General features: G+C 64.3%; 44 protein-coding genes, 1 rRNA gene and 1 pseudogene (1 of these 46 cut by a window edge). 19 read left to right on the top strand and 27 right to left on the bottom strand.

Features of this window, described 5'->3' with window-relative positions; translation table 11 throughout:
* Both KW836_RS10880 and KW836_RS27855 read right to left on the bottom strand, forming a co-directional pair.
* Nucleotides 1-97, bottom strand: a 16S ribosomal RNA gene (locus KW836_RS10880); the annotation flags it as partial.
* A gap of 827 nt (nucleotides 98-924) precedes the next feature.
* Nucleotides 925-1,140, bottom strand: a complete 216-nt coding sequence (locus KW836_RS27855; protein ID WP_370633000.1) for an isoleucyl-tRNA synthetase — start codon at nucleotides 1,138-1,140, stop codon at nucleotides 925-927.
* Nucleotides 1,141-1,428: 288 nt separating this feature from the next.
* Here KW836_RS27855 and KW836_RS10870 point away from each other — a divergent pair, with 288 nt between their 5' ends.
* Nucleotides 1,429-2,352, top strand: a complete 924-nt coding sequence (locus KW836_RS10870; RefSeq protein WP_218343227.1) for a LysR substrate-binding domain-containing protein — start codon at nucleotides 1,429-1,431, stop codon at nucleotides 2,350-2,352.
* Nucleotides 2,353-2,507: 155 nt separating this feature from the next.
* Here the strand turns inward: KW836_RS10870 and KW836_RS10865 are convergent, their stop codons facing one another.
* Entirely contained in the window at nucleotides 2,508-4,025 is a 1,518-nt protein-coding gene (locus tag KW836_RS10865; protein WP_218343226.1) for an acetyl-CoA hydrolase/transferase family protein, read from the bottom strand.
* Nucleotides 4,026-4,272: 247 nt separating this feature from the next.
* On the opposite strand from KW836_RS10865, the gene KW836_RS10860 reads away from it, so the two are divergent.
* Nucleotides 4,273-5,199: a LysR family transcriptional regulator gene (locus KW836_RS10860; RefSeq protein ID WP_218343225.1), complete on the top strand. Its 927-nt coding sequence runs from the start codon at nucleotides 4,273-4,275 to the stop codon at nucleotides 5,197-5,199.
* A gap of 227 nt (nucleotides 5,200-5,426) precedes the next feature.
* Nucleotides 5,427-7,841, top strand: coding sequence for a DUF3772 domain-containing protein (locus tag KW836_RS10855; protein ID WP_218343224.1), 2,415 nt, complete (start codon nucleotides 5,427-5,429; stop codon nucleotides 7,839-7,841).
* A 22-nt stretch (nucleotides 7,842-7,863) separates the two neighbouring features.
* Here the strand turns inward: KW836_RS10855 and KW836_RS10850 are convergent, their stop codons facing one another.
* The 3 genes from KW836_RS10850 to KW836_RS10840 all read right to left on the bottom strand — a co-directional run bounded on the left by KW836_RS10850 (nucleotide 7,864) and on the right by KW836_RS10840 (nucleotide 9,792).
* Nucleotides 7,864-8,556 carry a hypothetical protein gene (locus tag KW836_RS10850; RefSeq protein WP_175138300.1) on the bottom strand — a complete coding sequence of 231 codons (693 nt, stop codon included), beginning with the start codon at nucleotides 8,554-8,556 and terminating at the stop codon, nucleotides 7,864-7,866.
* 44 nt (nucleotides 8,557-8,600) lie between these two features.
* A complete protein-coding gene (locus KW836_RS10845; protein WP_175138299.1) occupies nucleotides 8,601-9,077 on the bottom strand; it encodes a hypothetical protein in 477 nt (158 codons plus the stop codon).
* A 337-nt stretch (nucleotides 9,078-9,414) separates the two neighbouring features.
* On the bottom strand, nucleotides 9,415-9,792 hold the full coding sequence (locus tag KW836_RS10840; RefSeq protein ID WP_255595230.1) for a hypothetical protein: 378 nt from the start codon (nucleotides 9,790-9,792) through the stop codon (nucleotides 9,415-9,417).
* A 95-nt stretch (nucleotides 9,793-9,887) separates the two neighbouring features.
* Here KW836_RS10840 and KW836_RS10835 point away from each other — a divergent pair, with 95 nt between their 5' ends.
* The gene (locus tag KW836_RS10835; protein ID WP_056570634.1) at nucleotides 9,888-10,178 is read left to right on the top strand and encodes an antibiotic biosynthesis monooxygenase; all 291 of its coding nucleotides are present in this window, start codon (nucleotides 9,888-9,890) and stop codon (nucleotides 10,176-10,178) included.
* Between the two features lie 38 nt (nucleotides 10,179-10,216).
* Here the strand turns inward: KW836_RS10835 and KW836_RS10830 are convergent, their stop codons facing one another.
* The 9 genes from KW836_RS10830 to KW836_RS10790 all read right to left on the bottom strand — a co-directional run bounded on the left by KW836_RS10830 (nucleotide 10,217) and on the right by KW836_RS10790 (nucleotide 18,200).
* Complete coding sequence (locus tag KW836_RS10830) at nucleotides 10,217-10,573, bottom strand: nucleotide pyrophosphohydrolase (protein WP_218343222.1); 357 nt, start codon at nucleotides 10,571-10,573, stop codon at nucleotides 10,217-10,219.
* A 27-nt stretch (nucleotides 10,574-10,600) separates the two neighbouring features.
* On the bottom strand, nucleotides 10,601-11,212 hold the full coding sequence (locus tag KW836_RS10825) for a PolC-type DNA polymerase III (protein WP_175126011.1): 612 nt from the start codon (nucleotides 11,210-11,212) through the stop codon (nucleotides 10,601-10,603).
* A 4-nt stretch (nucleotides 11,213-11,216) separates the two neighbouring features.
* Entirely contained in the window at nucleotides 11,217-11,441 is a 225-nt protein-coding gene (locus tag KW836_RS10820) for a DUF1653 domain-containing protein (RefSeq protein WP_175138296.1), read from the bottom strand.
* Nucleotides 11,442-11,547: 106 nt separating this feature from the next.
* Complete coding sequence (locus KW836_RS28070) at nucleotides 11,548-12,891, bottom strand: methyl-accepting chemotaxis protein (protein WP_218343221.1); 1,344 nt, start codon at nucleotides 12,889-12,891, stop codon at nucleotides 11,548-11,550.
* A 167-nt stretch (nucleotides 12,892-13,058) separates the two neighbouring features.
* Nucleotides 13,059-13,769, bottom strand: a complete 711-nt coding sequence (locus KW836_RS10810; protein ID WP_218343220.1) for a glutathione S-transferase — start codon at nucleotides 13,767-13,769, stop codon at nucleotides 13,059-13,061.
* Nucleotides 13,770-13,910: 141 nt separating this feature from the next.
* Nucleotides 13,911-15,509 (bottom strand): GMC family oxidoreductase, encoded by a 1,599-nt coding sequence (locus tag KW836_RS10805; RefSeq protein ID WP_218343219.1) that lies wholly within the window; start codon nucleotides 15,507-15,509, stop codon nucleotides 13,911-13,913.
* A gap of 29 nt (nucleotides 15,510-15,538) precedes the next feature.
* Nucleotides 15,539-16,342, bottom strand: coding sequence for a shikimate dehydrogenase (locus KW836_RS10800; protein ID WP_175138292.1), 804 nt, complete (start codon nucleotides 16,340-16,342; stop codon nucleotides 15,539-15,541).
* 13 nt (nucleotides 16,343-16,355) lie between these two features.
* Nucleotides 16,356-17,342, bottom strand: a complete 987-nt coding sequence (locus KW836_RS10795; protein WP_218343218.1) for a transketolase family protein — start codon at nucleotides 17,340-17,342, stop codon at nucleotides 16,356-16,358.
* A complete protein-coding gene (locus KW836_RS10790) occupies nucleotides 17,343-18,200 on the bottom strand; it encodes a transketolase (protein ID WP_218343217.1) in 858 nt (285 codons plus the stop codon).
* Between the two features lie 124 nt (nucleotides 18,201-18,324).
* Between KW836_RS10790 and KW836_RS10785 the strand changes: the two genes are divergently transcribed.
* Together KW836_RS10785 and KW836_RS10780 are read left to right on the top strand one after the other, a co-directional pair.
* A complete protein-coding gene (locus KW836_RS10785) occupies nucleotides 18,325-19,029 on the top strand; it encodes a GntR family transcriptional regulator (protein WP_056570648.1) in 705 nt (234 codons plus the stop codon).
* 9 nt (nucleotides 19,030-19,038) lie between these two features.
* The gene (locus KW836_RS10780) at nucleotides 19,039-20,109 is read left to right on the top strand and encodes a glycerol dehydrogenase (protein ID WP_218343216.1); all 1,071 of its coding nucleotides are present in this window, start codon (nucleotides 19,039-19,041) and stop codon (nucleotides 20,107-20,109) included.
* Between the two features lie 63 nt (nucleotides 20,110-20,172).
* On the opposite strand, the gene KW836_RS10775 is transcribed toward KW836_RS10780, so the two are convergent.
* From KW836_RS10775 to KW836_RS10765, 3 genes are read right to left on the bottom strand one after another with little or no spacing between them, the layout of a single operon-like run.
* Nucleotides 20,173-21,108, bottom strand: a complete 936-nt coding sequence (locus tag KW836_RS10775) for a 3-keto-5-aminohexanoate cleavage protein (protein ID WP_218343215.1) — start codon at nucleotides 21,106-21,108, stop codon at nucleotides 20,173-20,175.
* Complete coding sequence (locus KW836_RS10770) at nucleotides 21,101-22,054, bottom strand: 3-hydroxyacyl-CoA dehydrogenase (RefSeq protein WP_218343214.1); 954 nt, start codon at nucleotides 22,052-22,054, stop codon at nucleotides 21,101-21,103. Before KW836_RS10770 ends, KW836_RS10775 begins: the two co-directional genes overlap by 8 nt.
* Complete coding sequence (locus KW836_RS10765) at nucleotides 22,054-22,836, bottom strand: SDR family oxidoreductase (RefSeq protein WP_218343213.1); 783 nt, start codon at nucleotides 22,834-22,836, stop codon at nucleotides 22,054-22,056. The genes KW836_RS10770 and KW836_RS10765 overlap by 1 nt, the downstream gene beginning before the upstream one ends.
* A 331-nt stretch (nucleotides 22,837-23,167) precedes the next feature.
* Between KW836_RS10765 and KW836_RS10760 the strand changes: the two genes are divergently transcribed.
* The 6 genes from KW836_RS10760 to KW836_RS10735 all read left to right on the top strand — a co-directional run bounded on the left by KW836_RS10760 (nucleotide 23,168) and on the right by KW836_RS10735 (nucleotide 29,649).
* Nucleotides 23,168-24,367 (top strand): ABC transporter substrate-binding protein, encoded by a 1,200-nt coding sequence (locus KW836_RS10760; RefSeq protein ID WP_218343212.1) that lies wholly within the window; start codon nucleotides 23,168-23,170, stop codon nucleotides 24,365-24,367.
* A gap of 134 nt (nucleotides 24,368-24,501) precedes the next feature.
* A complete protein-coding gene (locus tag KW836_RS10755; protein WP_175126000.1) occupies nucleotides 24,502-25,368 on the top strand; it encodes a branched-chain amino acid ABC transporter permease in 867 nt (288 codons plus the stop codon).
* Nucleotides 25,369-25,390: 22 nt separating this feature from the next.
* Nucleotides 25,391-27,172, top strand: a complete 1,782-nt coding sequence (locus tag KW836_RS10750; RefSeq protein ID WP_175125999.1) for an ATP-binding cassette domain-containing protein — start codon at nucleotides 25,391-25,393, stop codon at nucleotides 27,170-27,172.
* Nucleotides 27,165-27,869 (top strand): ABC transporter ATP-binding protein, encoded by a 705-nt coding sequence (locus KW836_RS10745; protein WP_218343211.1) that lies wholly within the window; start codon nucleotides 27,165-27,167, stop codon nucleotides 27,867-27,869. Before KW836_RS10750 ends, KW836_RS10745 begins: the two co-directional genes overlap by 8 nt.
* Before the next feature lie 20 nt (nucleotides 27,870-27,889).
* A complete protein-coding gene (locus tag KW836_RS10740; protein ID WP_218343210.1) occupies nucleotides 27,890-28,885 on the top strand; it encodes an NAD(P)H-quinone oxidoreductase in 996 nt (331 codons plus the stop codon).
* On the top strand, nucleotides 28,882-29,649 hold the full coding sequence (locus KW836_RS10735) for an SDR family NAD(P)-dependent oxidoreductase (RefSeq protein WP_218343209.1): 768 nt from the start codon (nucleotides 28,882-28,884) through the stop codon (nucleotides 29,647-29,649). Before KW836_RS10740 ends, KW836_RS10735 begins: the two co-directional genes overlap by 4 nt.
* A gap of 12 nt (nucleotides 29,650-29,661) precedes the next feature.
* Here KW836_RS10735 and KW836_RS10730 read toward each other — a convergent pair whose 3' ends face one another.
* Nucleotides 29,662-30,321: a thiopurine S-methyltransferase gene (locus KW836_RS10730; protein ID WP_175125996.1), complete on the bottom strand. Its 660-nt coding sequence runs from the start codon at nucleotides 30,319-30,321 to the stop codon at nucleotides 29,662-29,664.
* 267 nt (nucleotides 30,322-30,588) lie between these two features.
* On the opposite strand from KW836_RS10730, the gene KW836_RS10725 reads away from it, so the two are divergent.
* Complete coding sequence (locus KW836_RS10725; protein WP_218343208.1) at nucleotides 30,589-31,308, top strand: tetratricopeptide repeat protein; 720 nt, start codon at nucleotides 30,589-30,591, stop codon at nucleotides 31,306-31,308.
* Nucleotides 31,309-31,330: 22 nt separating this feature from the next.
* The gene (locus KW836_RS10720) at nucleotides 31,331-32,086 is read left to right on the top strand and encodes a hypothetical protein (protein ID WP_218343207.1); all 756 of its coding nucleotides are present in this window, start codon (nucleotides 31,331-31,333) and stop codon (nucleotides 32,084-32,086) included.
* Nucleotides 32,087-32,116: 30 nt separating this feature from the next.
* Here the strand turns inward: KW836_RS10720 and KW836_RS10715 are convergent.
* The 4 genes and pseudogenes from KW836_RS10715 to KW836_RS10700 all read right to left on the bottom strand — a co-directional run.
* Nucleotides 32,117-32,869 (bottom strand): annotated as a pseudogene (locus KW836_RS10715) (YoaK family protein); the annotation flags it as partial.
* Between the two features lie 74 nt (nucleotides 32,870-32,943).
* The gene (locus KW836_RS10710; protein ID WP_218343206.1) at nucleotides 32,944-33,630 is read right to left on the bottom strand and encodes a lysozyme inhibitor LprI family protein; all 687 of its coding nucleotides are present in this window, start codon (nucleotides 33,628-33,630) and stop codon (nucleotides 32,944-32,946) included.
* The gene (locus KW836_RS10705) at nucleotides 33,627-34,856 is read right to left on the bottom strand and encodes an SMI1/KNR4 family protein (protein ID WP_218343205.1); all 1,230 of its coding nucleotides are present in this window, start codon (nucleotides 34,854-34,856) and stop codon (nucleotides 33,627-33,629) included. Before KW836_RS10705 ends, KW836_RS10710 begins: the two co-directional genes overlap by 4 nt.
* A gap of 185 nt (nucleotides 34,857-35,041) precedes the next feature.
* Nucleotides 35,042-36,088, bottom strand: a complete 1,047-nt coding sequence (locus tag KW836_RS10700; RefSeq protein WP_218343204.1) for an aldo/keto reductase — start codon at nucleotides 36,086-36,088, stop codon at nucleotides 35,042-35,044.
* A 318-nt stretch (nucleotides 36,089-36,406) separates the two neighbouring features.
* Here KW836_RS10700 and KW836_RS10695 point away from each other — a divergent pair, with 318 nt between their 5' ends.
* The 3 genes from KW836_RS10695 to ycaC all read left to right on the top strand — a co-directional run bounded on the left by KW836_RS10695 (nucleotide 36,407) and on the right by ycaC (nucleotide 39,258).
* Nucleotides 36,407-37,366, top strand: coding sequence for an AraC family transcriptional regulator (locus tag KW836_RS10695; RefSeq protein ID WP_175125989.1), 960 nt, complete (start codon nucleotides 36,407-36,409; stop codon nucleotides 37,364-37,366).
* Between the two features lie 164 nt (nucleotides 37,367-37,530).
* Entirely contained in the window at nucleotides 37,531-38,502 is a 972-nt protein-coding gene (locus KW836_RS10690) for a LysR substrate-binding domain-containing protein (RefSeq protein WP_218343203.1), read from the top strand.
* 129 nt (nucleotides 38,503-38,631) lie between these two features.
* Nucleotides 38,632-39,258, top strand: coding sequence for an isochorismate family cysteine hydrolase YcaC (gene ycaC, locus KW836_RS10685; protein WP_056570984.1), 627 nt, complete (start codon nucleotides 38,632-38,634; stop codon nucleotides 39,256-39,258).
* Between the two features lie 83 nt (nucleotides 39,259-39,341).
* Here the strand turns inward: ycaC and KW836_RS10680 are convergent, their stop codons facing one another.
* Entirely contained in the window at nucleotides 39,342-40,493 is a 1,152-nt protein-coding gene (locus tag KW836_RS10680; RefSeq protein ID WP_175125987.1) for a sterol desaturase family protein, read from the bottom strand.
* 253 nt (nucleotides 40,494-40,746) lie between these two features.
* On the opposite strand from KW836_RS10680, the gene KW836_RS10675 reads away from it, so the two are divergent.
* The gene (locus tag KW836_RS10675) at nucleotides 40,747-40,989 is read left to right on the top strand and encodes a YdcH family protein (RefSeq protein WP_175125986.1); all 243 of its coding nucleotides are present in this window, start codon (nucleotides 40,747-40,749) and stop codon (nucleotides 40,987-40,989) included.
* 18 nt (nucleotides 40,990-41,007) lie between these two features.
* Here KW836_RS10675 and KW836_RS10670 read toward each other — a convergent pair whose 3' ends face one another.
* From KW836_RS10670 to KW836_RS10660, 3 genes are all read right to left on the bottom strand, one after another.
* The gene (locus tag KW836_RS10670; protein ID WP_218343202.1) at nucleotides 41,008-42,000 is read right to left on the bottom strand and encodes a tripartite tricarboxylate transporter substrate binding protein; all 993 of its coding nucleotides are present in this window, start codon (nucleotides 41,998-42,000) and stop codon (nucleotides 41,008-41,010) included.
* 116 nt (nucleotides 42,001-42,116) lie between these two features.
* On the bottom strand, nucleotides 42,117-43,331 hold the full coding sequence (locus KW836_RS10665; RefSeq protein WP_175125984.1) for a CaiB/BaiF CoA-transferase family protein: 1,215 nt from the start codon (nucleotides 43,329-43,331) through the stop codon (nucleotides 42,117-42,119).
* 34 nt (nucleotides 43,332-43,365) lie between these two features.
* Complete coding sequence (locus KW836_RS10660) at nucleotides 43,366-44,322, bottom strand: hydroxymethylglutaryl-CoA lyase (protein WP_218343201.1); 957 nt, start codon at nucleotides 44,320-44,322, stop codon at nucleotides 43,366-43,368.
* A 114-nt stretch (nucleotides 44,323-44,436) separates the two neighbouring features.
* On the opposite strand from KW836_RS10660, the gene KW836_RS10655 reads away from it, so the two are divergent.
* Nucleotides 44,437-45,000, top strand: the 5' portion of a protein-coding gene (locus KW836_RS10655; RefSeq protein ID WP_218343200.1) for a LysR family transcriptional regulator. Its footprint extends 348 nt past the window's final position; 564 of the gene's 912 nt are visible here — the first part of the coding sequence; the start codon lies at nucleotides 44,437-44,439; its stop codon lies off the right edge, out of view.

Raw genomic sequence — 45,000 nt, 5'->3', positions numbered from 1 at the left:
ACTCGCCACCAGACCGAAGTCCGTGCTGCCGTTCGACTTGCATGTGTAAGGCATCCCGCTAGCGTTCAATCTGAGCCAGGATCAAACTCTTCAGTTTAATCTCTGTATTTGTTTCGTATTCTTGGTCTGAATAAATCCAAACCAGGTCATACGTCGCTACTCAAAGGAAGTGAGGTATGTTCTTAAACTTGACGTCTAAGGTACTTCACTTCTAGTGAGCACTTGATTTCTTGTGCTTGCGATCCAGGCCGAAACCCAAACCGCTGCACTCGCATCAAGCGCCCACACTTATCGGTTGTTTAATTGTTAAAGAGCGGTACTGCTAAATTCTGTACTACTGGTTTCTGCCTTCAACTTCGGCCAACTTCGCTTTCGCGTCGTCGCTGTCGTTGCAGCAGAGAAACGAGATTATGAAGAAGTTTTTATCGCTTGTCAAGTCAGCTGCGCATTTTGCCTTGCTTTCTTGCTGCGACCTCTTCAGGTCTCGCCAAGACTTTCGCCCTGCCTAGCAGCTGCCGAAACATCAGGGTAAACCCTAATTTTTCGGCAACTGCCAAGCCCAAGACTATAGCACAATTTTTGCAGATCTTGCAACTGGCTTCTGCCTAATTTGCATCGATCTTTGCAATAACCGCAGAGCGCTCATTTCTGATTGCCGTTGCGGCAGGTGATGCCGGGATGCCCCGCCTCGCCTGTTGCACTTGCTTGGCTTCGCGTCTCAAAAACTGTGTGAGCTGCGAAGGAGCGAGACTATAGCACAGAATTTTGCGCTGTCATGTGGGCGTCGCAAATTATGTTGCTCTCTCTGGAGAGGCGATCTTAGCGCTGTATATATAGACGCTCTATATATATACGCGCCGCAAGTGGACGTATCCCCGAGCCCTCGGGCAGGATTTCCGCGCCTCGCGGCTGGTCCATCCCGGACTACCAACGGATGTAATCGATGTGGCGAAGGCGGGAAAGTTCGCGCCTCACGCTGGCTTCGTTGATCAGCCATGGGGGTGCGCCCACGTCGCTGAGCAGGTGCGGCTCCATGTCCTGGGCCATGTTGCGCATCCGCGCCGTGTTGCGCCAAGCGCGATAGGCGTGCCAAATGCGCGTGAGGAAGCTGCGGTCCGACGCTTGCGCGGCCTCCAACACGGCAGGCGTTGCAGGGAGTGCGGGCGATAGCCCGAGGGGTGCAGAACGCGAAGGTATGGGCGCGACGGGTATGGACGCGACCGTTACGGACGTGACAGGTCCAGCCGTGGGCAGGGGTCCGCGGGGCGTGCCGACCAAGGAAGACGTGGGTATAAGAGGTTGCGCGGTCATAACGGGCTCCTTTTGTTCCGTTTTGGTAAGCGTAAGCGCCCAAAGACCCGCTGAAAATCGAATTGTTTTGGTCCTTTCGGTAAGCTACGATGACCAATATTCTTGAACAGGCCTGCCATGCGGTTGCCGCTGAATACCCTTCCCGCTTTTCGCGTTGTTGCGGAACTGCAGAATCTGCGCGCCGCCGCTGAGCGGCTGCACTTGACGCACAGCGCCGTGAGCCAGCAAATCAAGGTGCTTGAAGAGCAAATTGGCTTTCCGCTTTTCGAGCGTAGCGGCCGTGGCATCGTGCTGAACTCGGCCGGTGCGGCGTTGCTGTGCAGCGTGCAGGGCGCCATGGCGTTGCTCGACGAAGGGCTGATGGCGGCGAACGCGGCCGCGAGCGGGCGCGAACAACGGTTGCGCGTGTCGGTATTGCCATCGTTTGCGCAGCGCTGGCTGTTGCCGCGCATGGCGCGATGGCGCGCCCGGCATCCGGAACTGGCATTGGAGATCGAGACTTCCCAGCAGGTGGTCGATCTGGCGCGGGACGGATTCCATGCCGCGCTTCGGATCGGGCAAGGGCCGTGGGCCGGGGTGGAGTCAGAGCCGCTGTTTGATGTGCCGCTGCCGCTCATCGTGTTGGCGTCGCCTGAGACGTTGGCGGCCCTGCCCGACATTTCGCCCGAAACGCTGGCGCGGCAGCCTTTGCTCGGTGAGCGCGAGCTTTGGCAGCATTGGTTCACGGCGGCCGGTTTTCCGACGCCGGTCACGCCCGTGGCTTCCTTCAATGATGCGGGGATGATGCTGCAGGCTGCCGAGCAGGGTTTGGGCATCACGCTTGGCCGTGAACTGCTGGCGGCCGACGCGCTTTGTGCGGGGCGGCTAGTACAGGTGTCGCCCGTGCGCGTGCATTACGAACTGGGGCAGACCTACCACCTGGTGTACCGGCCGAGCTTGCGGGATTGGGCGCCGCTGAATGCGTTCAAGCAATGGCTGCGCGACGAGTTGGAGATGTCGCGCCAGACGCTTGTGACATCGAAGCCCGAGGACGAAAGCTAGGTCTCAGGCGAAAAAAAAGGTAAAGCGGCGTACAGCTGCTTTACCTTGACCAAAACGCGGCGCCCCGCAGGACGTTGCCTGGAACAGCCTGGTTTCGCTTCGCTCGAAATCCCAGGCGGACGCCGCGACGGCGGCAGTCAATCTTCAATCCCGCTTCAGGCCGCTTTGCGCGCCGATGCCACGACGGGCTGCATCGAGTCGGTTTCATTGAACCGCTGGTGCCAGGAGAACGCTTCTTCCAGCAGATGCGGCGTCTGGCCGCCACGGGCGCAAGCCCGATCGAAATAGTCTTGTAGCGCGTCGCGGTACGACGGATGCACGCAGTTCTGAATGATGGCGCGGGCGCGCTCACGTGGCGCAAGGCCGCGCAGATCCGCCAGACCGCATTCCGTGACGAGCACGTCAACGTCGTGCTCCGTGTGGTCGACGTGGGACACCATTGGCACCACGCTGGAGATGTCGCCGTTCTTGGCCATCGACTTGGACACGAAGATCGCAAGATGGGCGTTGCGGGCGAAGTCGCCTGAGCCGCCGATGCCGTTCATCATGTGCGTGCCGCCAACGTGTGTGGAGTTCACGTTGCCGTAGATGTCGAATTCCAGCGCCGTGTTGATGGCGATGATGCCCAGGCGCCGCACGATCTCGGGTGCGTTGCTGATTTCTTGCGGACGCAGCACGATGCGCTGGCGGTAGTGCTCCATGTTGGCGAGGATCTTCTCGTACACGGGTTTGGATACGGTGATGGACGACGCCGAGGCGAATGCCAGCTTGCCCTGGTCGAGCAGCTCGATCGCGCTGTCCTGCAGCACTTCGGAGTACATGACCAGGTTCTCAAAATCAGACGATTCGAACCCGTGCAGCACCGCGTTGGCGATGGTGCCGATGCCTGCCTGCAACGGCAGCAGCGCGTTGGTCAGGCGACCAGCATCCACCTCGCCGCGCAGGAATTGGTTGATATGACCTGCAATGGCGTTGGTCTCGGTATCGGGCGGCAGCGCGTTGGAGGGGCTGTCGGGCTCTTGCGTGATGACGATGGCGGCGATCCGGGCAGGATCGACCTCGATGCAGGTCTGACCGATGCGCTGGTCCGCAGACACCAGGCCGATGGGCTGGCGGGCGGGACGGTCGCCGGGAACGTAGATATCGTGCAGGCCTTCGATGGCGGCAGGCACGCTCATGTTCAGTTCCACAATGATCTTGTCGGCCTGCTGCACGAACGACGCGGAGTTGCCCACGGACATGGTCGGCACGATCGCGCCGGATTCCGTGATGGCGGCGGCTTCGATGATGGCCACGTTGATGGGACCCAGATGGCCCGCCCGCAACTGCTCCACGGTTTCGGACAAGTGCTGGTCGATGAAGGCGATTTCACCCTGATTGATCTTGCGGCGAAGGGTCGTGTCGACCTGGAACGGCAGACGCCGTGCCAGCGCATTGGCCTGCGCCAGCATTTTGTCGGTGTCGTGGCCGAGTGATGCGCCCGTGATCAACGTGATGGCGAGCGGTTCGCGTTCTGCGCGCGCTGCCAGCGCGGCCGGCACCGACTTACAGTCGCCTGCCCGAGTGAATCCGCTCATTCCGACGGTCATTCCGTCCTGAACCAGTAAGGCGGCCTGTTCGGCTGAAGTGATCCTGGCGTGCAGGTCGGCGTTACGGATCCGGTCGAAAGGCATGGTGTCTCCAAATTCAAAGGCTGGCGGCTTAGGGCCGGGCGTAGCGGCTGGGGTCTGCAGCGCCCGGGCACCGTCTGACGCGGCGTTTCCCGAAGTCCCGAAGGCCGTGGATACGGGCGCCGGGACGATTTTTCGGCAGTATAGGAAGCCGAGGGAAAATCTCGTAATGACTTAAAATCATCCGTTCCAGTCGTTTTTTTCATCATTTGAGTTTTTCTCGCGCACGGCGCGGAGGGTCAGCTTTCCCATGGACGTGCGCGCATTGCGGTATTTCGTGGAAACCGTCAGGCATGCCAGCTTCACGCAGGCGGCCAAGGCGCTGTTCGTCACGCAGTCCACAGTCAGCAAGATGATCCGGCAACTGGAAGAGGAAGCCGGCACGCCGCTTCTGATCCGCGACGGGCACACCGCCCGCCCTACCGATACCGGCCGGGTCATGTATCAGCGTGGCCTGCAAGTGCTGGAGACGATGCGCCAACTGTCGGAAGAAATGCGCCAGACCGCGGAGCTGGGACGCGGGTCTCTCGAGGTCGGTATCCCGCCCATGATCAATCTGCTGTTCACGCCAGTTGTGAAGCGCTTCCGCGAATTGCATCCCGGCATCCACCTGACCCTGCGCGAAGGCACGGGCCAGGCGGTGGAAAACCTGGTGGCCAGCGGCGAACTGGAGGTTGGCGCCACCATCCTGCCTGTCGCCCCCGACGGCGGTCTGGCCGCGCAGGCGTTTGGCAGCTATCCGATCTGGGTGATCGGGCCGCCAGACGCGCCGTGGGCCGGAAAGACGTCGCTGCCGCTGAGCGCGCTGCGCGAGGCGCGGCTGCTGATCCCCACCGACGACTTCGCAATCACCCGGCGGTTGCGGCAGGCGTTCGCCGATGCGGGCCTGCAGCCCAGCATCGCGGCGCAAAGCGCGCATTGGGATTTTCTGGTGGCAATGGCCTCGGCAGGACTTGGCGTGGCCCTCTTGCCCGAACCGCTGATGCAGCGGATGAAGACCCGCGGCCTGAGTACCGCGAAGCTTGCGAAGTCGGGCATCCAGTGGGAGGTTGGCCATATCTGGCTGCAGTCCGGCTATCTGTCGTTTGCCGCGCGTGCATGGTTGCAGGTCTGCGACGCGGTGCTGGGCAAGCCTCGCACGCGGGCGGCACTGGCGTCTGGACGCCAGTTGAAGTGAATCCAAACGTTCGGCTGGTAAACAGGCGTTGCGACAGCCGTCATGGCCGGTCGGCATGCTGATCTGGCCGGCCAAATCCGGCCCCAATTTCCCGGCCCGCTAGCGAGGTCAAGCCCACGAACTAGCACCTCTAAAAATACAGGGACGCAACACCAGTTTTTGTTGCAACGGGTGAGGCGGCGGCTTGTTATGCTGCCGCCTCCACGCGAGCAACTCGCCCCAAAAACATGATCCCGACCACGCTCACTCAGCCCTTTCGCGCCGGCCTCGTCCGCGCGCCCAACCTGGCGGCGCTGCTTGCTGCGCTGCTGCTGGTCTTCTGCTTCCTGCCCGCCTTTGCGGCGCCGCCCGCCGCCCCCGCCGACACCGAAGCCGTTCTGGGTGCGGCCCGCAAGCAGATTGACGAGATCCGCAAGCGGGTCCCCGACGAAACGGACGACGCCGTGCTGCTCAAGCAGCGGGGCGAGGCGCTGGACATCCAGTCCAAGGCGGACGCCGCAACTGAAGCGCTGACGCCGCAACTGGCTAGCGTGACCGCACGCCTGAGCGAACTGGGGACGCCCCCGGACGGCGCGAAGGAAGCGCCGGATGTGGCGGCGCAACGCGCCCAGCTGGAAAAGAACAGCCGCGCGCTGGACGCGCAGATCAAGTTGGCGCGGCTGCTGTCAGTGGATGCCGGCCAGACGGCTGAACAGATTTCAGCCCAGCGGCGCAAGCAGTTTCAGGCACGCTTGGGCGAGCGTCGCGACTCCTTCCTGTCGGGCCAGTTCTGGGCCGAATTCCGCCAGGAGTTTCCCCGGGATCTGGAACGGCTTGAAGCGTTACGCGACGACCTGTCCACCGCCGTGGGACAGACGCCGAAATGGGGTTGGCTGCTGCTGACGGTCGTTGCCGGTCTGGCAATTGCACTGCGCGTCTGGGTTGGACGGTATCTGCTGCGGCTCACGGCAACCCGAGTTCCGCCCGGACGGCTGCGCCGATCGTTTCTGGCAGTGGCCCTCGTGGCGCTTTCGGTCGCCACGCCTGGCGTGATCGCCTTGCTCATCCAGACCGGCCTGGACTGGAGATCGCAACTGTCGGACAGCACCGATTCGCTCCTGACCAACCTGGTAGCCACGGTCTGCTTCGGCGGCTTCGTGTCGGGGATGGGCTACGCCTTGCTGTCCACCAATCGTCCGTCCTGGCGCCTGCCGCCGGTCAGCGACATCGTGGCGAACCGGCTGCGCTGGCTTCCCGGCACGCTGGGCGTGCTGGTGGTCCTGATCTGGCTCGCGGAACGGTTGCCCGTCCTGCTGGACGCCAGCCTGACCACGACCATCACCCTGACCGGCATCGTGGGCGTCCTGAGCATGGCGTTGCTTGCCGCCGTGCTGTTCATCGGCCGCCGCCTGCGCCGCCAGGTCCTGCAGGACAGCGAAGCGCCGATTCCGCTGTGGGTCTCGCTGATGCTGGCCGCCATCTGGACGGTGCTGATCGTCAGCTTCGCCAGCCTGCTGCTCGGCTACGTGGCGTTCGGCAGCTTCCTGGTCAAGCAGGTGTTGTGGGTGCTGATCGTGCTGGCGTCGGCCTACCTGGCCTCGACGCTGGTCGAGGACGGTTTCAGCACCTTGTTGGGCACGGCGCACCGCGAAGGCGGTGAAGGCGAAGGGCCCAGCATGCGCGATCAGGCCGCGGTGCTGCTGTCCGGGTTGGGTCGCGTGGCGATCGCGCTGCTTGCCATCATTCTGGTGTTGGCGCCGTTCGGCGAAGCGCCGATGGACCTGGTGCAGCGCTTTGACCAGCTTCGCAAGGGCCTGGCTATCGGCGAGGCGCAGATCCGGCCCGGCGCGGTGCTGCAGGCGTTGATCGTGCTGGCGTTGTCGCTGCTGGGCGTGAAGATGCTCAAGCGCTGGCTATCCAACCGCTATCTGCCCACCACGGAGCTGGACCCGGGGATGCAGTTGTCGGCCGCGACGCTGTTTGGGTATGGCGGCTTCGTGCTGGCCGTGGCGTTGTCGCTGTCGGCCGCGGGAATCGGACTGGAACGGGTCGCGTGGATCGCGAGCGCGCTGTCGGTGGGTATCGGTTTTGGCCTTCAGGCGGTGGTGCAGAACTTCGTGTCGGGCCTGATTCTGCTGGCCGAGCGGCCGGTGAAGGTGGGCGACTGGGTTTCGCTGGGCGGCGTCGAAGGCGACATCCTGCGCATCAATGTGCGCGCCACCGAGATCCAGATGGGAGACCGGTCGACGGTGATCGTGCCCAACTCCGAATTCGTGACGAAAACGGTGCGCAACGTGACGCGGTCCAATCCGCTTGGCCTGGTGCAGATCAAGCTGCCCATGCCGTTGTCGACGGATGCCGAGCAGGTGCGTGAACTGATGCTGCAGGCGTTGGCGGATCACGAAGACGTGCTGGAGTCGCCGGCGCCCAACGTCTTCCTGGACGGTATCGACGCAGGCCACCTGATCTTCAATGCAAGGGGCTATGTGTCGTCGCCGCGTGCCGCGTACGGCGTGCGCAGCGCGCTGCTGTTCACGGTGCTCAAGCGCCTGGACGAGGCCAAGCTTGAAGTGTCGTCCCCGCCGACCATGCTGCTCGCGTCGGCGCCGGAACCCGCGCAGGCGCCCGCGCCCGTCGCGGTCCCGCCGCCCGCCACGCCCTGATTGCCGTCATGCACAGGCCGCTTCAACCGGGAGAGTACAGGTCGGCAAACTGTTGCCGCTCAACGCGAGGGTTGCGCAGTGGCGGCGCGGTGAACGCGGCGCTGCGGGCTGACAGCACCGGATAGCCCTGCACTGCCGGCGTTGCCGCCGCCTGCGGCAGCGCCGGCGCCGTGCCTGCAGTCTGGACGGGCGTCTGCGGCGCGACCTGCGCCACGGCGCCGCTGTCGAACCGGTGGTCCGCCGTCGTCAGCGCAGGATTGGTGCAGAGCCCCTGCGCCACCAGTGCCGCCTTGGTGCGATCGTCGGTCTGGCACAGGATGTCGATGGCCGCGGTTTCCAGACGCCGGGAGCGATCCGCGTCCTTGGTCGATGCCGCCGCCTGCATCGTGCGCTCGAAGTTGCGGCGCAGACTGCATTTCTGGTCCTCGATCGGAATCGCGACGTTCATCCCGAAACCCACCACGGACCCGCCGCCGCCCGCTGACACCATGCAGCTGTCCGACGAGAACGAGCCGTAGAAGCTCTGGCCGCCAACCGGCGGTGCGCTGCGCAACGTGCTGGTCCCGCTGTTGCTTGAGTTGAGTGTGATGCCCTGGTTGTTGCCCGCGTTGGTCGACCCGGACGATGCCGACGTCGTGGAACTGGACGTGCTGGTCTGCGCCCCCGCCGACATGGCGGCGAGCGACAGGGAGATGGCTAGAACGATGCTCTTCATGATGTCCCCTCGCCCGGACGGCCGAAGCCGTCCGGATAATTGGGTCAGCGATTGAACCCAACGACATGGCCCACCGGGCCGACGCCGTGTATCGACCCGAACGCGCCGATATTTGCCGCGTGGAACGAGCCCGTCGCCGAGGCGCTCGTATCCGTCTTGCCGAACGTTGCGCCGCCGTTGGCGATGCTGTCGCCGACCATGATCGGCGCGTTGCCCGACACATGCCCGTACGACTCGCTATTGGCGTACTGCCGCGTGCTGGTGACGACTTGCGTGCCGTCGCGGCTGAACGATCCGCCGACTTCCGCGATGCCGCCCGTGCTGCCGAACGACGTCTGGCTCGACGAGCCGTAGCCGTTCACCTGGGTGGCCACCACCGAACTGCCTGTGGAGATGGACGAAGCGGTACCGTTGATGGCGCCGGCGTGACCGGTCACCGAACCGCCGACCTGGCCCGGGCCAGTGGCGTAAGCCGATGCGGCAAACAATGACAACGCGGCGACTGCTGCGAGCTTTTTCATTTGAGCTCCTCCTGATCCGTCTGCACGGATGCACAGGTGCCGGAGACCGACCGGCGCGGACCGTTACTACCCAGGAACTGCGCCCTTGCATTCGCAGGGCGTGGGACTTTCGTATTGGTACGGAATGATTGCGCCGTCCTAGGCAGGTCGGTATCGGTTAAACGAACGACCGGGTCTTTCTGGAGGATGGACTCGCGAATTACACAAACCTGAAAGCGGAGATACCGGCTTCGCACGGCCATGCGTATGGATGACGCAATGCGTCCGTCAAGCTCCGCTTGCGGGTGGGTTTCAACTCAAAGGATGGGGCCGCGCGCGTGAGGCTCACGCGTGATATCTAACGCGCCAGGCGTAGCAGCCAGCCGGTCTCGCGTCGCGCCAGCATCAGGTCCACGGCCACCAGCACAAGCAGGAAGCCGCATTCCGCCACGTACAGATTGCCAAGCACCTGATAGCTGCCCAGCAGGACAATGCCGGTCACGCCCGCAAGATACGCGGGCCAGGCGGGCGGCAGCCCGGACGCAACGCCGCTTGTGCGGCGCGACAGGCATAGCCACGCAACGAGCGGCAATCCAAGCATCGACAGGGGAATGTAGATGGCGATGGCAGACAGCAGGACCACAACGCCGAATTGCGTATGCAGGTACAGGGACATCAGGGCAATGATGCCGACGGCGACATACCAGAGCAGGCGGACGGAAATGAGACGAGTCAATGTGACGGCTCGGTGATTCATGAAGCGGGCTGGAATCGAGGTTTTCGGCCATACTACTCCCGCCTTGCTTACCCCCATCAATCGGAGAACAAGCCATGATTCAGGAGATTGCCAGCATCCACGTCCGCGAAGGACAGGAAGCGCTGTTTGAAGCCGGTGTTACCCAGGCGAAGCCGCTTTTTCTGCGCGCCAAGGGCTGCCATGGCATGGAACTGTACCGCAGCATCGAGCAGCCGCAGCGCTACACGCTGGTGGTGGATTGGGAAACGGTCGAAAACCACATGGTGGATTTCCGGGAATCGGCCGACTTCCAGGAATGGCGCAAGCTGGTCGGAGGCTTTTTCGTTGAGCCGCCCCAAGTGCACCACGAGCAAAAAGTGATTTGAACGTTCGGCGCCGGTCCAGCGGCTGCGCGGACCGGCGCTTATTCTTCCGGGGGCTCGTTGTATTTGCGAGCGCTGCGCCGGAACGCATCGGCGGGATACTTGTTGGCGTTCTTCACCATCTTGCCGGCAACCGCCTGCGGGATATCAATGCCAAGCTGATCCGCCAGGGCCACCAGATACATCTGCACGTCGGCGATCTCGTCCGCAGCGTCCGCAAGCCGGGCGGCCGGCAGATTGCGCGACTCGTCTTCATCCAGCCACTGGAACAACGAGACGAGTTCGCCCGTTTCCCCCGCCAGCGCCATCCCCAGATTCTTGGGCGAATGGAATTGCTGCCATTCGCGTTCAGCCGTGAACTGGCGCACGGCGAGGCGGATTGCTTCCAGGTCTGACATGGGAACTCCCAAAGAAATGGCGCCTCGTTACGCGCAGGCCAGCCGAGCGCTGGCTGCAAGCGCGACCGCGACCGTCGTCCGCACGTCCGCCAACGCCCGGTGGGTCGGCTGCGAGGCGCCGACGTGCCGCGCCAGGATGTCGAGCTTGTGCGACGGCAACTCCGGCCACGCGCGGCGCGCCAACGCCAACGTGCAGTGCGTGGCGTTCGAAAAAGGCAGCCCCGTCTGGTCAGCGGCCGCGCTCAGGAAGCGCCGGTCGAACGAGGCGTTATGGAAGAACACCGGCAGATCCTCGACGAAATCCAGGAACGACGAGAAGGCCTGCGCGACCGGAATGCCGTCGCGATCGACTTCGGCCTGCGTAATGCCGGTGAGACGGGATATGAAGGAAGGGACACGGCCGCAAGTGCGAACGACCTGCGTGTATTCGTTGACGACCGCCCCGCCCTCACCCACTCTGACTGCCGCAAATTCAAGAATTTCGCAGCTTGCGGTGGACAGGCCGGTCGTTTCCAGGTCGGCCACGATGAAGGGGCGGCCCAACGCTTCAAGCGCGTGCGTCAAGGCCGCTTGCGCACGCGCCGTGGGACGGGCCGGCGATGCGCTGGCCGCTCGCGTGCGCCGATAGAAATACGTCACGCGCTTACTCCGCCGGATGCAGGGCGGCGAACCGGGCCGAACCGTCGGCAAGCTGCCCGAAGAACAGATCGGCCGGGCGCACCCACAGGCCGCGCGTGTGCGGCCAGAGGTGTTCGTACACCACCATGGACTCTTCGGTTTCGGAATGGCGGGCAGTGCCTATGTAGCGGTAAAGGCCACCCTTGTAGTGGCGGTGCGTGGCAAGCGCGAGGGCTTCGGATTCAGTCATGGACATCGGGCAAAAGGCGTGGCCCGCGGCGGAAATTGCCCGCGCGGGCCACAGATGATCGGCAATGCCGTCTTTATAGCGCACTCGCGCGCAGATGCCCTGCCCGCTAGGCGGCGCGCAATCGTCTCGTGGGTTCGGCGTGGGTATCGGTGAGATCTTCGGTCACGCCGGCCAGCTTGTCCGATTGCGCCAGCGAAACTTCAACGACCTGCGCCATGATTTCGGTCACGCGGCGAGACGACGCGACGATCCCCTCCATCGTGCCGCCGGCGGACTGGACCTGCACCGCGCCGCCTTCGACCTGCGCCACGGAGGTCGTGATGAGCGCCTTGATTTCCTTCGCGGCCGCCGCGCTGCTTTGTGCAAGATTGCGGACCTCTGATGCCACGACCGCGAAGCCCCTGCCGTGCTCGCCGGCGCGCGCGGCCTCGACGGCCGCGTTCAGCGCAAGGATGTTGGTCTGGAATGCAATGCCGTCCATGACCCCGATGATCTCGGAAATGCGGCGCGAACTGCCCGTGATGGCTTCCATGGTCGTCACCACGTCACGCATCGTATCGCCGCCCGTTTCTGCGATGCGGCTGGCATCCAGGGCGAGGCTGTTGGCCTGTCGCGCGCGTTCGGCGTTTTCGGTCAGGCCCTGCACGGCCACTTGCAGCGTCTGCGCGGCGGTAAAGCGCTTGGTGATGTCGGTAGCGAACTTCACCACCTTGAATGGCCGGCCCTGCGCGTCGAGAATGGGGTTATAGCTGGCTTCGATCCAGACTTGGCGTCCGCCTTTGCCCAACCGCATGTACTGCCCGGTGTCGTGCTCGCCATTGCGCAGCCGGCGCCAGAAATCCTTGTACGCCGTGCTTCGGGCTTCTTCGGGCGGGACAAAGAGGCTGTGATGCCGGCCCAGCACCTCGTCGGCGCGATACCCCACCGCACCAAGAAACAGGTCGTTGGCACGCAGGATGGTGCCGTCGAGATTGAACTCGATGATCGCCTGGACCTTGGAAATTGCCGCGAGCTGCCCTTCGGAATCTGCCTGGCGATTTTGCTGATCGGTGATGTCGGTGGCGTACTTGATCACCTTCACGGGCCGTCCGCGCTTGTCAAAGATAGGGTTGTACGACGCCTGCAGCCAGACGTCCGAGCCATCTTTACGAATCCGCCGATAACGGCCGGAATCATGTGCGCCCTGTCCCAGCCTTTCCCAAAAGGATGCATATTGCGGCGACCCGCGTTCATCGGGATCGATGAACATGCGGTGGTGACGCCCCTGGATTTCTTCGAGCGAATAGCCCGTGGTGTCCAGGAAGTTCTGATTGGCCATCAGGATGTGGCCGTTCAGATCAAACTCAATGACCGCCTGGGATTTGTGAATGGCGTCGATCTGTCCCAGCAGGTCGTTTTTATCGGTACTGCGATATCCACGGATAAAGCGGCCAAGAGTATGCCAAAGCATGGAAACCTCCAGGGTGTGTTTGCCGGCGTGCCTGGTACACGTAATTCTTATGTATCTAATGGAAACTACTTAATCCCAGAAATTATCATGGCCCGATGTAATTCTGAATGTCCCTTTTAAAAAGAATTCAAAGCGTCGTCACGACGCACACTCGGGAAATCCCGGATTCAAGCCGCGTCCAGCTCGCGATATTGGCGGAAAATGCCCTCGCCAAACGGCAAGCGCCGGCCGCTTGAAAAATAGGCCTGCAGTTCAGGCAAAGCGGTCACGCGCTCGTGCAGGGCGAACACATTTGGATAATGCGCGGCAACGGTGGCCATGCGTTTGGGAAACGCGAACAGCAAGCCATCGACCAGGTGATAAAGGGACAAGTCCACGTAGGTCCATTTGGCGCCGCCCGCCAACCACGCCTGCGGCCCGTCCAGCAGCCGTTCGAAATACCCCAGGAACTTCGGAATACGCGCTTCCCGAAATACCTTGGCGCGGCGGGCGGCCTCTTCTTTCTGGTCTTCGTAATAATCGCTGGCGGAAATGGGGTGATGGGTGTCGTGCGCTTCGGCCACCATGTCGGCAATGGTGAGTTGCAACTGGTTTACCCACAACCGGCCTTCAAGCGATTCGGGCGCAAGGCCATGCTTTTCGCCGAGGAAAAGCAGAATATTGGCGGTCTGCCCCAACGTCATTTTTCCGGCCACCAGATAAGGCGGCGCGAAAGGCGGATGCTTGCGGGCCGATCGCATGTCGTCGATCAACGCGCTTTCGTCGGCGCCCGGATCGCGGGCGCGTTCCCGATACGGAATACCGCCCGCTTCCAGCGCCAGGCGCACGAATTCTCCCCGCCCGGGAATGCCATCCCAATACCAAAGGTCGTAGGTCATACGGTCTCCTTTCAGTTGGTGCAGCCTAACCTGCAGTCTGCAGTCGGAACAGCGCGTTAGCAAGGCGCATGCCGGGAGCCTTCAAGAAAAATGGCGCGCCAGCCGTAAGCAAGCGCGCCATTTTTACTGACCGGAAGTTCCCTACGCCTGCGCCGCGTCTTCGAGGATCATCTCCGCGCCGCGCTCGGCCACCATCATGACGGCGGCCTGCGTGTTGCCGGAAACCATCTTCGGCATGACCGAGGCATCCACCACGCGCAGGCCCGTCAGCCCGTTGACACGCAGCCGCACGTCCGTGACGGCCGCGGCGTCCGTGCCCATGCGGCAGGTGCCGATGGGGTGGTAGATGGTCTGTCCGTTGCGCCGCGCAAAGTCCAGCCATTCGTCGTCGCTGTCCACCTGCACGCCGGGGCTGACCTCGGCCTCCACGTAGCGTTTGAGGGCGGGCTGGCTGACGATGCGGCGCGCCACCTGCATCCCGCCTACCAGGCTGTCGCGGTCGACCTGCGCGGACAGGAAGTTGGGCCGGATGGCAGGACCGGCCAGCGGATCGGCCGACTTGATGTGAATGGACCCGACGGACTCGGGACGCAACTGCGCCACCCCGATCGTCATGCCAGGATGCCGGTCCAGGATGCGTTCGGCGGCGTTGGCGTAGCTGGCGTGCACGAAGAAAAACTGCACGTCGGGGGTGGGCAATCCGGGCGCGCTTTTCACGAAGCCGTGCACCAACCCTGTGCCCAGCGTCAGGATGCCTCTGCGGCTTATGTAGTAACGCGCCACCTGCTGCGCCAGCCGCCAGCCGCGCGACATTTCGTTCAAGGTGACCGTGTTCTTGACGCGCCAGTTCATGCGCGTGGCGAAGTGGTCGATGTAGTTTTCGCCCACCGCCGGCTGCGCGTGCACCACGCCGATACCGTGCGAGGCCAGCAAAGCTGCATTGCCCACTCCGGACAGTTCGAGCAATTGCGGGGATTGCACCGCACCCATGCAGACCAGCGTTTCGCGGCGTGCGCGCACGACGTGTTCCTGCCCGTTCTTGCGGTAGACCACGCCCACGCAGCGCTTACCTTCGAACACCAGACGCGTGACATGGGCGCCGCATTCGACACTGAGGTTGCGCCGTCCCGCCGCCGGTTTCAGGTAGCCGTCCACGACACTCCAGCGCCGGCCGTGGTGCTGGAGCACCTGGTAGTAGCCCACGCCTTCCTGATCGCCGCTGTTGTAGTCCGGATTGAAGGGTTGGCCGTCTTCGCGCGCAGCCTCCAGGAAGGCGTCCGACACCGGAAAGCGCTCGGCCACCTCTTCAAGGTGCATCGGGCCGTCCTTGCCGCGGGTCTCGCCGCCCGGCGCGTAGTTCTCTATCTTGCGGTAGATGCGCTCGGCCACGTCGCGTCCCCAACCGGCAGCGCCCGCGGCCACCCAGCCGTCGTAATCCTCGGGCTGGCCGCGCACGTAGATCATGCCGTTGATCAGCGTGGACCCGCCCAATCCCTTGCCGCGGGGCACGGCGATGACGCGTCCGTGGACGTTGTCCTCGGGTTCGGTGGCAAAGCGCCAGTTGTATTGCGGATCGACCAGCAGCTTGGAAAAGCCCGCCGGAATGGGAATCCACATGCTGCGCGCCTCGTGGCCGGCCTCCAGCAGCAGCACGCGATACTTTCCGTCCGCGCTGAGGCGGTTGGCCAGGATGCAGCCGGCCGTTCCGCCACCCGCGATGATGAAGTCGTAGTCGCCCATCGTTGTCTACCGAATGTGTGCAGCGCCGCCTAACGGGCGGACGTCACGCCCAGCGTTTCCACCATCAGTTCGATCTGGCAGGCCAGCATCGGCGCGCCGTAATGAATCTTGCAGCCGCGCGCCTGCGCCGCCACGAGCAGCGCCGTGTCCTTGGGCTGCATGATGACCTCGCAGACCAGTTGGTCCGGCGTCAGGCGGCTGACGTCTAGCGGTAGCGGATCGCCCTCTTTCATGCCCAGCGACGTGCCGTTGACGACGAGGTCATGGCCGGCAGGGTCGGCATTGCCCACAGCGATCTGCGCGTCTGGATGCAGCGACAGGATGCGGGCCTTCAGGTCCTCGGCCTTGGCGGGCGTGCGGTTGGCGATGGTCAGGCGTGAGACGCCAGCCTGCACCAGCGCGAAGCCAATCGCATTGGCTGCGCCGCCCGCGCCCGCCAGGTAGACGCTCTTGCCCTCGGGGGCGACGCCGCAACTGCGCAGGCCACGCACGAAGCCCTCGCCGTCCAGCATGTGCGCCACGAGGCGCCCATCGGCCTCACGCCGCAACACATTGGCCGCGCCGATCTTGCGTGCGACGGGCGTGGCGTCGTCGGCCAGTTCCAGGATGGCGGTCTTGTGCGGCACCGTGACAATCACGCCGCCCAGGTTTTCCAGGCGGCGCAGGCCGTCGACCACGGCCGCCAGGTTGTCGGGCCGCGCGTGAAATGGCACGCAGACGCCATCGAAACCGATCTTGGCGAAGTGTTCGTTCATGCGCTGCGGCGTCTTCACATGGTGAATCGGGTCGGCCAGGATGCCGAACAGGCGCGTGTTGCCGCTGATTTCCTTCATGGATGTCTCCGGATCAATGCTGGATGAATTCTCGCGCGACGCCGGCAATGCCTTCGGCGTCTAGCTTGTAATGGGCGTACAGCGTGGTGGGCGGCGCAATGAGGCTGTATTCGTCATAGATGCCATGGCGGCGCAACCGCGTGCCGGTGCCCGCGTCGGCCAGCACCTCGGCAACTGCCGAACCCAGGCCGCCCAGCACATTGTGCTCTTCGACCGTCATCATCAGGCGCGACTGCCCCGCAGCCTTCAGGATGGCGTCGCGGTCCAGCGGCTTGATCGTCGGCATGTCGATCACGCCAACCGACAGGCCCTCTTCGCGCAACTGGCGAGCCGCGGCCAGCGCACCGTGCAGCGTGATGCCGCAGGCGATCAGCGTCAGGTCGCTACCGGCTTCGTGGACGATGGCACGGCCGAATTCGAACGGCGTGTTGTCTTTGTAAACCTGCGGATCACGCCCGCGGCCGATACGGAAATAGATGGGCTCGGGCCAGTCCGCGGACGCCTTGATGGCCGCCGCCAGTTGCGGCCCGTCGGCGGGAGACACCACCGTCAGGCCCGCCAGTGCGCGCATGGTGGAGATGTCTTCGGTGGCGTGGTGCGAGGTGCCGTAGAAGCCCAGACTGATACCCGTGTGATGGCCGATCAGGCGGACCGGAAGGCGCGTGTAGGCGACGTCCATCCGGATCTGTTCGCAGCACAGCAACCCGAGGAACGACGCGAACGTGGCGACGAACGGCATCATGCCGGTCGTTGCCAGCCCGGCGGCCGCCGACACCATGTTCTGCTCAGAGATGCCGAACTGCACGTAGCGGTCGGGATAGGCCTCGGCGAAGCGGTTCAGCCCGTTCGAATACTGCAGGTCGGCCGATCCGGCCACGACGGGATGCCCGGCCTTCACCAGCTCGATCAATCCGTCGGAAAGGTAGGACAGCCCGGGGTTCACCGCATTCAGGGCGCGGTACTGCCAGGAATCGGGAGAGAGTACTTGTGCCTGTGCCATTCAGATCTCGCTGGAGAGGATTTCTTCGACAGCGCTTTGCGCATCTTGCGGGGCCAGGTAGCCCAGGTGCCAGCCCGGTTCGGTTTCCATATAGGAGACACCCTTGCCCTTGATGGTCCGGGCGATCACGCATGCGGGCTTGGCGCGCGCATCATCGGCGCGCAGGCGGCGCAGCAGCGCAGTCAGTTCGGCAAGATTGTGGCCATCGACTTCGTGGACCTCCCAGCCGAACGCCTGCCACTTTTCTTTCAGCGACTCCACCCCCATGACGTCGTCGACCTTGCCGTCGAGCTGATAGCCGTTGCGGTCGATGATGGCGATGAGGCGGGACAAGCGGTTGTGCGCGGCGAACAACGCGGCTTCCCACACCTGCCCTTCCTGCATTTCGCCGTCGCCCAGCATCACGAACACGTTGAAGTCCCGCTGGTTCATGCGGCCGCCGACGGCCATGCCAACGCCGTTGGACAGCGCATGACCGATGGAGCCCGAGCTGAAGTCGACGCCCGGCACCTTGCTCATATCGGGGTGATCGCCCAGGGGGCTGCCCAACCGCGTGTAGCCGTCCAGCAGCGCGTGATCGATGAAGCCCAGATCGGCCAGCACGGGGAACAGGCCGACGGCGGCGTGGCCCTTGCCCATGAGGAAGCGGTCACGATCCGGCCACTGCGGTTCGCCCGGGCGCAGACGCATCACATCAAAATAAAGCGCCGCGAAGATCTCGGCGCACGAAAAGACGGAACTGTAGTGTCCGACCTTGGCGATTTCGATGAGGCGGATGGTCTCCAGCCTGATATGGCGGGCCTTATCCCGCAGCATCGCGATTTCCCCTGCGGTAGGGGCCTCCTGATCCTTGCGCATCGCGCCTCCTCCTGTTGTATGGATATATGATATATAATATACCCATTGCGCTCGAATTGGCTACGCCGGGCTAGAATCGCTCCTGGATTCACCTGCACCCTCCATACAGCAAGCCAGAAACGCCATGCCCAGCCTCAAACCGGTCAAAAAAGAGAACCTTTCCGTCAGGGTCTACAACGAAATCCGTAATGCCCTGATCAACGGGCAATACGAACCTGGCGAGCGCCTGATCATCGGCGAGCTGGCGCAGGAAATGGGCGTGTCCATCACGCCGGTGCGCGAGGCCATCTTCCGGCTGATCAGCGAGCAAGGGCTCGAGATGCAGGCAGCCACCGCGGTCTACGTGCCGTACGTCAACTCGGAAAAGCTGCGGGAGATCCAGCAGATCCGCTTCCACCTTGAAGGCATGGGCGCCGCCGAGGCCGCGCAAAACATCACGCGCAAACAGCTCGACAACCTGATCGCGTTGCAACGGGATTTCATCTCGTGCACGTCCACCGACCCCAAGCGCGCCAGCTACCTGAACCGCAAATTCCACTTCGCCATCCTCGAAGCCAGCAACAAGCCCATCCTGCGCAACACCGTTGAGTCGTTCTGGGTCATCACCGGCCCCATCCTCAAGGTGTTTCACGTCAAGACCGCTGGCCTGGACTATTCCGAAAACGAGCATCGCCATGAGGCCGTCATCGAGGCCCTGGAAGCGCGTGATTCGGAAGCGGCGCGCAACGCCATCCAGGCCGATCTGGTCTGGGGCGGAAAAATCATGATCGACTGGCTGGTCGAACGGGAAAAAGAACTCGACTACCGCCCCCCAGGGGCTCGCAAATAGGGAGACGCCATGCTGAAGATTTTCGGAGCGCCAAGCCGCTACATCCAGGGATCGGGCGCCCTGGACGCGCTGGGGCAATACGCGGCGCTGTTCGGAAAGCGCGCCGCCCTGGTCATCGACAGCTATGTGCATGGCGTGTTGGGTCCGAGAATCGAGGCGCTGTGCGCCCAGCATGGCGTGGTGCTTGCGCCGCTGATCGTCGAAGGCGACCTGACGCCTGAAGTCATCGACGGATTGCGGGCGCAGGCGTCGCCGGCGAACATCGACATGGTCATTGCGGTGGGCGGCGGCAAGTCGCTGGATGCCGGCAAAGCCGTGGCCAAGTCGTCGCACTGCCACCTGATCACCGTGCCCACCGTGGCGTCCAACGACGCGCCCACCAGCAAGAATTACGTGCTTTACGACGCACATCACAACCTCCTGGCCGTCGAGCACATGCTGTTCAATCCGACCATCGTGCTGGTCGACACCGCCATCATCGCGACCGCGCCGGTGCACTTCTTCCGGGCCGGGCTGGGCGATGCAATCTCCAAGAAGTTTGAAGCCGAACAGTGCCAGCGCAACGGCGGCAAGAACATGTACGACGCGGCGCCGCTGCTCACGGCCCAGCTCATCGCCGACGGCTGCCTGCGCACGCTGCTGGCGGACGGCGCGGATGCCGTGGCCGTTGCCGGAACCGGCCAGCCCACGCCCGCCTTCGAGCGCGTGGTGGAAGCGATGATCCTCATGAGCGGTCTTGGATTTGAAAGCGGTGGCCTGTCTATTGCCCACGCTCTGACGCGCGGGCTACCAAAGATCAACGGCGTCGCCACCGCGCTGCACGGCCTGCAGGTGGCGGTGGGCTTGCTGGTGCAGCTTGACCTGGAGAACCGCAACGACGGCATGTTGGCCGATCTGAAGCAGTGGTATGCCCAGGTCGGCCTGCCGGTCACGCTGCGCGAACTAGGCGCGGCCGGCGAGCCATCCGATGCGGAACTGTCGCTGGCGGCGGACCTCAGCCTGAAAGCGCGCCATGCCGCCAACTTCGACCGTACGCTGGATTTGGCCACGCTGGCCGCCGCGCTGCGCCGTCACGCCTGACCCCACTGCAGAGCAAGGGCTGGCGGGTTTGATGCCCGCCGGCCGCCCTGCCCGCCCGCGGCATCAGAACGCGACGTTGTCCTTGCCTTTCAATCCCAGCTTGGCCCGCGCTTCGTCCGGCGTGGCGACCTCCAGGTTCAGCGCCTCGAGGATGCCGCGGATGCGCTCCACCTGCACGCGATTGGATTCGGCCAGTTGTCCCGGTCCGATCCACAACGAATCTTCAAGACCCACCCGCACGTTCGACCCCATCGCTGCGCCGATGGTTGCCAACGGCATCTGGTTGCGGCCGGCGCCCAGAATCGACCATTCGTAGTCGTTGCCAAAGAGGCGGTCCGCCGTGCGCTTCATGTGCATCAGGTCTTCCGGGTGCGGGCCGATGCCGCCCAGGATGCCGAACACCGATTGGATGAAGGGCGGCGACTTGACCAGGCCGCGGTCCACGAAATGCGCCAGGTTGTAGAGGTGGCTGATGTCATAGCACTCGAACTCAAAGCGCGTGCCGTTGGCGTTGCCAAGCGTCAGAATGGACTCGATGTCTTGATACGTGTTGCGGAAGATGAGCGAGCGGCTGTTCTCCAGATGCTCCCGCTCCCAGTCGTGCTTGAACTCGGAGAAGCGGTCCAGCATCGGAAAGAGACCGAAGTTCATGGAGCCCATGTTCAGCGACGCCAGCTCCGGCTGGAACGTAGTGGCCGGCCGCATGCGCTCTTCCACCGTCATGTGCGGACTGCCGCCGGTGGTGATGTTGATGATGGCGTCGGTCTCGCGCTTGATGCGCTCAAGGAAAGGCTTGAACAGCGCCGGATCCTGCGAAGGCTTGCCCGTCTGTGGATCCCGCGCATGCAGGTGCAGGACGGCGGCGCCGGCCTTGGCCGCGCCGATCGCCGCCTCGGCGATCTCGTCGGCCGTGACCGGCAGGTGCGACGACATGCTGGGCGTGTGGATGGCGCCCGTCACGGCGCAAGTGATGACGACTTTCTGTTTGGGCTTAGCCATTGTTGTCTCCGTGTTGTTTATGACGCATGAGGCGCATCAGCTTTTCGTCGCGCCAGAAGCGGCGTGCGGCAAGGTCTTCCTCGGGCAGCAGGGCGCGCCGCTCTTCGGATAGTGCGTCGACCAGCGCGCCTTCCCAGGCCACGCAGTCGCCCTGGCTTGCGCCAATGGACTGATAGAGTCCGCCGTAACGGCGGCAGTAATCCGCAAGGCCGCCCGGCGCGTTCAGGTCGATGGTTTCAAACGGTCCCATGAAGGACCAGCGCAGACCCAGGCCGTCCTTGACCGTGGTGTCGATGTCTTCGGCGCTGGCGATGCCCTGGCTTGCCAGCCGGAACGCTTCCTGCAGCAACGCGCCTTGCAGGCGGTTCAAGATGAAGCCTTCGATTTCGCGCCGCACCAGCACGGGCTTCTGGCCGATGCCGATCATCACGTCGCGCGCGCCGGACAGCGCTTCGGGGCTGGTCCACGGCGCCGGGCACAGTTCGACGACCGGAATCAGGTATGGCGGATTGACCGGATGCGCCACGAGGCACCGGTGCCTGCCGGCAAGATGCTCGGTGAACTGGCTGGCCGGGATGCTGGACGTCGAGCTGCCGATGATGGCGTGCGGTTCGGCCAGCGCGTCCAGTTCGGAAAACAGCGCGCGCTTGATCTCGACGTTTTCCGGGGAATTCTCCTGGATGTAGCTGGCGCCGTGCAATGCCTCTTGCAGGCTGGCCGACACCTGCACGCGGTCGACGATGGCTTCCGCGTTGTCGAGCAGGCCCTGTGTTTCCAGCACGCGAAGCTGTTGCAGGATGAGCGCACGCGCTTCGGCAAGCATCGCAGCGTTCACATCATGAAGCCGCACTTCCCAGCCCATGCGCGCAAAGACGATGGCCCACCCCTGCCCGATCAGCCCCGTTCCAATGATGGCCGCGCGCCGCGGCATGTGGTCCGCGGCCATCAGTAGAGCTTCTGCGTGAAGCCGTCCACGACGATGGCCTGGCCTGTCACGCTGCGCGCCGCTTCGCTGGCGTTGAACAGGACCATGTTGGCGATGTCGCGGGCTGTGACCATGCGGCCGAGCACGGCCTGGTTTTCGTACTGCGCCGCGATCTCTTCGACCGGCCGGCCCAGCGTATCGGCCTTGGCGGCGATGACGGCGCGAATTCGCGGGCCTTCAACCGCGCCGGGCAGGATGGCGTTGACGCGAATGCCATGGCCGCCCAGTTCGATCGCGAGCGACTTGGTGAACCCGATGACCGCCCATTTGGAGGCGGAATACACCGACCGGCCGGCAAAGCCAAGATGCCCTGCCGCCGAAGAGAGATTGATCATCACGCCGGCCTTCGATTCCTTGAGCAGGGGAATGGCCTGACGCGCGCAGAGGAACTGGCCGGTGATGTTGACGGCGAGCGTTCGGTCCCAATCCGCCTTGGAAAGCGTTTCGACGAAACCCGTGGGACCGGCCACACCCGCGTTGTTGATCAGAATGTCCAGGCCGCCGAGTGTTTGGCGAACGGCGGCGAACAGCTGTTCAACACCGGCTTCGTCGGATACGTCGGCCCGCGCCACCTGCACGCCGGGCAGTTCCGAAGGCAACGCGGCCAGCCGTTCCTCGTTGACGTCGCACACGAACACGGTAGCGCCTGCGTGGTGAAAGACCTTGGCCATTTCCAGGCCCAGCCCATCGGCGCCGGCGGTGATGAGCACTTTCTTGCCGGTGAAATCCACTTCCTCGAACATGCGTTTGTCTCCTAGGATCGTTCTTATAAGTGCGGATCATCATATACGATATATGATAAAACCAGCTATCCGGTGATCCGTCTTGCGTGTGCCGCTTCATCCAAAAAGCGTCGTTCGTCTGACGGAATCAGCTGCGCATTTTTCTCGTATATCGGCCGCTGAGGCTTTATACATGCGGTTTCAGGGAATTCCCTGATTCGGCACGAAGCGACCGCCACTAGAATCCAAGGCGAGGGTTCCTCGCCCCGCCGGCGCATATATCATATATAGCAAAAGACGGACGGAACGCAGTATCCAGTCCGCATTCCATACCAACAAAGGAGCGTAGACAGTGTTCAAGTTCAACAAAATTGTTTTGGCGCTGGGTGTATGCGGCGCGCTGGCAAGCGGCACCGCAGCGGCCGACATGAAGGTGGGCGCGCTATTCCCGTTCAGCGGCGCGCTTGCGCTGCTTGGACAGGAAAGCTATCGCGGTCTGGAACTGGCCGTTAACGAGATAAACGCGGCCGGGGGGATCAACGGCGAGAAGATCGAAATCATCAAGGCCGACGCCGTCGACCCGACCCAGGCGGTGTCCGAGACCAAGCGTCTGATCTCGGCCAACGTGGTCGGGGTGTTCGGCAGCTACGCATCGGGCATTTCGTACGCGGCTTCGCCCGTGACGGAGCTGGCGGGCGTGCCTTACTTCGAACTGGGCGCCACCGCGCACAAGATCACCACGCGCAACTACAAGTACCTGTTCCGCAGCAACCCGAACACCGCGCTGTATGGCGTGTCGGTGGTGAACGCGTTGCATGACACCATCGCGCCGGGCATGGGCTTGAACCCGAAGGACATCAAGATCGGCATCATCCACGAAGACGGCCCGTATGGGACCGACGTGGCGGCCACCGAAAAGAAGCGCGCGCAGGAGCTTGGCTACAACGTGGTGGAGGTCCTGCCCTACTCGGCCAAGACCGTCGACCTGTCGTCGCTGATCCTGCGCCTGAAGGGCGCGAAGGCCGACGTGGTGCTGCAGACGGCCTACCAGAACGACGCCATCCTGTTCTTCAGCCAGGCGCGCGCGGCGGGCTTCAAGCCCAAGGTCGTGATCGGCGCGGGCGGCGGCTATTCGCTGGCCGACACCGCCAAGGCCGTGGGCGCCGACATGAACGGCGTGTTCGACCTGGACTTCCCGCAAGCGTCCATCAATCCGGCCGGCGCGCCGGGCCTGGACAAGTTCCTCGAAGCCTACAAGGCAACCTACAAGAGCGATCCGCAATCCGGCCACAGCCTGACCAACTACGTCGGCGCCAAGGCCTTCTTTGAAGCCATCGGCAACGCCAAGTCCACGGACAAGGACAAGATCCGCGCCGCGGTGCTGGCCTACAAGAAGCCCGCCGGCCAGACGGCCAACGGCTGGGGCTTCGACTTCGGCGAAGACGGGCAGAACAATGCCTCGACCTTCTACGTGATGCAGTGGCAGGACGGCAAGCTCGTCACCATCGGTCCGGACAACCTCGCTCTCGGCAAGCCCATCTTCAAGAAATAAAGCGCGATGCCAGCGGCCGGGCGCCGGGGCCTTGCGCCCCCGATGCGCGCCCGGTCTTACCCGGGGCCTGAGCGCCCCGCCCCTGGACGCTGCGGGACAGGGACGGGGCGCTTCCCGCACTTAGAGGTTGCACAATGGAATTATTCATTCAACTGGTCATCAACGGCCTGTTGCTGGGCGGCGCATACACGATCATCAGCCTGGGGCTGACGCTCATTTTCGGTGTCGTGCGCGTCGTGAACTTCGCGCATGGCGAGTTCCTGATGATCGGCATGTACATGGTCTATCTGATCGCGGCGCAGTTCGGCGTCCACCCCTACGCGGGTCTGATTCCGGTGGCCGTCATTCTGTTCGCGCTGGGCGCGCTGACGCAGAAGGGCATCATCCAGCCGCTGCTTCATGCGGATCAACACATCCAGATCTTCGCCACGGTGGGCGTGTCCACCATCCTCTTGAACCTGGCGCTGGTGATCTTTGGCGCAAACGTCTATCGCGCGCCGGTCGAATTAGGCACCAACGCCATCGAGTTCGGTCCGTTCTCGATGGTCACGGGACAAGTCGTCACGTTCATCATCGGCCTGACGCTGGCTGTGCTGCTGCACCTGTTCATGCACCGCACCTATCTGGGCCGCGCGTTGCGGGCTGTGGCACAGCACCGCTACGCCGCCACGCTGATGGGCGTGAACGTCAATAACGTCTACGCCATTGCCTTCGGGCTGGGCACCGCCTTTGTCGGCATCGCCGCGGGGTTGCTTGCGCCACAGTACCCGGTGTTCCCCACGGTGGGCACCTACTTCGTGCTGACCGCGTTCGTGATCGTGGTGCTGGGCGGGCTGGGCAGCCTGTATGGCGCCGTCGCAGGGTCCATGATCATCGGCATCGTCGACACGCTGGCGGGTTTCTACATCGCGCCCGACCTGAAAGAGGTCGTCTATTTCGGGATCTTCCTCTTGATCCTTGTCCTGAAGCCGAACGGTCTGTTCGGTGTCGGTACAGAGTGACCAGAACAACAAGGAGCAAGACGTGTTTCCCGACTTTCGACATCCCAAAGCCTACGTCAGCCTCATCCTGCTGATCACGATGTTCCTCGTGCCCGTCGTCATGGGCACGCCCTTCTGGACCAACCTCTTCGTCCTGCTGTTCGTGTTTTCCGCGCTGTCGGTCGCCTGGAACATCGTGGGCGGCTATGCCGGCCAGTTGTCCCTCGGCCATGCGGTGTTCTATGGCATCGGCGGCTACACAGCCACGCTGTTGACGCAGAACTTCGGCATCTCGCCGTGGATCGGCATGTTCGCGGGAGCCGCCATTTCCGCGGCCGTCGCCATCCTGATCAGCTATCCCACGCTGCGCCTGCGCGGGCCCTTCTTTGCGCTGGCGACCATCGCCATCCTGGAAGTGGTTCGCCTTCTGGTCATCCACGAGGAAAGCTGGACCGGCGGCTCCAGCGGCATCAGCCTGCCCTTGAACATCGGTTGGGCGTGGATCGTGTTCCGCGAGAAGATCAACTACGTCATCATCGCGTTCGGCCTGTTCGTGCTGGTGACGTGGGTCTCGTGGTACATCCGCAAGTCGCGCATCGGACACTACCTGATCGCGATCCGCGAACGCGAGGATGCCGCGCTGGCCGTGGGCATCCACACCGTGCGCGTGAAGATCATCGCCGCCGTGGTGTCCGCCGTGCTGACCAGCATCATCGGCACGTTCCACATCACCTACCTGACCTTCGTCGATCCCAGCTCCGCGTTCTCGCTGGAGCTGTCCATTCAGGTCGCGATGTTTGCGCTGATCGGCGGGTTGGGCACCGTTTCCGGCCCGATCGCGGGCACCTTCCTGGTGCTGCCCATCGCGGAACTGGCGCGCGGCTGGCTCAGCAGCGTCGGCAACGGCATGCACGGGTTGATCTACGGCCTGATCCTTGTCGCGGTGGTGCTGACCATTCCGCGTGGGCTGGCAGGTGCGTTCGGGCCGTTCATCGAGCGCATGCTGGCGCGCCTGCCCTACCTTGGCACGCCGCCGGCCAAGCTCAAGCTGGCCGACGAGATCCGCATCCGTAACGCCACCCGCAGCGAGCAGCCGGTCCTGAAGGCGGAGGGACTGTTCAAGAGCTTCGGCGGCCTGCGCGCCACGAACGACGTATCGCTGACGCTCAACCAGCACGAAATCCTGGGCATGATCGGGCCCAATGGCGCGGGCAAGACCACGGTGTTCAACCTGCTGTCGGGCTTTCTGTCGCCGGACAAGGGCGACATCACGATGCGCGACGAGCAAGGCAACTGGGTCACCTGCAAGACGCCCGACGCCTTCGCGCACAAGGGCCTGGGCCGCACGTTCCAGATCGCCAAGCCGTTCACGGGGCTGACGGTGTTGGAAAACATCATGCTGGGCGCGTTCATCCACACGTCGGACCGCGACGAGGCCGAGCAGATAGCCCTGAAGGTGGCCGAGCAGACCGACCTGGTGAAGTACCTGAACACCGAAGCGCGCAGCCTCACGGTGGGCGGCATGAAGCGTCTGGAAGTGGCGCGTGCGCTGGCGATCAAGCCGCGCATCCTGCTGCTGGATGAAGTGATGGCGGGCTTGAACCCCACAGACATCGAGAAATCCATCCAGATGATCCGCCGCATCCGCGATTCCGGTGTTTCGGTGCTGCTGATCGAACACATGATGCAGGCCACGATGGCGCTGTCCGACCGCATCATCGTCCTGAACGAAGGGGGCGTGCTGGTCAGCGGCGCCCCCAAGGACGTGGTCGAGAACCCGGCCGTCATCGAAGCCTATCTGGGCAAGGAGTATCAGGATGCTTAAGGTGTCGAATCTGACGTCGGGCTATGGCAAGAGCCAGGTGCTCAACGGCCTGAATTTCGAGGTGAACGCGGGCGAGATCGTCACGCTGATCGGCGCCAACGGCGCGGGCAAGACAACCACGCTCAAGACGCTGTGCGGCGTGATTGCCGCCACGCAGGGCAAGGTGGAGTTCGAAGGCCAGGACCTGACGAACCGCGAACCCTACGACATCGTGGACGCCGGGATCACCATGATTCCCGAAGGGCGCCAGCTGTTTCCGCACTTCACCGTGCGGGACAACCTGCTCATGGGCTCGTACAAGCGCGCCGCGCGGCCGATCGTCGAGCGCAAGCTCGACGAGGTGCTGCGCATCTTCCCGCGCGTGAAGGAGCGGTTGAACCAGTACGCCGGATCGCTGTCAGGCGGCGAGCAGCAGATGGTGGCGATTGCGCGCGGCATGATGGCGGACCCGAAGCTGCTGGTGTTCGACGAACCGTCGCTGGGGCTGTCGCCGCTGCTGGTGCAGCAGATGTTCGACATCATCCGCGACGTCACCTCGCACGGCGTGACTGTGCTGCTGGTGGAGCAGAACGTGTTCCGCACGCTGCGGCTGGCGGATCGCGGTTATGTGCTGGAAAACGGCGCGATCGTGCGCACGGGCACGGGCGCGGAACTGCTCAGCGACCCTCACGTCAAGAAGGCCTATCTGGGCCACTGAAATCCAAGGACGAACGTCTCATGTCTTTACGCTGCACATTCATCGACCATGGCAAGGGCGGCGCGCCCGACTGCATGCGCATCACCGAACGCGACATGGAAGCGCCGACGGGCCGCCAGGTGCTGATCGAAGTAGCCTACGCGGGCGTCAACCGCCCGGACGTGCTGCAACGCTCGGGTTCCTATCCTCCGCCCCCGGGCGCCTCGCCCTATCTGGGTCTGGAAGTGTCGGGCACCGTCGTGGCGGCCGGTCCCGAGGTGCAAAGCTTGAAGGCCGGCGACCAGGTCTGCGCGCTGACGCCGGGCGGCGGCTATGCCCAGTACTGCTTGGCCGACGAGCGCCATTGCCTGCCGGTGCCGCGCGGTCTGGATCTGCTGACGGCCGCGGCCATTCCCGAAAACTACTTCACCGTCTGGACCAACGTGTTTGACCGAGCACGCCTCACCGCAGGCGAAAAGTTTCTGGTCCACGGCGGCTCGAGCGGCATCGGCCTGACGGCAATCCAGCTCGCACGCGCATTCGGCGCGGAAGTCTGGACCACCGTCGGCAACGCAGAAAAAGCGGATGCCTGCCTGAAAGCCGGCGCGCACCATGCCGTGCAGTACCGCGACGCAGACTTCGAGACCGCCGTGCGCGAGGGCACGGGCAACGTGGGCGTCGACGTGATCCTGGACATGGTGGGCGGCGCCTACATCAACAAGAATCTGCGGTTGCTGGCCCTGAACGGACGGCTGGTGCAGATTGCGTTCCTGGAGGGCAGCAAGGCCGAGATCGACGCCCTGCCCATCATGACCAAGCGGCTGCAATTTACCGGGTCCACGCTGCGCCCGAGGTCCGACGAGGACAAGGGCGCCATCGCGCAATCGCTTGTGCAGAAGGTGCTGCCACTCATGGAGCAGGGAAAGTGCCTGCCCCTGATCCATGAGGTCTTCCCGCTGGCCGAGGCCGCGCGCGCGCACGCGTTGATGGAAAGCAGCAAGCACATCGGCAAGATCATGCTGCAGGTGCGGCCATGAACGCGCGCTTTACCGGCCAGACCATCATCGTCACGGGCGCGGTCGGCGGCATCGGCTCGGCCATCGTCGAGGCGTTTCTGGCCGAAGGCGGCCGCGTGGGTCTCGTCGACTTCAATGCGCAGGCCGGGCAGGCCTACGAGAAGGAACTCCAGAAGCGTGGCCATGACGTGTGTTTCGTGCCCACCGACGTCGCGCATTTCGACCAGTGCCAGGCCGCCTATGACCGCATCACGCGCGAACTGGGCGCCGCCACTGTCCTGGTCAACAACGTCGGCATCTCGCCCAAGACGAACGGCCGCGCGCTGAAGGTGTGGGAAATGCCGCCGGCGGAGTGGAACAACGTCGTCTCGGTGAACTTGAACAGCGTGTTCTACATGACGCATCTGGTCACGCCGCACATGGTGCAGGCGCGGCAGGGACGCGTCATCAACATGTCGTCGGTGGCCGGCAAGGCGTACTGCGATATCGTGGCGGCGCATTACGCGGCCACCAAAGCCGGGCTGATCGGGCTGACGCGGCACTGGGCAGCCGAGCTCGGCGAACATCAGGTGACCGTGAATGCGCTGGCGCCCGGCCGGATCAGCACACCGCTGCTGAAAAGCGTGCCGCAGGAAATCAACGACGCGGTGGCGGCGATGACTGCGCTGCGGCGCCTGGGCACGCCCGAGGAAGTGGCGGATGCCTGCCTGTTCTTCGCGTCCGATCAGGCCAGGTTCGTGACTGGACAGGTGCTGGACGTGGCGGGCGGCTGGCTGATGACCTAGCCCGCTAAACGCTCAGTCCTGCACGCCCAGCCGGTAAACCACCGTGTCCAGGCGGCTGACGCCCGCAGACTGGAACTTGGGTTCCTTGTCGAGAATGTCGCGGCGGTCGATGATGACGGCGGGCGAAACGTCCGAGAAGATTGCCTGCACCTCGCTGTCGACCACGGAAAACGGCGGGCCTGCCATCTCTTCCTGCGGATAGTCCAAGGTGATGAGCAGGCCGCGATAGGACGGCGACAACTGCCCGTAGACGTGACGCACGTAGCTTGCCCGCATCGCGTCCGGCAGCGCGACGAGCGCCGCGCGGTCAAACACGCCCACGCAATGCGACAGCACCTGCGCATCCATCTTGAAGATGTCTCCGCAGACGATCTCGATGTTGCCGGCCACGTAGTGCGTGCCGTATGCGGACTCGTGCTTGACCGGCCGCAATTCGTTTTCGGTGAAGAACTGCTCCACCGCAAGCTGCGAGAGCTCTGCGCCCAGCACCTGATGGCCCTGCGCGGCCAGCCACACCATGTCCAGCGACTTGCCGCAAAGCGGGACCAGCACCTTGCCGCCCTTGGGGACGTCAAGCGTCGGCCAGTACTTCTGCAAAAGCGGCGTGATCCGAGCCTGATGAAAATGCGTGCGCCCTTCGCGCCACCGTTCCAGCCAGAATTCCGCGTCCATGACTTGTCTGCTCCTCCTATGAATACGTGTCGCAACTGCACAGCGATGTTTGGCCCCCGGTCGGCACCGGGCGACGCCCGATCACGCCGGGTGGCGCGCCGGGAACAGCGTGCCCGCGGCCATCGCCCGAGCGCCTGATCGTACGCAATACGCGCTCGGCCATTGTAGTGCTGGTCTGAAATGTCGGGCGCGGCCGCCTCGCCGCCGCTTCGTCCGCGATGGTTCCGGTATCGTATGGGCCCGACATGACGCCCGGCGGCCCTTCTCATGCTTGCAGCGCTTCGCATCCGTCTTTTCTCTCCGTTGCTTCTCGTCAGCGTTCTGACGGGCCAGCCAAGCCATGCCCAGGACGCGTCGCAACTGGACGACGCCTATCTTGCAGAGCTGCGAGCGGAGAACGACGCGTTGCGTGCGCGTATCCAGCAGTGGCCCCCTGCCCTGCAGGCGCAGAACGCGCAGGTCTCCGCGGCGCTGCGAGCCGGCAATCGCCCGGAGGCGCAGCGCATCGCCGAAGACATGGCGCGGCAGGCGCCCGCCGACGCAGACATCAGGCTGTTCCTGGGAAAGCTGCACGGTCAGCAAGGCAACATGGCGGCGGCGCTTGCGTTATTCGAGCAGTCCATCGCATTGAATCCCGACAACAGATGGGCGTACGTCAACAAGGCGGGCGCGCAGGCCGAGCGCGCGGACCTGCCCAACGCGCTGGCGACAACGCAGGTGCTGACTGCAAAGTTTCCTGGCTGGAGCATCGGCTACAACCTGCAGGCGTCGGTGCTGGATGCGTTGAACCGCCCGGAGGAAGCTCTGAGCGCCTTTGAAAAGGCCGTGCGCGCCAAGCCGGCCAGCGCACTGATCCTGACGAATCTGGGCAACCTGCAACGCAGGCTTGGGCGTCTGGCGGACGCCCGCAACTCCTACGAGGCCGCGCTACGCCTGCAGCCCGGCTACGCCTTCACCGAAATCCAGTTGGCAACCCTGACCCAATAAGGCCGATGCGCCCGGAGACCCCATGAACCGTCGTCCCCTGCTGCTGATGCTGGGCAGCCTGATTGCCGCGCCGCTGCGCGCCCTGGCCTCACCCGCCCGCGATGCCATCGTCCGCAAGGTCTATGCGGCGCCGGACGCCAGCCTGTCCTACACCCCTCAGCACGCGGCCTTGGTGCGCCTGCTGCGGGTGCAATGGATGCCGGTCGAATCCGGCGCGCCCGGCATCGATTTCGAGCAACCGCTGCTTGGCGGCGCCGATACGCTTGCCACTGCCCGCGGTGCGCTGAAGACAACCGACGATGCGCTGGCCATCCGGCGGCTGGCCGAAGTCTGCCGCCTGGTCCCGCGCTATGTGCAATCCATCGGCAGGTTGCAACCCGGCCGTTACGCCGTGCCAGCCGAAATGCGCGAGGCCTTCGACTTTCCGGAAAGCGGCGTGGATGCGCAGGGCATGTTCAATCTACGCAAGGAGCATCTTGTCCTGCTGCGAGCCGCGGTCTGGCGCGAAGTGGACGATCAGGCGCTGGGCGCGGTTTTGCGCGAAGGGGACCGCTTCTGGCCCATGCCCTATATCGACGGCAAGCGTCCGTATGGAAATTCCAGTTACTACCAGGTCGACATTGGCCGGCTGCTGGGCGAACCCTACGCGCTGGACGCCAAGGGGCACGCCATCACCGACCCGGTCAAGGACGCCCGCTTCGAACGTCTGCACTATGAAACGCTGGCGGCGCTGCAGGTTTTCCTGAGCCATTCCGCCGCGGTCAAATCCAAGCGGTAATGGCGGCGGGCTCCGCGCGGCCGGTTAGGCGCGGTGCATGAAGCTACGGATATCGTCCAGGATCGGCACCGCGGCCAGCAGCATCAGCAGCAATGCCAGCGGCCAGGTCGACCCGAAGCCGAAGTTGAAAAACGAATACGCGCCCGTCACGCCGCCGACGAAGAACAAGGTCACCATCAGGCTCAGCACGATGAGCTTGCCGCGGTCGGCCAGCACCCGCGGCATTGACTGCGGGTCGCCCTTCGCGACGTTCCAGTAGAACAGCTTGCCAAGCTCGATGCCGATGTCGGTCACCATGCCCGTCACGTGCGTGGTGCGGATTTCGGACCGGGACACCTTGGTGATCATCGCGTTCTGCAGACCCATGATGTAGCAGAGCAGCATCACCGTGCCCGGCACGTAGAACCAGCGCAGCGTCTCAAGGTTGGCGCCCAGCAGGCCGAAGATCAGCAGCAGCACGGCCTCGAGCAGCAACGGCAGCGCGTACTCGCTGGCCAGCCGGGACCTGCGCCCGAAGTTGATCAGAAAGGCGGAGCTGGCCGCCCCCGCCATGAACGACACCAGGGCCGCCAGCCCTTGCAGCACCACGATCACCCCGCCAAGCGCCATGTGGTCGGCCATCATGGACACGATGCCGGACATGTGGGAGGTGTACTGCTGGACCGCCAGGAACCCGCCCGCGTTGACGGCGCCGGCGGTGAAGGTCAGCAGATAGGCAAGATGGCGATTGGCTTGCGGGCTACGGCTGACAGCGGTCAGCCGGCGCAAATACGGGATGGTCACGCCTGTCCTTTCAAAACAAGAACGTGTTCACTGCAATTCGGAATGACATTCTAGTCGCGGCGGCGGCGCGCCAATCAAGGCCTTGAAACCGGATAGTAAACGCCGCCGAGCGCGCCGTTCAGGCCGCAATACGGCCGGCTGGCTGCGTCGGCGGCCTGGGCCGGCGGGTTTTCGGACAGCACGAGACCGTATCCCTTGCGCGACAACGTCAGCGTCCAGCCCTCGGCGTCGACCGTCTCGATGACCACCGCATTGTTCTTGACCGCGCCCGCGCCGCGCACGTCGCATACCCAGCGGCCATTTTCCGGATGCGCCGCGGAGCCGTCGAATCCCAGGCTGCCATCCGGCTGCCGTTTGATCGAAATGCCACCGGCGAGGTTTTCCCAATCGCCTTCAAAGCCTTGACGGCGCTTGAGCACCAGCGACGACAGAAAGGCGTCGCGATACTTCAACCGGTCTGCCAATTCCTTTTGGGGCGGGTCGTTGCCGGGCGGCGACGCGTAGGCCTCGTCCCGCACCTTGACGAACCACCGCTGGTCTTCCGTCAGCGCCTTGCCCGTCGCCGGATCGAAGGTCATTCTGGCCTTGCCGAAGTGTTTTGCGATGCTGGCATCCTGTTCGGCCAACCCGCTATCGGCGCAGATCGCCTTCTCGACCGCCGTCCGGGCCCTTGCGCAATCGAATGATGGCTTGCCGGTGGCCCAGGCCGCCGGACTGCACAGCACGATCGACAGCGCGAACCCGGCGGCAAGACGATTCACAGGGCAAACTCCCGCAGATTCTCGACCCGCGCCGCCAGGCCGTCCGCGCCCAGATAGTGGCCCAGCTTGCCGGCGCGCACGCGCTTGAGGTCTTCCTGATAGCGGGTGGCCATCGAATCGCGGACCTGCGCGTACGCCTCGGCAATGCCCTCGCCGCAGGCCTGGGCAACGATACGCGCGGCATCGGGCGATCCGCACGCGACGCAGCGCGCGACACCCAGCGCGTCGGCGTCGGCGCCCCGCGCCAGCAGTGCGGCGACCAGCTCGGCAGGCGGCTCACGATCGAAGCGGTGAATGGCCGTGGGGCTGACCGGCGCGCCCGCGTCCAGCAGCGCCTGCGCCGCCGCATACGCATGCTGCATCAGCGCGACGTCCAGCGCCTGGGCGCTACCGCGCAGCGGCGCATCCAGGCGCACGCCCTGCGCCGACAGACGGCGCACAAGGGCCGCGTCATCCTGCGACAACGCGTGCTGCAAGGCCAGCGCGGCCAGGCCAGGCTTGGCGGCCAGCGTTCCGTCCTCGAGCGGGCCGCGCCAGTCGACCAGCGCCTGCCGGTAGAAGACCGCCACGCGGTCGGCCAGCGACTGCGGCATGCCGTGACCCGACACGCGCTCATCCAGATACTCCAGAACGCGCAGGCCGGGGCTGTCTTCGTCTTCCTCGGGGTCGGTTTCCAGGCACAGCGCGGCAAACGCGGCATGCAGGTCCGGCGCGATGGTCGCGATGCCGTCCTGCTGCAAGGCGTGCGTCCAGCCCGGCAGGCCCTGCTTCCACGCGACCACGCTGCCTGCTCGCGGCCCCGGTTCCACGGCGACGTAGATGCGGTCGCAGTATTCGAAACCGCCTATCGGCAGATAGCGCAGCTTCCCATTCCACGTCGCGCCATCCTCGGCGGCGGCTTCCTCGGCGCACTCCTGCTCGTGCTCGATCCACCCTTGCAGGTCGCGGTACTGGTCGCTGCCGTCGTAGAACAGCTCGGACCAGCTCAAGGCCTCTTCGTTGCCGTCCATCTGCGCGCGCAGATCGTAGGCCAGCTCGCCGCCGGCGGTCAGCCGCCACAGGTCGAGCAACGCCGGCGGCAGCGGGCCCTCGCACAGCGCCTCGATCTCGGCGATGCGGGCGTCGGACATCGGGGGTTGCACATCGATCAGCAGGCGGCCGGCAAACACCGCGATGCCGTGCTCACGCAACGCCAGCAGTTCGCCAGACGTGAAAAACTCGCTCATGTTGAAACTTCAAGGTTGGAGACCGGTGCGATTTTACTAGCGGGGGGTGAAGAATCCCCGCACTAAGATGGCCGACCGCCGTTGGTGTACGGAGTTTGCCCTTGGCCTTCAACACGAGAATGCATGACGCCTGGCTGGTGCGGACCGGCGCCGGCGCGCCGGTCCATCCATGAACGCGGTTCGCGTCAGGCGGCGCCGGCCTCGCGCAATTGCTGGCGCCGGTATTCGCCCTGCCGCACATGCATCCAGCCCGGATACTCCGGCGGCAGCGCGCTGACCTTGTCCAGCGCGGCCAGTTCGTCCTGCGTCAACCGGATATCCGTGGCGGCCAGATTGTCTTCCAGCTGATCCACGCGCTTGGCGCCGATGATGACGCTGGTGACGACCTGCTGGTGCAGCAGCCAGGCCAGCGCCACCTGCGCCACCGACACGCCGCGCGCGTCTGCGATCTGCCGCAGCGCATCAATGCTGTCGTAGGCGCGCTCCCGGTTCACGGGCGGGAAATCGAACGCGACACGGCGGCTGCCCGCCTCGGCCTCGCCATCACGGCTGTACTTGCCGCTGAGCAGCCCGCCGGCCAGCGGACTCCACACCATCAACCCGACGCCCTCGCTCTGCAGCATGGGAACCAGTTCCCGCTCCAGATCGCGGCCGGCAATCGTGTAGTACGCCTGCAGCGACTCGAAGCGCGCCAGCCCCAGGCGCTGCGCGATGCCAAGCGCTTTCATGATCTGCCACGCGGCCCAGTTCGACACGCCGATGTAGCGCACGTGGCCATGCTGCACCAGCGTGTCCAGCGCGCGCATGGTTTCCTCGACCGGCGTGGCGGGGTCAAAGCCGTGGATCTGATACAGGTCGATATGGTCCAGCTGCAGGCGGGACAGGCTCTTCTTGACGCCATCCAGGATGTGTACGCGCGAATTGCCGCGGGCATTGACGCCCGCGCCCGTCTGCCCGAAGACCTTGGTCGCGATCACGACGTCCTCACGCGGGATCTTCAGATCGCGCAGCGCCTGGCCCGTGATGATTTCCGAGCGGCCTTCAGAGTACACGTCCGCCGTGTCGATGAAATTGACGCCCGCGTCCAGCGCGCGGCCCACCAGCCGGTTGGCGTCTTCCTGTTGCAGGCTGCCGATCTTGCTCCAGAGTTCGCCTTCGCCGCCGAAGGTCATCGTGCCCAGGCAAAGCTCCGAGACGAACAGGCCCGTGCTGCCGAATTTCTTGTATCGCATGTGTGCTCCTTCAGGGGCGGGCGAGCGCGCCGGGCCCCGGAGTGGGACACCGCTGCGGCAGCCTGCCGGGGTGCGGACAGTATGCGTCCGGCGAGCCACGCGCACGCTGCATGATCCTGCCCTTTTTTTGCCTGATTCTCCGGCCCGGCAGCCAATTCAACGCGACCCGTCGTTTTCTCCGGAATTCCTGCCTAATCCTCCGTTCCCCTATGCCGGCCGGCGCGGACCGCGCAAGATGGCAATACACTGGCGGACACCCAATCCTCTGCCGCCGCCGCCCCTCTTGTTTGCGGGCGGCGCGCCCCCGGGAGCCCCTCGATGTCCCTGAATTCTGCCCGATCCCTCGCGCCCGGCATTGCCGCCCAGGACGCCGCCTGCGAACTGGCGCGGTCCGAGCTGCTCTGCACGCTCGAGCGCATGACCGGCAACCTTGAAGGGGCGCTGGATACGCCGGTCGAAGGCCTGTACCTGCATCGGCTGTCGCAGCCGTCGGGGGCCAAACCGGTCGTGCAGAAAGCGGCTCTGGCTGTGATCGCGCAAGGATCGAAGCGGCTTTTCATCGGTGACGAGACCTATGAATACGATCCCTTCCATTTCCTGATCTCTTCGGTGGATCTGCCCCTCGTGGCCAAGGTGTCGGTGGCCAGCCCGACCCTGCCTTATCTGGGCTTGCGGCTGGACCTGAACCCCGAGGAGATCACCGCGCTGATCAGCGACGAGAACCTGCCGCCGCTGGTGCCGGCCGAAGCCTCGCGCGCGCTTTGCGTCAATCCGCTGGGCAGCACGCTGCTGGACGTGGTGCTGCGCCTGTTGCGGTTGCTGGACACGCCGCGGGACATTCCGATCCTGGCGCCGATGATCAAGCGTGAACTGCTTTACCGCCTGCTGATGAACGGCCAGGGCGTCGTGCTGCGCCAGACGGTGCTGCAGGACAGCCAACTGAACCGCGTGGCCAAGGCGATCCGCATTCTGCGGGACAATTTCGCGCAACCCCTGCGCGTCGAAGAGATTGCGCGCGACGTCCACATGAGCGTGTCGTCGCTGCACCATCATTTCAAGCAAGCCACGGCCATGAGCCCACTGCAGTATCAGAAGCACCTGCGGCTGCAGGAGGCGCGCCGGCTCATGCTGACGGACGATGCCGGCGTGGCGCTGGCCGCGCATGCCGTCGGCTACGAGAGTTCATCGCAGTTCAGCCGCGAGTACAGCCGCCTGTTCGGCACGCCGCCGCTGCGCGACAAACAGCGTTGGAAGGACGAGACGGCACTGGCCGCCTAGCCACCACGCGCAATCTGCCGGTTTCCGGGCAATTGCCGCAAATCCTCGAATACGATCCGTAGTCCCGCCCGGCCTCAGCCGATCCAGCCGGGTGCGCCTGATCCCGCCGGGAACAGGGCCGCGCGCCGTATCATGCGGGCACCGACGACTCTCGAGGAATTTGCATGCACGACCTGAATGACCTTTATTACTTCGTCGAGGTCGTCAAACACGGCGGATTCGCGCCGGCCGGCCGGGCGCTGGACATCCCGAAGTCGCGCCTGAGCCGCCGCATCGCCCTGCTGGAAGAACGCCTTGGCGTGCGCCTGATCCAGCGCTCCACCCGAACGTTCGCGGTGACCGAACTGGGCCAGGAGTACTACGACCAATGCCTGGCGATGCTGGCGGGCGCCGAAGCGGCGCAGGATGTCATCGACCGCACACACGCCGAACCGCAAGGCACCATCCGCATCGCCGCACCGCCCGCGCTCATCTATTACTTCCTCGGGGACGTGGTGGCGCGCTTCATGGAAAAGTGCCCCAAGGTGAACGTCTACCTGAAGAGCTTCAGCCGGCCGGTGGACGTGCTGCGCGAAGGCTTCGACCTGGCGGTGCGGGTGCGCTTTGGCGCCATCGAAAGCAGCGACCTTGTCATGAAGAACCTGGGCCTGAGCTGCCAGAGCCTGGTCGCCAGCCCCGCGCTGGCTCGCACCCTTCCGGATTCCGCCGATCTGCAGCACATCAGCCGGCAGCCGACCATGGCGCTCGGCACCGAGCAGCGCGAATGCCAATGGCGCCTGCTGGGTCCCGACAACGCGCGCCTCGCTGTGCCGTTCATGCCCCGGCTCGTCACGGACGACATGCTGGCGCTCAAGCAAGCCGCGCTGCGGGGCGTGGGGGTCGTCGCCCTGCCGCTCCTGATGATCCGCGAGGAACTGGATGTGGGCACGCTGGTGCCCGTGGGCGCCCCCTGGCAACCCGAGCCCGGCAGCGTGCATGCCGTGTTCCCGTCGCGCCGGGGCCTGCTGCCCGCCGTGCGGGAGCTGTTGGATTTCATGGGAGAGGCGTATCGTGAAAACGCGCGCTGCGAAGCCGCAACCCAGACGCGCCACGGCATCCCGACACTGCAACCGGTCCAATCGTTGTCCGATAAATAGAACGCTGAGGGTCGAAATTCCCGTCTACCGGCGCGGTTGTCCTGAAATTAATATCCTTCCTACGCACTCAGCGTTGCACAAAACACCGCGCAACACCGCGCACAACCTGAATAGACCAAGGAATCAGCCATGACCCGCCCCTACGTTAAGCTCGACAAGTCCCAAGCCGCCGTTCTGCTGGTGGATCACCAAGCCGGCCTCCTGTCCCTGGTGCGCGACTTCCAACCCGATCAATTCAAGAACAATGTGCTGGCCCTGGCTGATCTGGCCGAATACTTCAAGCTCCCCACCATCCTGACCACCAGTTTCGAAGACGGCCCCAACGGCCCGCTGGTCCAGGAACTGAAGGACAAGTTCCCCGACGCTCCCTACATCGCCCGCCCCGGCAACATCAACGCCTGGGACAACGAAGACTTCGTCAAGGCCGTCAAGGCCACCGGCAAGAAGCAACTGATCATCGCCGGCGTGGTCACCGAAGTCTGCGTCGCCTTCCCCGTGCTGTCGGCCATCGAAGAAGGTTTTGACGTGTTCGTGGTGACCGATGCTTCGGGCACCTTCAACGAAGTGACCCGTGACGCCGCATGGCGCCGCATGGAACAGGCTGGCGCGCAACTGATGTCGTGGTTTGGCGTGGCATGCGAACTGCACCGCGACTGGCGCAACGACGTGGAAGGCCTGGGCACCCTGTTCGCCAACCACATCCCCGACTACCGCAACCTGATGGCCTCGTACTCGGCCTTCAAGGCGGCCAAGTAAGGTTGCCGCGCGGCCGGCTTGCCGGCCAGACCACGCTGAGACAGCGATGAAAAAAAGGCCCAGGCAAATCGCCTGGGCCTTTGTCATTTCCGCTTGCGGGCGAAGGGATACGCCTGCTGCGCCAGGAATGTCCCGGGCATGTCGTTGTCCAGGATCCCGTAGTTCTGCGGCAGCCGGTTGCCCGCCCCGCGGACCGCGGTGCCGAACAGATAGTCGATGAAGGAAAAGTGCGCCGCGTAGTTCTTGTCGATCGCTTCGGTGTCGGAAGAGTGATGCCAGTGATGGAAGTCCGGCGTCACGATGATGTAGCGCAGCCAGCCCCACGGCAGCTTCACGTTGGAATGGATCAGCACCGCCTGGAATCCCACGATGATGATGTAGGCATCGAGCACCGCCTTCGAAAAGCCCAGCACGAACAGCACGCCCAACACAGCCACGCGCGTGATCAGCAGTTCAACGATGTGCAGGCGCGAGCCGGCCAGCCAATCCAGCGTGCGCGTGCTGTGATGCACGGCATGGAAGCGCCACATGAAAGGCACCTCGTGATAGATGCGATGCGCGGCGTATTGCGCCAGGTCCGCCACCAGCACGGCCACGAACAGTTCCAGCAGATATGGCATCGACTGGATCGCCTGTTGCAGCGGTTCGTACGCCGCCCAGGAAAACAGACGGTGGATGAAGAAGTTGATGCACAGCAGCACCGCGCCCACCGACAGGTGATTGAACAGAAAGTGCTTCATGTCCACCTGCCACTCGCCGCGGAACACGGGCTGGCCGGGGTACAGCGGCGTCAGCTTTTCAAAGATGATGAAGACGGTGCTGGACGCCAGCAGATCCAGGATGAACCAATCAAGACCCAGATACGGATGGCCGCCGGTGTTGGTGGCATTGACCGCTACCTGGCTGCCGCCAGCAGCCACCGCGCAGCACACCAGCACGAATGCGGAAATATTGAGCCAGCGTTGCCGTCCCAACACAGTGTTGGCCAGCGCGATCGAACCGGACACCAGCAGTGCGCCGAACAGCAGCGTGCGCATGGCTTCCACCGAATAGAAGCTGCGCAGCTCGGGCGTGGTCAGGTAGGCGGGAAAATGAAACGCCAGCACGCCCAGCACAGAAAGAATCGCCAAAAACAGCGCGATCACGCCGCTCATCATTCCGGTGCCGGGATGAATCCGGCCGTCCTGCTTGAAAAGATCCATCACTCTGCGATAGACGGGGGCGTGCTGTTTCATTGGGGATCTGGGACAGTCCAAGGGGAAGCGAGTGTATCGCCGGGGACGGACCCTTCTGTAAAGAAACGTGAACGCTCACGACAGAAAGGCTCATTTCTTGACACCCTTGCGCAGCGTCAACGGTGCACAGCCGTGGTTCGACCCGTAAGGTTGACAAGGCGTTGTCATTGGCGTGTCATGGCCTTTGACGCTGATGATCGCGTCGTGACAGGCGCATCGTCGGTCCCGTCAACCGGTTCCTCAAGAGGCCTTTATGTTCCCTGAATACCGCGAGCTCATTACCCAACTGAAGTCCGAAAACGCTCACTTTTCGGCGCTGTTCCAGCGGCATAACGATCTGGACCAGGAAATCCAGAACATGGAGGACGGCATCAAGCCGTCCTCGGGCGCCGCGATCGAGGTGCTTAAAAAAGAAAAACTGCACCTGAAAGACAAGCTGTACGGCCTGCTCCGCGCGGCCGACCAGAACGGCCACGGCAAGAGCAACGGCAGCTGACCTGCCCCTCGGCGCGGGCTACATCAGTTCCAGGCCCGCGCCCTTGACGACGGAGGCGTACTTCGTCATTTCCGAACGGAAGTACGCCACCGTCTGTTCCGGCGGCATCAGGACGATACGGTTGTTCTGGGTCGCCATCGCCTGCTTCACCTCCGGCGAGTTGAACGCGCGCCCCAGCGCGTCGTAGATGCGGCGCACGTCCGCTTGCGGCAACTTTGCCGGCCCGACCGCCGCAAACCATCCGCCGATCTCGTAGTCCGCCATCCCCTGTTCGCGCAGCGTCGGCAGGTCGGGCAGCGCCGCCATGCGCTCCGCGCCACAGGCGCCCAGCGCCTTGAGCGCACCGCTCTTGATCTGCGGCAGCACGGACGGCAGCGACAGCACGCCAAAGTCGACCTGCCCGCCGATCAGATCGGCCATCATCGGACCCACGCCCTTGTAGGGAATGTGCCGCGCCTTCACGCCCGCTTGCTGCACGTACATTTCCGCGGCCAGGTGCAGGATCGTGCCGTTACCCGAGGACGCGTAGTTATAGCGGCCGGGTTGGCTCTTCAAGAGCGCGGTCAGCGCCTTGATGTCGTTGGCGGCAATCTTTTGCGGATTGGCGACCAGCAGGAACGGCGTCATGCCCACCATGCTGATCGGCGTGATGTCGGCCAGCGGATCGAACGGCAGGCTCTTGTAGACGCTCGGGAAGATGACATGGTTGTTCGACACCATGCTGAGCGTGTACCCATCGGGCGCCGATCGCACCAGCGCCGACGTGCCCACGATGCCGCCCGCGCCCGGCTGGTTTTCCACCACGACGGTATGGCCCAGCGCGGTGGACAGCGCTGGCCCCGCCGCCCGCGTGATCGTGTCCACGCCGGACCCCACGCCCACCGGCAAAATGAATTTCACCGGCCGGTCCGACTGCGCCCACGTCACGCCGGGCACGCCCAGCATGGCGGCGCCCAGCGCACCCAGAACCTGGCGGCGGCTCCAGCGCCCGCCCGCACGTTGATTGCTCATGTCTGTCTCCTGATGGTTTTTGTATCGGCCGACTTGCGCGGCCGTTTACTGCAAAGGGCTTCAATCATTGCTCTGGCGCGGCGCGGCATGCTGCCCGCCTTGCGCGCGCCCTTACCTCATGCCGCGGCGCCCTGCTCGCGCAACGCTTCGATCTGTCCGGCGTCGTAGCCCAGCGCTTGCAGGAGTTCGTTGGTGTCCGCTCCCAGCACAGGCGGATCGCGCCTCACGCCAAGCCGCTGCCCGTCCATCATCAGCGGAAACAGCGCGGCGCCGGCGGTCTGCCCGGCACGCTCGCCGTCGGGCAGACGGATCTCGGCCAGCCCGCCGGTGGCGCGCAGGTGCGGATCGTCGTACAGCTCCTCGGGCTTGACGATGGGGGCGAACGGCAGACCGATGCGTTCGAATACGGCTGCCAGTTCGGCGGCGCGGTAATGTGCCAGCCGCTTGCGCAGATCCGCCAGCAGCGTGGGCCGCAACAGGACCCGGTCATTGTTCGTGGCCATTGCGGGATCGTTCTTCAGGTCGTCGAATCCGAAGGCATCGCAGAACGTCACCCACTGCGCGTCGCTCACTGCCGCCAGGAATATCTGCTCGCCATCTTTGACTGTGAACACGTCGTAGAGCGCCCAGGCGGACACGCGCTGCGGCATCGGCGCAGACGGCTGGCCCGTGATCGCGTACTGCAGCATGTGCTGGCCCACGAGGAACACATTGTTCTCGAACAGCGCCGACTGCACTTCCTGGCCCCGCCCGGTGATGCCGCGCTGGATCAGCGCCGCCATCGCCCCGATGGCGCCGAACATGCCGCCCATGATGTCGTTCACGCTGGTGCCGGCGCGCACCGGATCGCCCGGCCGCCCGGTCATGTAGGCCAGCCCGCCCATCATCTGCACGACCTCGTCCAGGGCCGTGCGCATGGCGTAAGGGCCCGGCAAAAAGCCTTTGTGGCTGACGTAGATGAGGCGCGGATTCGCTTTGGACAGCGAGGCGTAGTCCAGGCCGAATTTCGCCATCGTGCCGGGCCGGAAGTTTTCCGCCACCACGTCGGCGCTGGCGGCCAGCTTGCGCGCCACTTCCGCGCCCGCCGGGCTTTGTATGTCCAGCGCGATGCTCTTCTTGTTGCGGTTGAACATCGGAAAAAAGCCCGCGCCGACGCCCAGCAGATGACGCGTGCGGTCACCGCGCACAGGTTCGACCTTGATGACTTCGGCGCCCAGATCGGCCAGGACCATTCCGCAGGTGGGGCCCATGACCATGTGGGTGAACTCCACGACGCGCAGGCCGGCCAGCGGCAACGGACGGGAGGATGGGGGAACGGCGGCGTTTTGCATGGTAAGGCTCGATGTCGATGCGTGATGCGCGCGCTCAGGCCGGCTGGCCGATGCGTGCAGGATAGGTCTTGGGCAGGCCGGCGCGCCACAGCGCGCCGTGCAGGGGCTGATCGGGCAGCCACCCGGCGGCGGCTTCGCGCAAGGCGAGCAGACGGGGCAGATCGACGCCGGTCTCGATGCCCATGCTCTGCAGCATGAACACGAGGTCCTCGGTGCTGACGTTGCCGCTGGCGCCTGGCGCGTGCGGGCAGCCGCCGATGCCGGCCAGGCAGGCGTCAAAGCGGGCCACCCCGGTGTCCAGCGCGGCCAGCACGTTCGCCAGCCCCAGCCCCCGTGTGTCGTGAAAGTGCGCGCAGCACAGGCGATCGCCCGCGATGCGCCTTGCCGCTTCAAACAGGCGTCCCACCGAGGCCGGATCGGCATATCCCACCGTATCGGCCAGACTGACGCGGTCGGCGCCGGCATCCAGCAGCGCCTGCATGAGCCGCAGCACTTCCTCCTGCTGCACTTCGCCCTGCAACGTGCAGCCAAAGGCTGTTCCGACGCCCCCCTCGATCAGCATGGACGAACCCGCCGCGTCGCGCGCCGCGCGCATCTGGCCGACCATTGCCACCACCTCGTCCGGCGTCTTGCGCAGGTTCGCCAGGCTGTGCGCGTGGCTGGCCGACAGCGGCACCAGCATCAGGTGGGCGCCGCTGGCCAGCGCCAACTCAGCGCCCTTCAGATTGGGAACCAGCACGGACACCATCAGGCCGGCAAGCTGCGTGGCATGCGCGATCAGTTCCACCGTATCCGCCAACTGCGGCAGCAGCCGGGCGGGCACAAAGGAGCCCACTTCGATCTCGCGCTGGCCCGCCGCGTAGGCCGCGTCGATCCAGTCGAGTTTGGTCTGCGTGGGCATCACGACAGAAAGGCTCTGCAGGCCATCGCGCAGGCCCACTTCACGGACCGTGGCGGCCGATGGGCGACAGGCGGGTTCTTGAATGGGCATGGCAACAAGGCGTCGAAAAAGAGAAATCCCAGTGTAGATATTCTCAAACCAGCCACAAGCGGTATTTTGGAACGCTTAAAATTCCGTTTCGGAACATCAAACAGGATGATCGCCATGCGCGACCTCGACATCACCACCCTGCGGCTCTTCGTCTCCGTCTGCGAGACCGGCAACATTGCCCGCGCCGGCCAGCGCGCCAACATCGTGGGGTCGGCCATCAGCAAGCGGCTCGCGCAACTTGAGGACACCGTGGGCGCCAAACTGCTGACGCGCAAGCGCCGGGGCGTCGAGCCCACCGAAGCCGGCGAAACGCTGCTGGAGCACGCGCGCGCCATCCTTGCCAGTTCCGAACGCATCGAACGCGACATGTCCGCCTACGCCAGCGGCGTAAAGGGGCAAGTGCGCATCCTGGCCACCGCGTCGGTCCTGGCCGAATCCCTGGCCGAGGACATCGCGGCCTTTCTTCAAGGCGCTCCCCACCGCAACATCCGGGTGGACATGGAAGAACGCGTCAGCCAGGAGGTCGTGCGCGGCGTCTGCGAGGGCATCGCCAGCCTGGGCATCTGCTGGGATGCGGCCGATTTTCATGGGCTGGAACAGCGTCCCTACCGGGGCGACCGCCTGGCCATCGTCACCGCGCCGGGCCATCCGCTCGCTGACCGGGAGGCCGTTTTCTTT

Source organism: Achromobacter sp. ACM05 (assembly GCF_019218915.1).
GTDB classification, from domain to species: Bacteria; Pseudomonadota; Gammaproteobacteria; order Burkholderiales; family Burkholderiaceae_B; genus Achromobacter; species Achromobacter animicus.
Note: the sequence above shows the minus strand (reverse complement) of the source record. Positions and strands in the feature narration are given on the sequence as shown.

What these genes read in the sequence shown, in the direction of transcription:
- KW836_RS10870 (WP_218343227.1), top strand. Translation starts at nt 1,429, where the DNA reads ATGCGGTTGCCGCTGAATACCCTTCCCGCTTTTCGCGTTGTTGCGGAA.
- KW836_RS10865 (WP_218343226.1), bottom strand. Translation starts at nt 4,025, where the DNA reads ATGCCTTTCGACCGGATCCGTAACGCCGACCTGCACGCCAGGATCACT.
- KW836_RS10860 (WP_218343225.1), top strand. Translation starts at nt 4,273, where the DNA reads ATGGACGTGCGCGCATTGCGGTATTTCGTGGAAACCGTCAGGCATGCC.
- KW836_RS10855 (WP_218343224.1), top strand. Translation starts at nt 5,427, where the DNA reads ATGATCCCGACCACGCTCACTCAGCCCTTTCGCGCCGGCCTCGTCCGC.
- KW836_RS10850 (WP_175138300.1), bottom strand. Translation starts at nt 8,556, where the DNA reads ATGAAGAGCATCGTTCTAGCCATCTCCCTGTCGCTCGCCGCCATGTCG.
- KW836_RS10845 (WP_175138299.1), bottom strand. Translation starts at nt 9,077, where the DNA reads ATGAAAAAGCTCGCAGCAGTCGCCGCGTTGTCATTGTTTGCCGCATCG.
- KW836_RS10835 (WP_056570634.1), top strand. Translation starts at nt 9,888, where the DNA reads ATGATTCAGGAGATTGCCAGCATCCACGTCCGCGAAGGACAGGAAGCG.
- KW836_RS10830 (WP_218343222.1), bottom strand. Translation starts at nt 10,573, where the DNA reads ATGTCAGACCTGGAAGCAATCCGCCTCGCCGTGCGCCAGTTCACGGCT.
- KW836_RS10820 (WP_175138296.1), bottom strand. Translation starts at nt 11,441, where the DNA reads ATGACTGAATCCGAAGCCCTCGCGCTTGCCACGCACCGCCACTACAAG.
- KW836_RS28070 (WP_218343221.1), bottom strand. Translation starts at nt 12,891, where the DNA reads ATGCTTTGGCATACTCTTGGCCGCTTTATCCGTGGATATCGCAGTACC.
- KW836_RS10810 (WP_218343220.1), bottom strand. Translation starts at nt 13,769, where the DNA reads ATGACCTACGACCTTTGGTATTGGGATGGCATTCCCGGGCGGGGAGAA.
- KW836_RS10805 (WP_218343219.1), bottom strand. Translation starts at nt 15,509, where the DNA reads ATGGGCGACTACGACTTCATCATCGCGGGTGGCGGAACGGCCGGCTGC.
- KW836_RS10800 (WP_175138292.1), bottom strand. Translation starts at nt 16,342, where the DNA reads ATGAAGGAAATCAGCGGCAACACGCGCCTGTTCGGCATCCTGGCCGAC.
- KW836_RS10795 (WP_218343218.1), bottom strand. Translation starts at nt 17,342, where the DNA reads ATGGCACAGGCACAAGTACTCTCTCCCGATTCCTGGCAGTACCGCGCC.
- KW836_RS10790 (WP_218343217.1), bottom strand. Translation starts at nt 18,200, where the DNA reads ATGCGCAAGGATCAGGAGGCCCCTACCGCAGGGGAAATCGCGATGCTG.
- KW836_RS10785 (WP_056570648.1), top strand. Translation starts at nt 18,325, where the DNA reads ATGCCCAGCCTCAAACCGGTCAAAAAAGAGAACCTTTCCGTCAGGGTC.
- KW836_RS10780 (WP_218343216.1), top strand. Translation starts at nt 19,039, where the DNA reads ATGCTGAAGATTTTCGGAGCGCCAAGCCGCTACATCCAGGGATCGGGC.
- KW836_RS10775 (WP_218343215.1), bottom strand. Translation starts at nt 21,108, where the DNA reads ATGGCTAAGCCCAAACAGAAAGTCGTCATCACTTGCGCCGTGACGGGC.
- KW836_RS10770 (WP_218343214.1), bottom strand. Translation starts at nt 22,054, where the DNA reads ATGGCCGCGGACCACATGCCGCGGCGCGCGGCCATCATTGGAACGGGG.
- KW836_RS10765 (WP_218343213.1), bottom strand. Translation starts at nt 22,836, where the DNA reads ATGTTCGAGGAAGTGGATTTCACCGGCAAGAAAGTGCTCATCACCGCC.
- KW836_RS10755 (WP_175126000.1), top strand. Translation starts at nt 24,502, where the DNA reads ATGGAATTATTCATTCAACTGGTCATCAACGGCCTGTTGCTGGGCGGC.
- KW836_RS10745 (WP_218343211.1), top strand. Translation starts at nt 27,165, where the DNA reads ATGCTTAAGGTGTCGAATCTGACGTCGGGCTATGGCAAGAGCCAGGTG.
- KW836_RS10740 (WP_218343210.1), top strand. Translation starts at nt 27,890, where the DNA reads ATGTCTTTACGCTGCACATTCATCGACCATGGCAAGGGCGGCGCGCCC.
- KW836_RS10735 (WP_218343209.1), top strand. Translation starts at nt 28,882, where the DNA reads ATGAACGCGCGCTTTACCGGCCAGACCATCATCGTCACGGGCGCGGTC.
- KW836_RS10730 (WP_175125996.1), bottom strand. Translation starts at nt 30,321, where the DNA reads ATGGACGCGGAATTCTGGCTGGAACGGTGGCGCGAAGGGCGCACGCAT.
- KW836_RS10725 (WP_218343208.1), top strand. Translation starts at nt 30,589, where the DNA reads ATGCTTGCAGCGCTTCGCATCCGTCTTTTCTCTCCGTTGCTTCTCGTC.
- KW836_RS10720 (WP_218343207.1), top strand. Translation starts at nt 31,331, where the DNA reads ATGAACCGTCGTCCCCTGCTGCTGATGCTGGGCAGCCTGATTGCCGCG.
- KW836_RS10705 (WP_218343205.1), bottom strand. Translation starts at nt 34,856, where the DNA reads ATGAGCGAGTTTTTCACGTCTGGCGAACTGCTGGCGTTGCGTGAGCAC.
- KW836_RS10700 (WP_218343204.1), bottom strand. Translation starts at nt 36,088, where the DNA reads ATGCGATACAAGAAATTCGGCAGCACGGGCCTGTTCGTCTCGGAGCTT.
- KW836_RS10695 (WP_175125989.1), top strand. Translation starts at nt 36,407, where the DNA reads ATGTCCCTGAATTCTGCCCGATCCCTCGCGCCCGGCATTGCCGCCCAG.
- KW836_RS10690 (WP_218343203.1), top strand. Translation starts at nt 37,531, where the DNA reads ATGCACGACCTGAATGACCTTTATTACTTCGTCGAGGTCGTCAAACAC.
- ycaC (WP_056570984.1), top strand. Translation starts at nt 38,632, where the DNA reads ATGACCCGCCCCTACGTTAAGCTCGACAAGTCCCAAGCCGCCGTTCTG.
- KW836_RS10680 (WP_175125987.1), bottom strand. Translation starts at nt 40,493, where the DNA reads ATGAAACAGCACGCCCCCGTCTATCGCAGAGTGATGGATCTTTTCAAG.
- KW836_RS10675 (WP_175125986.1), top strand. Translation starts at nt 40,747, where the DNA reads ATGTTCCCTGAATACCGCGAGCTCATTACCCAACTGAAGTCCGAAAAC.
- KW836_RS10670 (WP_218343202.1), bottom strand. Translation starts at nt 42,000, where the DNA reads ATGAGCAATCAACGTGCGGGCGGGCGCTGGAGCCGCCGCCAGGTTCTG.
- KW836_RS10665 (WP_175125984.1), bottom strand. Translation starts at nt 43,331, where the DNA reads ATGCAAAACGCCGCCGTTCCCCCATCCTCCCGTCCGTTGCCGCTGGCC.
- KW836_RS10660 (WP_218343201.1), bottom strand. Translation starts at nt 44,322, where the DNA reads ATGCCCATTCAAGAACCCGCCTGTCGCCCATCGGCCGCCACGGTCCGT.